45 protein-coding genes are annotated in these 44,365 nt (G+C 65.1%); 25 read left to right on the top strand and 20 right to left on the bottom strand.

Translation table 11 applies throughout. From position 1 onward, the window contains the following. Positions 1–181 precede the first annotated feature (181 nt). The 3 genes from CH275_RS29710 to CH275_RS26720 are packed head-to-tail and all read left to right on the top strand — an operon-like array spanning position 182 to position 1,050. Positions 182–343 carry a hypothetical protein gene (locus CH275_RS29710; RefSeq protein ID WP_179276375.1) on the top strand — a complete coding sequence of 54 codons (162 nt, stop codon included), beginning with the start codon at positions 182–184 and terminating at the stop codon, positions 341–343. Positions 344–389: 46 nt separating this feature from the next. Beyond that, positions 390–743 (top strand): hypothetical protein, encoded by a 354-nt coding sequence (locus CH275_RS26715; RefSeq protein WP_094681183.1) that lies wholly within the window; start codon positions 390–392, stop codon positions 741–743. 46 nt (positions 744–789) lie between these two features. After that, a complete protein-coding gene (locus tag CH275_RS26720) occupies positions 790–1,050 on the top strand; it encodes a hypothetical protein (protein ID WP_094681184.1) in 261 nt (86 codons plus the stop codon). Positions 1,051–1,059: 9 nt separating this feature from the next. Here CH275_RS26720 and CH275_RS30475 read toward each other — a convergent pair whose 3' ends face one another. Then, on the bottom strand, positions 1,060–1,260 hold the full coding sequence (locus CH275_RS30475; RefSeq protein WP_373453749.1) for a plasmid mobilization protein: 201 nt from the start codon (positions 1,258–1,260) through the stop codon (positions 1,060–1,062). A gap of 114 nt (positions 1,261–1,374) precedes the next feature. Between CH275_RS30475 and CH275_RS26730 the strand changes: the two genes are divergently transcribed. The 13 genes from CH275_RS26730 to CH275_RS26785 all read left to right on the top strand — a co-directional run bounded on the left by CH275_RS26730 (position 1,375) and on the right by CH275_RS26785 (position 8,237). After that, a complete protein-coding gene (locus tag CH275_RS26730; RefSeq protein WP_094681186.1) occupies positions 1,375–2,310 on the top strand; it encodes a hypothetical protein in 936 nt (311 codons plus the stop codon). A 136-nt stretch (positions 2,311–2,446) separates the two neighbouring features. Then, a complete protein-coding gene (locus tag CH275_RS26735; RefSeq protein ID WP_094681187.1) occupies positions 2,447–2,764 on the top strand; it encodes a hypothetical protein in 318 nt (105 codons plus the stop codon). Further along, positions 2,761–3,093, top strand: a complete 333-nt coding sequence (locus tag CH275_RS26740; RefSeq protein ID WP_094681188.1) for a hypothetical protein — start codon at positions 2,761–2,763, stop codon at positions 3,091–3,093. Before CH275_RS26735 ends, CH275_RS26740 begins: the two co-directional genes overlap by 4 nt. After that, entirely contained in the window at positions 3,090–3,533 is a 444-nt protein-coding gene (locus tag CH275_RS26745) for a hypothetical protein (RefSeq protein ID WP_094681189.1), read from the top strand. Before CH275_RS26740 ends, CH275_RS26745 begins: the two co-directional genes overlap by 4 nt. Before the next feature lie 99 nt (positions 3,534–3,632). Then, positions 3,633–3,932, top strand: a complete 300-nt coding sequence (locus CH275_RS26750) for a hypothetical protein (RefSeq protein ID WP_094681190.1) — start codon at positions 3,633–3,635, stop codon at positions 3,930–3,932. After that, positions 3,929–4,309, top strand: a complete 381-nt coding sequence (locus CH275_RS26755) for a hypothetical protein (protein ID WP_094681191.1) — start codon at positions 3,929–3,931, stop codon at positions 4,307–4,309. The genes CH275_RS26750 and CH275_RS26755 overlap by 4 nt, the downstream gene beginning before the upstream one ends. Before the next feature lie 85 nt (positions 4,310–4,394). Next, positions 4,395–4,916 carry a hypothetical protein gene (locus tag CH275_RS26760; protein ID WP_143546884.1) on the top strand — a complete coding sequence of 174 codons (522 nt, stop codon included), beginning with the start codon at positions 4,395–4,397 and terminating at the stop codon, positions 4,914–4,916. Positions 4,917–5,432: 516 nt separating this feature from the next. Next, positions 5,433–5,705, top strand: coding sequence for a hypothetical protein (locus CH275_RS26765; protein ID WP_094681193.1), 273 nt, complete (start codon positions 5,433–5,435; stop codon positions 5,703–5,705). A gap of 212 nt (positions 5,706–5,917) precedes the next feature. Continuing rightward, a complete protein-coding gene (locus CH275_RS26770) occupies positions 5,918–6,151 on the top strand; it encodes a glutaredoxin family protein (RefSeq protein WP_094681194.1) in 234 nt (77 codons plus the stop codon). Between the two features lie 51 nt (positions 6,152–6,202). After that, on the top strand, positions 6,203–6,334 hold the full coding sequence (locus CH275_RS30225; protein WP_256991233.1) for a hypothetical protein: 132 nt from the start codon (positions 6,203–6,205) through the stop codon (positions 6,332–6,334). Then, positions 6,331–6,627, top strand: coding sequence for a hypothetical protein (locus tag CH275_RS26775; protein WP_094681195.1), 297 nt, complete (start codon positions 6,331–6,333; stop codon positions 6,625–6,627). Before CH275_RS30225 ends, CH275_RS26775 begins: the two co-directional genes overlap by 4 nt. Positions 6,628–6,660: 33 nt before the next feature. Continuing rightward, positions 6,661–7,257 (top strand): DnaB-like helicase N-terminal domain-containing protein, encoded by a 597-nt coding sequence (locus CH275_RS26780; RefSeq protein ID WP_094681196.1) that lies wholly within the window; start codon positions 6,661–6,663, stop codon positions 7,255–7,257. A 92-nt stretch (positions 7,258–7,349) separates the two neighbouring features. Further along, positions 7,350–8,237 (top strand): DNA adenine methylase, encoded by an 888-nt coding sequence (locus tag CH275_RS26785; RefSeq protein ID WP_256991234.1) that lies wholly within the window; start codon positions 7,350–7,352, stop codon positions 8,235–8,237. A gap of 110 nt (positions 8,238–8,347) precedes the next feature. Here the strand turns inward: CH275_RS26785 and CH275_RS26790 are convergent, their stop codons facing one another. Genes CH275_RS26790 through CH275_RS26800 form a run of 3 tightly spaced genes read right to left on the bottom strand, consistent with a single transcriptional unit; the run spans position 8,348 to position 10,034 of the window. Then, positions 8,348–8,683 carry a hypothetical protein gene (locus CH275_RS26790; protein ID WP_094681197.1) on the bottom strand — a complete coding sequence of 112 codons (336 nt, stop codon included), beginning with the start codon at positions 8,681–8,683 and terminating at the stop codon, positions 8,348–8,350. Next, positions 8,680–9,045, bottom strand: a complete 366-nt coding sequence (locus CH275_RS26795; RefSeq protein WP_094681198.1) for a hypothetical protein — start codon at positions 9,043–9,045, stop codon at positions 8,680–8,682. The genes CH275_RS26790 and CH275_RS26795 overlap by 4 nt, the downstream gene beginning before the upstream one ends. A gap of 50 nt (positions 9,046–9,095) precedes the next feature. Continuing rightward, the gene (locus CH275_RS26800; protein ID WP_143546885.1) at positions 9,096–10,034 is read right to left on the bottom strand and encodes a methyltransferase; all 939 of its coding nucleotides are present in this window, start codon (positions 10,032–10,034) and stop codon (positions 9,096–9,098) included. Positions 10,035–10,221: 187 nt separating this feature from the next. Between CH275_RS26800 and CH275_RS26805 the strand changes: the two genes are divergently transcribed. Beyond that, positions 10,222–10,434 carry a hypothetical protein gene (locus CH275_RS26805; RefSeq protein ID WP_094681200.1) on the top strand — a complete coding sequence of 71 codons (213 nt, stop codon included), beginning with the start codon at positions 10,222–10,224 and terminating at the stop codon, positions 10,432–10,434. A gap of 20 nt (positions 10,435–10,454) precedes the next feature. On the opposite strand, the gene CH275_RS26810 is transcribed toward CH275_RS26805, so the two are convergent. Next, positions 10,455–10,961 (bottom strand): hypothetical protein, encoded by a 507-nt coding sequence (locus CH275_RS26810; RefSeq protein WP_179276376.1) that lies wholly within the window; start codon positions 10,959–10,961, stop codon positions 10,455–10,457. A gap of 127 nt (positions 10,962–11,088) precedes the next feature. Beyond that, positions 11,089–11,628 carry a hypothetical protein gene (locus CH275_RS26815; protein WP_143546886.1) on the bottom strand — a complete coding sequence of 180 codons (540 nt, stop codon included), beginning with the start codon at positions 11,626–11,628 and terminating at the stop codon, positions 11,089–11,091. 272 nt (positions 11,629–11,900) lie between these two features. Here CH275_RS26815 and CH275_RS26820 point away from each other — a divergent pair, with 272 nt between their 5' ends. Then, on the top strand, positions 11,901–13,148 hold the full coding sequence (locus tag CH275_RS26820; RefSeq protein WP_094681203.1) for a putative nuclear RNA export factor SDE5: 1,248 nt from the start codon (positions 11,901–11,903) through the stop codon (positions 13,146–13,148). Positions 13,149–13,176: 28 nt separating this feature from the next. Here CH275_RS26820 and CH275_RS26825 read toward each other — a convergent pair whose 3' ends face one another. Further along, positions 13,177–13,821, bottom strand: a complete 645-nt coding sequence (locus tag CH275_RS26825) for a M48 family metalloprotease (protein WP_143546887.1) — start codon at positions 13,819–13,821, stop codon at positions 13,177–13,179. 5 nt (positions 13,822–13,826) lie between these two features. After that, positions 13,827–14,114: a hypothetical protein gene (locus tag CH275_RS26830; protein ID WP_143546888.1), complete on the bottom strand. Its 288-nt coding sequence runs from the start codon at positions 14,112–14,114 to the stop codon at positions 13,827–13,829. A 163-nt stretch (positions 14,115–14,277) separates the two neighbouring features. Between CH275_RS26830 and mobF the strand changes: the two genes are divergently transcribed. Together mobF and CH275_RS30500 are read left to right on the top strand one after the other, a co-directional pair. After that, positions 14,278–20,076: a MobF family relaxase gene (gene mobF, locus CH275_RS26835; protein ID WP_179276377.1), complete on the top strand. Its 5,799-nt coding sequence runs from the start codon at positions 14,278–14,280 to the stop codon at positions 20,074–20,076. A 650-nt stretch (positions 20,077–20,726) separates the two neighbouring features. Next, positions 20,727–28,112, top strand: coding sequence for a helicase-related protein (locus CH275_RS30500; protein WP_094681207.1), 7,386 nt, complete (start codon positions 20,727–20,729; stop codon positions 28,110–28,112). An 87-nt stretch (positions 28,113–28,199) separates the two neighbouring features. On the opposite strand, the gene CH275_RS26845 is transcribed toward CH275_RS30500, so the two are convergent. Beyond that, positions 28,200–28,400, bottom strand: a complete 201-nt coding sequence (locus tag CH275_RS26845; protein ID WP_094681208.1) for a hypothetical protein — start codon at positions 28,398–28,400, stop codon at positions 28,200–28,202. Between the two features lie 342 nt (positions 28,401–28,742). Here CH275_RS26845 and CH275_RS26850 point away from each other — a divergent pair, with 342 nt between their 5' ends. The 5 genes from CH275_RS26850 to CH275_RS26880 all read left to right on the top strand — a co-directional run bounded on the left by CH275_RS26850 (position 28,743) and on the right by CH275_RS26880 (position 35,547). After that, positions 28,743–29,204 carry a helix-turn-helix domain-containing protein gene (locus CH275_RS26850; RefSeq protein ID WP_094681209.1) on the top strand — a complete coding sequence of 154 codons (462 nt, stop codon included), beginning with the start codon at positions 28,743–28,745 and terminating at the stop codon, positions 29,202–29,204. An 85-nt stretch (positions 29,205–29,289) separates the two neighbouring features. After that, complete coding sequence (locus CH275_RS26855) at positions 29,290–30,114, top strand: zeta toxin family protein (protein WP_179276378.1); 825 nt, start codon at positions 29,290–29,292, stop codon at positions 30,112–30,114. A gap of 1,657 nt (positions 30,115–31,771) precedes the next feature. After that, a complete protein-coding gene (locus tag CH275_RS26870) occupies positions 31,772–32,632 on the top strand; it encodes a hypothetical protein (protein ID WP_094681213.1) in 861 nt (286 codons plus the stop codon). Positions 32,633–32,793: 161 nt separating this feature from the next. Further along, positions 32,794–33,789: a hypothetical protein gene (locus CH275_RS26875; RefSeq protein ID WP_094681214.1), complete on the top strand. Its 996-nt coding sequence runs from the start codon at positions 32,794–32,796 to the stop codon at positions 33,787–33,789. A gap of 315 nt (positions 33,790–34,104) precedes the next feature. Then, the gene (locus CH275_RS26880; RefSeq protein ID WP_094681215.1) at positions 34,105–35,547 is read left to right on the top strand and encodes a hypothetical protein; all 1,443 of its coding nucleotides are present in this window, start codon (positions 34,105–34,107) and stop codon (positions 35,545–35,547) included. A gap of 50 nt (positions 35,548–35,597) precedes the next feature. Here the strand turns inward: CH275_RS26880 and CH275_RS26885 are convergent, their stop codons facing one another. Genes CH275_RS26885 through CH275_RS26935 form a run of 11 tightly spaced genes read right to left on the bottom strand, consistent with a single transcriptional unit; the run spans position 35,598 to position 44,151 of the window. Next, positions 35,598–36,485 carry a hypothetical protein gene (locus CH275_RS26885; RefSeq protein ID WP_143546892.1) on the bottom strand — a complete coding sequence of 296 codons (888 nt, stop codon included), beginning with the start codon at positions 36,483–36,485 and terminating at the stop codon, positions 35,598–35,600. After that, complete coding sequence (locus CH275_RS26890) at positions 36,482–37,060, bottom strand: hypothetical protein (protein ID WP_094681217.1); 579 nt, start codon at positions 37,058–37,060, stop codon at positions 36,482–36,484. Before CH275_RS26890 ends, CH275_RS26885 begins: the two co-directional genes overlap by 4 nt. A 59-nt stretch (positions 37,061–37,119) precedes the next feature. Continuing rightward, a complete protein-coding gene (locus tag CH275_RS26895) occupies positions 37,120–37,704 on the bottom strand; it encodes a thermonuclease family protein (RefSeq protein WP_094681218.1) in 585 nt (194 codons plus the stop codon). Beyond that, positions 37,701–38,396, bottom strand: coding sequence for a hypothetical protein (locus CH275_RS26900; RefSeq protein ID WP_143546893.1), 696 nt, complete (start codon positions 38,394–38,396; stop codon positions 37,701–37,703). The genes CH275_RS26895 and CH275_RS26900 overlap by 4 nt, the downstream gene beginning before the upstream one ends. Positions 38,397–38,442: 46 nt before the next feature. Continuing rightward, positions 38,443–38,841: a hypothetical protein gene (locus tag CH275_RS26905; RefSeq protein ID WP_094681220.1), complete on the bottom strand. Its 399-nt coding sequence runs from the start codon at positions 38,839–38,841 to the stop codon at positions 38,443–38,445. 31 nt (positions 38,842–38,872) lie between these two features. Further along, the gene (locus CH275_RS29715) at positions 38,873–39,712 is read right to left on the bottom strand and encodes a DUF4913 domain-containing protein (protein WP_179276379.1); all 840 of its coding nucleotides are present in this window, start codon (positions 39,710–39,712) and stop codon (positions 38,873–38,875) included. Next, the gene (locus CH275_RS26915) at positions 39,702–41,660 is read right to left on the bottom strand and encodes a type IV secretory system conjugative DNA transfer family protein (RefSeq protein ID WP_094681221.1); all 1,959 of its coding nucleotides are present in this window, start codon (positions 41,658–41,660) and stop codon (positions 39,702–39,704) included. Before CH275_RS26915 ends, CH275_RS29715 begins: the two co-directional genes overlap by 11 nt. Then, positions 41,660–42,058, bottom strand: coding sequence for a hypothetical protein (locus CH275_RS26920; protein WP_143546894.1), 399 nt, complete (start codon positions 42,056–42,058; stop codon positions 41,660–41,662). The genes CH275_RS26915 and CH275_RS26920 overlap by 1 nt, the downstream gene beginning before the upstream one ends. Positions 42,059–42,069: 11 nt before the next feature. Next, the gene (locus CH275_RS26925; RefSeq protein WP_094681223.1) at positions 42,070–42,618 is read right to left on the bottom strand and encodes a hypothetical protein; all 549 of its coding nucleotides are present in this window, start codon (positions 42,616–42,618) and stop codon (positions 42,070–42,072) included. After that, positions 42,615–43,298 carry a hypothetical protein gene (locus tag CH275_RS26930; RefSeq protein WP_094681224.1) on the bottom strand — a complete coding sequence of 228 codons (684 nt, stop codon included), beginning with the start codon at positions 43,296–43,298 and terminating at the stop codon, positions 42,615–42,617. The genes CH275_RS26925 and CH275_RS26930 overlap by 4 nt, the downstream gene beginning before the upstream one ends. 43 nt (positions 43,299–43,341) lie before the next feature. Beyond that, on the bottom strand, positions 43,342–44,151 hold the full coding sequence (locus CH275_RS26935; RefSeq protein WP_256991235.1) for a lytic transglycosylase domain-containing protein: 810 nt from the start codon (positions 44,149–44,151) through the stop codon (positions 43,342–43,344). Positions 44,152–44,365: the final 214 nt, after the last annotated feature.

Here is a 44,365-nt window from a genome sequence, read left to right on the forward strand (position 1 = left end):
GGCCGCGGCACCAACTCGTGTGGAGTGATACAAACACGCCAACCAGGTCTCGGCATGGTGGGCAACAGTACGTGGACATCTGTCCATCCGTGCACAAAACGTCGCGCTCGCGATCGGTCGATCCGGTGGCGGACGCTTTCGCGACACCACGGCTCTCAAAGTGAGAGCCGAGGGCCTCGCCATGGACACCATTGTCGAGGGAACCTTGTTCGCGTGGGCCCGGACGAGTGTGGGTGATTGGCTTGCGAGCGTGTCGTTTTCGATACCCACGGGCAACAAGATGGGGCGGCTCGACCTCGATCGGCAGTGGGTCCCGGCCGACGCGGTCGCACCGATCGCATAGCGGGCACGGTATTGCGGTACTGACCGTGTACCGGCATACTGGGCGCATGACCGCCACACCCGACCTCGACTCCCTCACCGAACAACGACAACGCTCCCGCTTCTTCGTCCAGCACCTCACCTACCTAGCCGACAACTATGTCGACCAGGCCCTGGTCAAAACCGCACTCCTGAGCGGCCTCAGTCAATCCGAGACCGCGAAAGCGCTCGGCATGAGCAAAAAGACCGTCAACACACACGCCCGACGCCCCTGGGTGCCGACCGCAGCCGCAAAAGGAATCGACCTGCCCGACGCCACGCCGTTCTATCGCTACATCTTCGGATCGGACGACTCTGCAGCCGCCGCAATCGCCACTTGCAAACGATACGACCGCGAACGACTACACATCGAAACATACTGAGACGCAGCATCATCCGATCAGTCCACACCCGAACGGAGGATCGACCATGGCATCCGCAGACCGTTTCGCCATCGACTGGCTCGACAAAGCCCGATTCGCCCGCGCCTGCGACAAGCTGGGCGAACCCTGGCCCGCCTGGTCCACCGGTGAAGTCCTCGCCGTCGCCGTCCTCCTCCGCGACACAGCCACGCTCACGCGCCTCGGCTACACCGAAGTCGAAGCACACGACCGACTCCGGTACGACATCGGCAAACCCGACCTCGACACAACGGCGGAGTGGTTCGCCAACATTCGAGCCCGCCTCTAGCCGCGCCTGTTACCCGGCCGTCGAACCGCCCTCACGCCTGAGGGCCCGCTTCGCGGACGCCACACCACGTGCTCGCAGAAACGCACTCAACGTCACGCCTTCCGCCGCCGCAGCAGCCGACACCTCGCCATGCTCGGACTCGGTAAACCGCACCGGCACAACCCGATCCCTCGTCGGCTCCGTCGACTTCGGCCTACCGCGCTGACCCATGCTCACAATATTACCTGACTACGATAAATGGTTGCTCCGCACTATTTAATCGACTACAGTAAAGGGTGGACAGAGTCGGGGATCGACTGCAGTTGGCAATGATTCGGGGAACTCATGCAAAACAATTACGTCGCCACGTCGAGCGAGCAGTTCGTCGTCGTCCTCTCGTACCTGATGTGGGGATGCACCCTGCTCGGTCTCCTCGGCATGGCCTACGGCGCAGCCATGGTATTTCGACCTCAGTATTCAGGTGGTGGCGTCAGCAAGGCCCTACGGATCTGCGGTGGAGGGCTCCTCTTCGCCATCGCCGCCACCGCAGTCCGAGTGATGCTCTTTCCGGTGTCGACCGAGGAGGCGACGGACCTGCCGTCCGCGGACCCGCCCGCGATTCCGGCAGCCCCGGCACCGCCGACGGTCGATGCTGCCCGCGACGTTCCGATGGACTGGACTCCGCTGGTCTGGATCGTCGTGGTTGTGCTCGCTCTCGCATTGGCCGCGTACCTGATCGTTCGGACCCGCAGCCATGTCGTCGACCGCCGCAACGCCAAGAAGGCACTCGAAGCCGACTACGCCGCCGCCCACGCCGTCTACAGCGAGGTCGCGGACGCCTACGCCGCCTACCTGGCCGACCCGTACTCCATCTTCATCAGGCCCCTGCTCGACGACCTCACCGAGCCCCGCACCGCAGCCTTCATCGACGCCTTCGCCGCCATGAACGATGTCCGGCCCGAACAGTGCCCCGACACCGCAAAGCGCGTGCAGGCCTTCGCCGTCGCCGCGCAGAAAGCACGCACCGCCTGGCGCAGCGCCGACGGCTACGCCCGCACCATGGGCCTACGCGTGACCAGCGTCAAGGGCCAACGCACCGTGCGCCGGATCCGCAGCGCACTCGGTATCGCCCTCGACACCTCGGCCACCGGGCAGGAACGCGAGACAGCGCTACGCACCGTCGAGGAACTCGCGGCCGGCATCGTCACCATCCCCGACCGCATCTACGACAACGTCAAGATCGCCATAGAAACCACCACACGCAAACAACTCACCAGCTGACCCCAACCCGGCCCCGGTGGGGCCGACACCCAGCAATGTGTCGGCCCCACCTGGCAACATGACCCACCGACAACACAACGACGGACACAACTGTCGATCACGGCAGAACCCGATTCACGCCAAGGGGGCCAGATCAATGCTCATCACCGCCGGAATAGCGCTGATCTTCGCCGCAGCCGTCGCCAATCTCGCTTTTCGCACCAAGGACAAGACCACCCTGGCGAACTGGGCGTTCCTGCTCATGATCGTCGGCAACATCGTCACCATCGCAGGCCTCTGGACCCAGCTCGACGATCCCCACAACGTCGTGCACTGGATCATGAAAATCGGCGGCACCGCAGCAGTGGCCATCATCGCCGCCGGAGGTGTCCACGCGCTCCGCCGCACCGGCCCTGCCGCCTTGCTCGGCACACGACACGGAACCGCCGAACCCACATCAGGAGAACACGCATGAACCTGGTCAACACCACAGCCTTCATCGTGTTCGTCGTAACCGTCACCGGGTCCTACGCCGTTGGGGCCGTCTACGTACGCAAGCCGTCCCGAGTGTCGTTGCACAGCAACGCACTCGCCCTCATCGGCCTCGCCGTAGTCGCCGCCAGCGTCTTCGCCATCACCTACCCAGACGTCGCCTGGGGATGGAAAGCCGCCCTCATCGCCGTCTCCATCCTGTTCGGCTACCTGACCGCACGGCAGTTCAACAGCACCCGCGCCGAATACGACGCCAACCCGCAACGCAGCTTCACCCAAGCCACCTTCGACGACGACAGGAACCACCGATGACACTGCCCCACACACTCTGGATCGCAACCATCGACACCATCACATCAACTGCCTACGTCGCCATCTGGGCAATCCTGGTCACCACCGTCACCATCAGCAAACTCGTCCACTACTACCGCACCCGACCCACCCACGACACCACCAACCGCCGCCGAGCCATCCTCGGATGCATCGCGGCAGCAGGCGTCGCCGCGTTGTGGATCACCCTCAACCTGCCCGCCAAATTCATCTCAGTATTCGACCCCGACGACAACTACAGCCAAGTCCCCGTCATCGTCCTACTGGGGGCCATCGCCGTCGCAATGGCCGTCCCCGCCCTGCTCGCACGACAGCTCACCGACTCGATCACCGGCCGCTACAACTACGCCACCAGCGCCCAACAGTCGAGCCACACGCAGACCGCAGGCCACGATGACGCCGCAATCAACCGACGACGATAAGTGCGAGTGCGCACACGAATACGCAGGTCACTTCACCATAAAGTCGGACCCACCTCACAGCATCGAACCCACCACAAACCAACGATCGGGGAGAACGCAATGAACACACGCAAGCCATACGCATCCGTCGCACTCAGCGGAGTCATCTGCCTCGGCATCGCCGCCCTGCTGATCTGGTACTTCTACTCAGGCAACGACGACCCCAACAACAGCGCGATCCAACCGCAGATGCCCAGCCTCGGCACCTTTCTGATCAGCGTCGGCGCGGCGATCTCACTCATCCTTGTCGCCGTAGTGATCTGGGTGGAAGTCATCACCCCCTGGCGAGTAGAACGTGAGCACCGCAAGGGCCTCAACGGAAGCCACGAGACCATCGACCCCACGGGCGGCAACCGATGAACCCCTTCACCACCTTCCGTGACCACGCCAAGATCCGCCACGAATTCCTGTTCGACGACAGCGCAGACAACGCCGAACGTTACTTCGAATCCGCGGACGCGATGGGCCGGCTTCGGATCGGGCTCAACAGATTTGCCGCTGTTGTGGTGGGCATCCTCGGGGTGGCCGCAGCCGCGTACAACGTCAAGATGGGCTTCGACGGATCTGGCGTCAGCATCATCGAGCTCTTATTTCCCGCTCTTGCAGTGGCATTGGTGTTCGCTCTTGTCCGTATCGGCAACGAACTGGGCTCGAAAGGTACGAAAGAGGTCGTCGCCACCGCGAACAGGGCCAAGTTCATCGGCGATCAACGCCGAGCGAGCGCGTCCGACCACTGACCGCCCGACTCAACCAGGGGGGAACACACCGCACCCGACCCTACGAACTCGACTACTGGCGACCGACACCCAGCGAGAAGCCGACATGCCTGCAGCAATGCGCTACAACGTCATCAGACGCAAACACGCCATCACACGAAAAGCCCTCCGCTACTACAACATCAAGACCGCCGCAACGCTCGCCGCCGTCCTGACCCTCGGAAGCGGAGTCCTCACACCAGCTGTCGCCCAATGGTGCAAGGAGACCGTCGAACACGCCGACCCCGACAACCCCGCCTCGGCAGTCCTGGCCTTCACCGTCAGTCTCGGATTCGCCATCTTCACCCTCGCCAGCCTCGCAGCGCGACTCGCCACCATCGTCATCATCGTGACCGCTCTCGTAGCTGCAGTCGTCGGATACGCATACAACCGATTCGCCAAGGCAACCAGCCGCTGGCCCTACGACATTCCCCCGCTCGGAGTCGAAACTCTCCGCACCCGACACGGCAACGACATCCCCATCGACTACGACCCCCACACCGGCACCAGCACCGCCTACCACCCCAACGGCCAAATACTGCAACAAATCCAACACGACACCGACAAGAACCACCCACACCCATACTGACGCCCACCGCACACCCACCCAGGCAACACCGAAGAGCTACCGCGACACCCAGCGTCGTCACCCTCCGTCGCTCCCGCACAATCACCTCCCAGCCGTACCCCACTATCGCGCCGCCGTAGAGCACCAGCTCCGGCGGCGTTCTGCGTCCCACCACCAGAGGCCGGCACCGCTCACAGGCAGGCCCTAGCGGGCTACACGCACCCCTACGGGCTGCACCGAACCGAACTCCGCTGCGCTCCGCACTCAAAAGAGCGAAAAGAATCAATTTCTTTGACGTAGGTGGCTTCTCCGAGCATCCATCACCCGTGCCCGCCGCCTCAACCCCTCGCTCCGCTGCGCTACGGCCAAGGCTCCGAACACTTTTCGTCCCGCACTCGCTGCGCTCCCACGAAAACTGTCCGAGACGAGGGGTTGCCCCGTCGTTCCCGTGCGCTGGTTTCTCTCCCCAGCCACCACGGCAATAGAAATTGGCAGGGCAGCAGGTCCGGCCACCAGTCGAGAAGGAAGAGGCCCGTCATGCACAAGGACCACAACGCAGCAAGTGACGACAACACCACCGGGCTCTACGCAGGCACTCTCTGCGACTGCCGCGACTACAACTGCCCCGCAGGTGCCATCCCCGGACTCCCGTGCCTCCACGAAGACACACGCGGCGCTACCGACAACTCACCATGCGAAGACCACGACTGCCCCACCTGCTACGAGCACACCATCGACTGGTTCGACGTAGCCGTCACCGGCCAATCCATCACCGACAGAATCCGCCGCTTCCTACGACGCATTATTTGAATGCCATAGCCGCCAATATTGGCGGAGATACAGAAATTTCAGCAGTATTCGGAATGCGCAATTAGAAAACTGTGGAGCGACGTACAGCGCGGTCCGAATCACGTTACGCAGCAACCTAATAGAGAAAAATTGGGGTTAGAAAAGGATGGCACAGCGGGCCTTATTGAAGTAGAATGGAAGCCAACAGAAACAATTCTCACCAGGAGAAACCTATGTCGATCACCGTCTACACAAAACCGCAATGCGACCCCTGCAGCGCAACCAAAACAATGCTCGACAACAAGAAGGTGAGTTACCGAATCATCGACGTCACCGAAGATCCCGACGCCTACCGATTCATCACCGACGAACTCGGCTACCGACAGACCCCCGTCGTCTACGTCGACGAGAACAACCACTGGAGCGGGTTCCGGATCGACGCGCTGAAGAAGCTCGCCGCAGCCTGAAACGTACAAACCCACAAACCCATACACCCGCCGACACAGGAGAGACCCGCCATGCGACTCGTACCCGCCTACACACCGGACCCCGACTACATCGACCGACAGATCGACGCCGAACTGGCCGCAGAACACGACCGGACGCAGAACCCAATCGAGCAGTCCGACACCGACAAGATCGCATCATGACCACACTGAGCAGCGCGGACACCGACGTCGACGACTACACCCCGAGCCGGCCCACCCTCGCGCTGCGCAGGGCAGTGGAGGCCGTCGAAGAGCTCGACGACAGCCTCGAGGATGCATTGATGGTTCTCGGCCCCACGCAGAAGATCCTCCACGGACTCCGAGGCCGCACCACCGGACTCGTGCTGTCCCACGAGGACGCAGCGGCCACCGCCGAGCGCCTCGACGACGTCCGCACCACGCTCGAAGCGATACGCGCCGATCTCGCCCACACGCTCGACAACCACAACTTCTGACCGCCCAGACCACCGACACGAACGAGGCCCGCAATGACACCGCTACGCGCAGTCCCCACACCCGGCGACGACGCAGGCCAGGCGCACGCGGACCTCGCACCCGTCGAGCACGTCCTGCAGGTCCTCGCGGACGAAGTCGGCTACAACCCCGCCACCGACCCCGAAGCACTGCTGCTGTGCGCGCTGATGTGGAGCAACAACACCGGGGGAGTGTCCACCGAAGACCACCGCGTCGCGACCATCCTGACCGCCGACGACTTCGACAATCCCGCCTACCGGCGCATGTTCACCGTCATCGCCGACCTCATCACCGGAAGCCAGCCGTACGACCCGGCCAGCGTCACCGCCGCCCTCATGCGATCCGGAGCCGACGGAGCCAAAGACTCAGCCCTGCGACGACGCCTCAACGAAGTCATCACCACCGGAGCCGACGGACTGGCCGTCGCCCACTACGCCGGCATCGTCCTGTCCCAGAGCTACCGCCGCAGCATTCACACCGCCGGCCAAGCGATCATGCAGGGCGCCGAAGAACTGCCCGAGGAAGACCTGTTCGAGCAGATGCTCGACTACGGACGCCGCCAGCGAGCAGCGTTCAACCGGCTCAACGCTTTTCGGCAGCCCCGCCCATGACGATCGCCAGCCCGCCGCTACGGCCCCCGATGGTCTACTAAGGCGGCAAGACGCGACTGGCACCGTCCATCGCCGCGGCACTGCCCGAGCACGTGCACTACGTCGAACCGTACGCAGGATCACTGGCCGTCCTGCTCGCCAAGCAACCGAGCCGACTCGAAACGGTCAACGACCTCGACGGCGACATCGTGCACTTCTGGAAGATGCTGCGCGATCGCCCCCACGATCTCGCCCGCGCCTGCGCCCTCACCCCGCACTCACGTACCGAACGATCCGCAGCACTGCACCGACGCGGACCTCTCGACGACATCGAACGAGCACGCCGGATCTGGGTATGTCTGACCGAAGGGCGCACCGGCACCCTGCGCAACACCGGGTGGCGGCACGACACCGCCGACACCCCCACCACCTCGATGCCCCGACGGCTCGACGCCTACGTCGCCCGCATCGAAGCATCCGCGCAACGCCTGCGGCAGGTCTCTCTCGAGCACCGCGCCGCCGTCGACGTCATCGACGCCTACGGCACCGGTCGACGCACGCTCATCTACGCCGATCCGCCCTACGTCGGCGGAATCCGCGCGCGGAACTACCGAACCGAAATGGCGAGTACGGCAAAGCATCACGAACTTGCCGAACACGTGCGCGCCTGCAACGCCACCGTGGTGGTGTCCGGCTACGCGTGCGATCTGTACGACCGCGAGCTCTACCCCGACTGGTACCGCACCGAACTGGCCTCCCACACCAGCCAAGGCGGAACCTGGAAGGCGCGCACCGAAGTGCTGTGGTCCAACCGTCCACTCCGCACCCCGCCCGTTACGTGTAACGAAACGCAGCCCGTCACCGCCGAATGTAACGAAACTCGGTGCGCTGCTCTCGACTGCAGGATGGTGCTCACTCAACCCGTCACCGGACGACGTCGACGGTTCTGTTCGACCTCCTGCAGAGTCCGCTCCCATCGAGCCATCGCCGCGAACGACTGAGCACTTCGCCGGGGACCCTGAGGGCAAACAGAAGCCTTCCGAACGCCGAAGCCCCACACAGTCCAATGTGCGCCTGTGGGGCTTCGGTGCGTGAGGAACGGGCGTGGCAGTCACGCTCGGTGGTAGGTCCGCAAAAGCTGCGCGACAGAGAGTGCGGTGATCGGATGGTCGAGGCGCGACGCGACGGACTCGACGAACTCGAGGTCCGACGAATCCTCGATCGCCTCGAGCAGATTCAGAGACGCGGCATCGGCGAAATTCGGGCCCGACAGTCCGTTGATGATCGAGAGCAAGTCGGCGAACCGCGCCGCATTGGACGGGCGGATGCTGGCATGCATCATCTCGAACGCGGCCACCGCTTCGGGGGAACACAGTTCAGTGAGGACTGCCAGTTCCAGACTGTCGATCTCAGACAGTGCGGCGGTGGAGGATTCGGATGAACTCATGGTGTGGGTCCTTCGGTCGATACGTCACCGGTGGCCGGCGGCGCAGGGTGGACAAGATGCAATGGGGATACCGCGTGTCCGCTGGCCAGATCCAGCTGTATCCGCGCGGCCATGCGGTGTTGGTGTGCGAGGTAGGTCAGCAGCTCGGAGACGAGCAGTGCAGCACCGGCAGGGCCGCCGTACTGCTGAGCCCACTGTTCACCATCACGATCGGGGGAATGCAACAGTCGGTTCGGATCACTGAGAACCTCCTCGAGGATCTCCGCAGTGACACCGCACGCCCGAAACCGCTCGACAATTTCGGGGATCTCCTCGGACGTGCGGTGGCCCAGCAGCCCGACATACCAGCCGACCTCGATCACGTCGCTGCGCTCGGATCATCGATCATGCGCCTCAGCAGGCCCGTCATCGCTCACCGTCCGAGATCGTGTGCAGCGCGCGGTTGAGCGGATTGCACCGGTGAGGCCGCTTCGCGTGGGTGACTCGGCTGGCGATTGAGCACTGCCCGCAACGAGGGAGGAGTCGACGGTGCGGCGGGTTCGCCGGCAACTGGCGCGCGTGACCGACCCAGCGCCGCCGGGTCGTCCATCGGCGCGATGTCCGGACGTGGCTCGAACGACTGCATTCGCTTCTGCAGATCGTCCAGTTCGCCACTGAGCGCGGAGACATGGTCGCGGTCTCGCACCGTGTCCAGGGTTGCGATGTTCGCCCGAAGCGAGGCGATGCGATGACGCCGCTCGACTGCCTCACGCTCGTGCGCTGCGATCGGTGCCGCATGGCTGACGGTCAGTGTTTGGCTCCCGGGATCTGCGGTGACCGAACCGCCGACCCGTTCGGCGATCGCGGTGGCAATGCGCGTTGCGTCCGCTGTCGAGTACACCCCGACCACGGTCCGCGAATCGGGAATCGGCTCCGGACGGGTCGACTGCACTCGGACCTCACTCACGTCCTGGGCGGTAGGAGAAGCGTCGATCCGTGAGGGTGCCGAGTCGGCGAATCGAGCGATCACCTCGGCTACTGCGGCCGGGGCCGGCACCTGCGCCTTGCGCACACCCGCCGCGTACCCGGGTTCGCTGCTGAGCATCACCGCCAATTCGTTGGGTGTCCCGGTGAAGGGGAGCTCGGTGTGTGCACCGTCGCGCGCCCGAACGCTGACCGTGGCGGCGATACGGTCGATTTCCCTGCCGGCGGAGAGCATCGCGGCTTGGCTGACGGCGAAGGACGCAGCCGCTGTCCGCGACTGGAACTCGGCGCGAGCGAACACATGTCCGGGATCGTTGTGCTGATCGAGGGTCGCGACCTCGACCGTGATCAATTCGGAGCGGGTAGGGCGATTTCGTGGAGAAGTCATGAGGAGTGATCCTTTGTCGTCGTGCGCGCGTGTTCTCCCGAAGACGGCACGCGCGGAAGAAGTGCGAAAGTGTGTTGGTTCAGCCGGCGTCGACACGCCGGTTGGAACCGAGCGCGCGGAAACCTGTCGGTGGCGTGGTGTCTACTGGCCGCCACACGGGGCGACCCCCAGAACGAGAAGTGAGGTAATGATCGTGGTGATCGCGATAGTGGTCGGCATCGTCATCGTCGTTGCGGTGTTGCGCGCCGGCGTCACCGACGACGGCGGCTGGCGATTCGCACCGATGCGCGCCACGGGCATGGTGTTCGGAATGGGCTTCCGACTCGTGGCCGTGGTGGTCGGGATCCTGTTCGCCATGGCCGTGGCCGTCGTGGCCAGTGCTTTCAGCAGCCCACTGTGACCTCGCGCCCGGCCCCTGTGTCAGAACAGCGTGGGAGTACCGCTCTCCAATAGAGCTGCCTGTACCGCTGCGTCGTCCCAACCCGTGCGGACCGCGGCACGTAGCCGACGCGATCGAGCCGCACGCGCGGCTCGATCCGGCCCGTACCAAAGCCCGGGTTGGCGACGTCCACCGCCGCGTCCCTTCGCGGCCATGTCTCGCAGATTCTGCGACTGGTTCCCGTCGACGACGTGAAGCGGCTGTTGCTGCGCCTCGTCGAGCGTGACCCGAACGCAGATCGGGTTGTCGCACATGTGCAAGGCGTTCACCGTGTCGTCGATCGACCCACCGAGTTCGATCGCAAGCGCGTAGCGGTGCGGGCGAACCACCCGCTGCCGTCCATCGCGTGCAACCCAGAATCGGCCGTACCCGTCGTCGGCAATGGCTCCGATCCAGATCGCACACGAGGACCGATGCGGCCCGTGCACGATGTAGCTGCGGAACCGAGCTCGTTCGTCGGCGTCGCCCACTGCTAGCGGTCTCGGCACGAACTCCCCACCCACCTAACGCTTCCCGGCCGTTCGGCCTGTCGTGGACACGACGACCGCTGTGCGCCAACGACTTCTCGCCGCGAGCACGGCCCGCTGTCGAGGATCTCATGACCCGTCGCCCGCGCTATCCGGTGTAGGCCAGTGACTGTACGTCGGGAGCGTTGCCGGTGTGCCCGTGTTCGTTCTGCAGCTGGTGTTCCGGGGGAGTCGTACCCGGTTCGGTGGAGCCTTGTTCACCGGCGTTGGTCGACGCGGCGTCTTCGCTGGCGTTCAGGCTGATCCGAGGGCGCTTCGGTGTGGTGCTCGCACTGCGTTTGCGCGACTCCGACGTCTTACCGCCGGCGGCGGCAGCGATGACCGACGTCGGCACGGTGAGCCCGATGTCGCGGAGCTCGGCTGCAGTCCACCCGCCCGTCAGCGCTTCTTTCATGGCGGTGTGGACGGCCTTCTTGCTGGCCTCGACCGATTTCGTTGCTGCGCGTTTGGTGGCTTCGGCGGCTTTGATCGCGGCGTCGGCTTCGGCTCGTTGCTTGGCGGCGTTCTCCTCGGCGGTGCCGACTGCTTGCTGGGCAGTGACGATGGCTTCGGCCAAGGCGACACGTCCGCGAACGGCAGCCTCGGCTGCGGCGTAGATGGCGTCTGTGTTGATGGGGGTGGCACTCATGAGTTGCGGGCCTTTCAAGTCGCCCGAACCGTCGGCAACATCGGCGCGACGAGTTCGGTGGGTACACGAATCGGCGCTTGAAGGATCGACCCGCAACGGCATCCTCAGCGCCGCCGAGTCTACCCGGTCAAGGCCGCACACACACGAGTCGAACGACGGCATTCCTCCACGATCGAGGACAACGGAGCGCCGCACCGATATAGCGAGGTGCGCGACGGCAGGTAGCTACTCTCGCGGGTGCACCGTTGTTCGAGATCGGAAGGCCCCTGTAGATGACGCGCACAGACGAGACGTGGTTCCGCCTCCGAGAGTGGACGCAAGGCCAGACTCCATCGGAACGCCTCGCGGCGCACGTCCTCGACGCGGAGGGGTACGAGAACATCGACCCCTCACACCCGCTCGGCGGCAAGGACGGCGGCAAAGACGCCGTCGCCACCAAGGATGGAAAGAGCTGGATCATGGGTGTGTACTTCCCCAGAGGGCAGCAGACGTTCACCACGATCAAGAAGAAGTTCACCGACGATCTGACTGGTGCAAAGACGCACTCACCGTATGGCTTCGTCTTCGTCACCAACCAGGAGCTGACCTTGGGTGAACGAGCGGACCTGGAAGATCTCGGAGACGGAACCGCGGTTGAGCTCTACCACCTCGAGCGAATGACGGGTGTCATCGATCGGCCCAAGATGGCGCAGATCCGCAAGCAGTACCTCGACATCGAGGCCGGCCCACCGCCCATCGACGTATCACTGTCCATCGACGGCGCTGCCCGCTACTTCTCCAATGGCGACGCTGCGCGAGCGCACTTCACTTCCGCGGTCGGTGACAACGAGAGAAAGCAATTCGCCGAGGCCGACGAGGCTGCGCGAAAGGCATCGCCGTTCGGTGTCTCGCCCCACCTCTCGAGCTTGTTGGGAATCGACAGCGACTCACAGAGAGCAGACCTCAACAACCGTCTAAATCAGTGGTCCGAGGAAGTGCGAGAAGGCTGGGCCGACAGCGAGCAGTACCTGGCCGCAATCACGTGGCCGGGCATGCGACTGCGTCTACGAAACATTGAGAAGGTTTTTCTCAACGACGTTCAGGTCATCATCACGATCAAGGGCACGCAAGGTCTCGACTGGGAGGAGCGCGACGCCTTCGAGTTCAGCGAGTTCATCCCCCCCGTCTCGCCACCCGGAGAGCCATTGTTCGACTCCTTTCTTCGACCCCCGGTGATGGACTACAGCAAAGGCTTGCAACTTGCAGGCGCGCCCCTCGAGTGGGAGAACGTCGACGACGAGACGGTCGTCATCACAATCGATCTGCAACACCTCCGCCCCGACCAGACATGGACCAGCGACGACGAACTGCTGATCCTGCACGCGATCGATCACACCGCGTCCTCTCTGACCGCTGAGTGGACCGTGACCGCGCAAACCTACGGCGAGTCCTACAGCGGAGAGCCCATCGAGATTCCGGTTCAGGCCGAGACCATCGGTGAAAGCTACCGAGCGGCGGTCGCACAGTCCGATCAGACCTGACCGTCCACGTGCTCTCGTGCCGGGCAACCTAACGTCTCTGGGTTTCGCGGCGACGTTGCCTCGCGACCCGCATGCGGTGTGAGGGGTGCGTGTGCGACGGCCAGACGGTCGAACGAGGACCGTTGGCGGCGTACACGGCCAAGCACGCCGCAACACCGTCACTGCCGAACAGACGCGCCGCGACACCGTCCGCGTAGTACTCACGCGGCCAGCTCATCACCATGAGCGAGACCACGATGGCAACACCCATCGACGCAATGAACAAGGGGAACCACACCGAGCCGGCCAACCCGCCGTTGGCATCGCGCGTCGACGATACGAACGCGGCGGCGCAGCCACCGAGCAGGATCACCACCAGAACGACGTACGCCACGTAGTAGAGCCGGCGGGCGCGACGAAGCTTGGTCAAGTCCTCGCGGTGCCCCAGTTCGTGGGCCAGCAATGCCGACGACGGCAACGACCGCGGATCCGGCTCTGCACTGATCCACCCGTCCGTGACACCCAACGTGTCGGTGCCGTGGTGATAGCGAGCACCCATACCCAACGGACCGGGCAGGAACTCCACGGCCGGGGGAGTGGACTGACCGAGTAGCGCCGCAAGCTCACCGACACGAGCCACCCACACCTCGCGTTGCTCGGCAGTCGTCGCCGACTGCGGCACCGGCCGACGCACGGACCTCACCCGCCCCCGCGCTCGGTGCCATCGGCAGCCACACGCGAGACCAAGGCCCGCGCCGACTCGGCATCCAGGCCCACCATCTCCGCCGCCACGTCCAGGCCACCGACATGGGACTGCAACTCGATCAACGCCGCCACCATCGCCCGCTCCGCCGCGACCACTTGAGCGTGCGCTGCCAGAAACGATGCCACCGCCGGACGCGCCGACACGGCCGCATCGGCCACTTTCGCCGCCGCCGCCGCGCGGAGCTGAGTCCGTGTGGAAATCCGATCACCCGACCTACTCACCGCAGTCCCAACTCCAACCCAGACCTCGTCACGGCCTCACAGGCCCCCGCCAGCGCAGCCGTTCTCCTCGCCACACCATTTCACCTCACGAACCCAAGATCAAGCCCTACAGACCTCTTGCATTAAGGATAACGAAACGATAACAGCAGCTATGATCTTTTTCGTGACCGCGACGATGCACAAGCTGACGGCCGGGGACGGGTACATGTACCTGATCCGGCAGGTCGCTGCGCACGACGCCACCGCACGTGGACGCGACACTCTCGCGGACTACTACTCCTCGAAAGGCGAGTCACCCGGCCTCTGGATGGGCTCGGGGCTGCCCACTCTGCGCACCATCGGTGCAGGCGACGAGGTCACCGAAGCGCACATGCTCGCCCTGTTCGGCGAAGGTAAGCACCCCGACGCCACCGCCATCGAGGGCAGGCACGCCACCGCCCTGATCGCCGACGGTGCCAGTAAGAAGGACGCCGCCGCGCTCGCGCTGCGAGAGAGCAAGCTGGGCAACCCCTTTCGGATTCACTCCGGCGTCAACGAGTTCCGCAAGGCGGTCGGTGAAGCGTTCACCGAACACAACGCCGCACTCGGTCTGCCCTCCCATGCGCCGGTGGACGACGATGTCCGCGCGCAGATCCGCACCCGTATCGCCCGCGAGATGTTCGAGACCGAACTCGGCCGCGCACCGCTCGACGATCGCGAACTCAGCGGCTGGGTCGCCAAGAACTCCCGCGCCAAGACCACCGCCGTCGCCGGATACGACGTCACCTTCTCCCCGGTGAAATCGGTCAGTGCCCTGTGGGCGCTGGCCCCGCGAGAGATGTCCGAAGCGATCGAAGCCGCCCACCACGACGCGGTCAAAGACGCGCTCGACTGGTTCGAGAACAACGCCCTGCTGACTCGGCTCGGCACCGACGGTGTGCAGCAGGTCGACACCGAAGGAATGCTCGCCGCCGCCTTCACCCACCGCGACTCCCGCGCCTGCGAGCCCGACCTGCACACCCACGTCGCGATCTCGAACAAGGTGAAAGTCAAAGGGCAGAACAAGTGGCTCGCCATCGACGGCCGGCCACTGCACAAAGCGATGGTCGCGATCTCCGAGACCTACAACACCCGCCTCGAGGGATACCTCCGCGAACGCCTCGGCGTCGACTTCGCCGAACGCGCCGGCACCGACCCCGGCAAACGCCCGATCCGCGAAATCATCGGCGTCGACGCCGATCTGGCCGCCCGCTGGTCCTCCCGCGCCGGGATGATCGACCTGCGCCGCGGAGAGCTCGCGGCCGAGTTCCAACGCGAACTCGGCCGCGAACCCACACCCGCCGAAGCCCGTAAACTCAACCAACGCGCCAACCTCGAAACCCGCGAAGCCAAACACGAACCCCGCTCCCTGGCAGAGCAGCGCACCGCCTGGCGCGCCGAAGCGATCGAAGTACTCGGAAACGAACGCGCCCTCTCGGAGATGATCCGACGCACCATCCACGACCACGGGCCCGTACGCGAACCCGTCACCGTGGACGCACAGTGGATCGCCGAGAGCGCCGACCACGCCCTGTCGGTGGTCGGGCAGAGCCGCGCCCGCTGGCAGGAATGGCATGTGCGCGCCGAAGCGGCCCGCATCGTGCGCGCGTGCTCGGTCCCGAGCGAGCAGATGGAATACGCCATCACCGCCATCACCGATGCTGCGTTGGACCCGCAGCGATCGGTCGCCTTGGGACCGGACGACGACCTCGACGAGCCGGAGGTATTGCGCCGCAGCAACGGGGCGAGCGTGTACACCACCGAAGGCACCCGCCTCTACACCTGCGAGTCCATCCTCGCCGCCGAAGACCGCCTCGTACAGGCCGCGCAACTCGGTGGGGGACGCAGCGTCGACCCGCTCACCGTCGACCTCGCCCTGCTCGAACACGCCGCCAACAAGTTCGACCTCAACGCTTCCCAAGCTCAGATGGTCCGCGAGCTCGCCACCTCCGGGCAACGCCTCCAGCTCGCCCTCGCACCCGCCGGCACCGGCAAGACCACCGCCATGGCCGTCCTGCGCAGCAGCTGGGAAGCAGAAGGGGGCCACGTCCTCGGTCTGGCACCGACCGCCGCCGCAGCCGCCGCCCTCGAACAAGACCTCGACGCGACCACCGACACTCTCGGCAAGCTCGTCCACACCCTGCGCGATCTCGACGACGCCGCACCCGGCGAGGTCGTGACAGTCCCCGACTGGTTCGACAGCATCGACCACCGTTCCCTCGTCGTCATCGACGAAGCCGGCATGGCCTCGACCGCCGACCTCGACCTGGCCGTGCAGTTCGTCCTTGACCGCGGTGGCAGCGTCCGTCTGGTCGGAGACGATCAACAGCTCGCCTCCGTCGCCGCCGGCGGAGTACTGCGCGACATCGCCACCACTACCGGGGCGATCACCCTCACCGACGTCGTCCGCTTCAAGGACAACGCCGAAGGCCTCGCCTCCCTGGACCTGCGCGCCGGAAACGCCGAAGCCATCGGCTTCTACATCGACAATGGCCGAGTCCACGTCGGAGACCTCGTCGCCGCCGAAGACCAGGCCTACTCGGCATGGCAACGCGACATCGACAACGGCCTCGACGCGGTCATGCTCGCCCCGACCCGTGAGACGGTCCGCACCCTCAACGAACGTGCCCGCATCGACCGACTCGCCGCCGCCGGCAAGTCGATCCTCGGCCGCGAAGTCACCTTGGCCGACGGACTGCACGCCTCCGTCGGCGACGTCATCACCACCCGCCGCAACGATCGACGACTCGTCGTCGGTGCCACCGACTTCGTCCGCAACGGCAACCGGTGGACCGTCGAAGACACGCTCCCGGGCGGTGGCCTGAAAGTCCGCCGCATCGGAGACGGCCGTCTGGTTACACTGCCCGCCAACTACGTCAGCGAACAGGTCACCCTCGGATACGCCCGCACCATCCACGGCGCACAGGGCATCACCGCCGACACCTGCCACACCGTCCTGAGCGGACACGAGACCCGCCAACTCGCCTACGTCGCCGCCACCCGTGGCCGCCACGAGAACCACCTGTACTTCGGGTCCGCCCTCGACGGCGACGAACACTCGGTCATCACCCCCGAAGCCGTCACACCCCACACGGCGGTGGACCTGTTCACCCGCATCCTCGGCCGAGACGGCGCGCAGGAATCGGCCACCACCGCCGCGCGCCGACTCGCAGACCCCGCCGAGCGACTCCCGATCGCCGCAGCGGCCTACGACGATGCCGTCGGCACCGCCGCAGAACAGGTACTCGGCGACGACGAGATGGAGCGCATCGACGCCGAAGCGGACAAGGTCGTCGCCGGTGTCACCGACGCCGCAGCATGGCCGGTGCTGCGCAAGCACCTGGCCATCCGCGCCGTCGGGGGAACCGACCCGATCGCCGCCCTCACCCGCGCCGCCGGCTACCGCGAACTCGACACCGCCGTCGATGTCGCCGCCGTGCTGGACTGGAGGCTCGACCCGAGCGGGGAGCACTCCGCCGGCCGTGGGCCACTGCCGTGGCTGCCCGCCATTCCCCCCGCCCTCCGTGCAGACCCGACGTGGAGCAGCTACCTCACCGCCCGCGCCGAAGTGGTCGACTCCCTCTCGGAAGCGGTCGACGAACGCGCCCGCGACTGGACGAGCGAGACCGCGCCCGTCTGGGCCCGACCCTTCCTCGAACACCCGGACCTGCTCGCGGATCTCGCCGTGTGGCGCGCAGCACGCACCGTCGACGACGTCGACCTCCGGCCCACCGGCCCACCGCAGTTCGCCGCCGCCCACAAGCGGCAGCAGAACCGGCTCGACAAGAGGGCAGCAGCGGTCATCGGCTCGCCCGATGCCGCCACCAATGCCTGGAGAGCGCTCGCGCAGAAGATCGAGCCGCGGATCCTCACCGACCCGTTCTGGCCGGTGCTCGCACTCCGTCTGACCACCGCCCGCCGCGCCGGTCTCGACGTCCCTGCTTTGCTGCGCTCGGTCACCGGGGACCGCCCACTTCCCGACGAGATGCCCGCCGCAGCCCTGTGGTGGCGGCTCTCGCGCACCCTGAGCCCGGCAGCTCTGGACTCCACGACACCGTCCAAGCACCTCGCACCGCACTGGACGCCGGCGCTCGACGTCGTGTTCGGTGAAGAGACGGCTCGCACGATCCGCAGCGATCACGCCTGGCCCTCGCTCGTCGCCGCGGTCGACAACGCGCCCATCAGCTGGGAGCCGGAGCAGATCCTGGCCTTCACCGACGAGTTGCTGACCCAAGCCTGCGACGTCGACGACGAACTACGCCCCGACGAGCTCACCCAGGCGTTGGCGTGGCGGATCACCGCCCTGAGTCATCATGAGTTCACCCACCACGACTTCCCAGCGGTCGAACACGCATTGGTCGACCTCGCCGAGGACGAGGCTGCAGCAACGGTCGCCGGAAAGACCGACCCCTACGAGTCGGCCCCCGCCACCGCACAGAGCCACAGCCCCGAGACCACCACCGTTGCCGAGACCGGCCCGGTGCTCGAAGTCGGCTTCGACGACTACTACCCCGACCTGAGCGACGCGGACCTACCTCCCGACCCGGAGACCGACCTGCCCCCACCGGACTTCGAGTACGACACCGGAGCCGACTGGGACATGCTCGCGGAGTCGATGGACTCCCTGCGCATGGTCCGCCCCGAACACGAAGACATCGCACCCGCCGCACGCGTGGCCGCGCTGCACGCCGAGCTCGCCGACGCACGCACCCGCAGCAACGATCTCTGGCGCGCGTACCTCGACGAACGAGGCCCCGCGATGACCGCCGCGATCCCCATGATCATCGAGATCCGCAGCCGCGCCGACGCCCTGCGCCCGCTGTACTTCGCCGCACAGGACGCGCACGCCCGATGGCTCGACACGACCCACGAACTCGAAACCACCGACGCCCGATGCCGAGACCTGGCCCGAGCTGCAGCAGCAGCGACCAAGGACGGACGCGACGACGACGCACTCCACGCCCAAGCCGACCTCGCCCTGCTCGAGATCCTGCGCGAGCACGCTCACGCCACCGAACGCGACGCCCACCAACTCTGGCAGCGGGCCCAGGCCGACCTCGAGACCGCAGCCGGGGGACCCGGCAACATCGTGACCACCGCCGACGCCGACGTCATCCGCGACACAGCCGCCAGCATCGACCAGATGTCCGTCGACGACGCCCGCGCCACCGTCCGCGCACTCGAAGGCGAGATCATGCGCGCGGAAATGCACGAGGCCCACCACGATGCACCCGCCGTCGCCGAACACACCCCCCTGCCGCCGGCACGCTCGCCCGAGCCGGACAGTCCGGGCCAGGTCGCCGTCCTCACCAGGTCCGACGTCGACCGTGCAAGCCCCGCCGCCGCACTGAAAAAGCCTGCGCAGAATCGCAGTACACCGACTCGATCCGACCGCACCACAGCGCGCCTTGCGCTGTCGGATCCAGCGTTCGCGGCGGTCGAGCCCTCCCGAGATCCCCGTGCACTCACCACCGAGTCCGTCGATTCGGAACTCCCGGCATCCGACGCGTCGGCGATGCCCGACTCCGAGCCGGACCTGCACGGGACATCGCTTCCCGACGAGAGCACCCCACCGGTGCCGAGCAGTGTCACCACCGAGGCCACTGCGCCTGCTGCCGAACCGGCAGAGGCCACAGTCGATCCGGACCTGATCGAGGAACGCATCACACGAGGAACCAAGGCCATGAAAACCGCTACACCCGAGCTCAAAGCAAAGATCAAACAGACCACGCTCAGTCAGCGGCTCAACCCCAGCGAGAGCGGGGCCGCGACGCTCGCTCGCTACCGCGCAGAACTCGAACGCCGCGCCGCCCTCACGCAGGACGAACGCGCCGCCGAGGACGCGGTGCGCGAGCGACTACGCAAGCAGCAAGCCAAGGGAGCCAAGGGACCGCACCGAGAACCCGAGAGCGGCCCACGAAAGGACCGTGGCCATGAACTGTGAGCACCGACCGAAGGACGGACCACGATGGACGAGCCCGATCAGCCGAACGGACGCACCCGACCGGTGTGCCGCATGGGTAGATTTTTCGCTTTCACCACACACCGAACGGGGGCGCAGCGACCATGGCGCGTGACGACCAGGACCAGCCGACCCTGTTTTCGATCGGAGAGGGGACCGACGATGTCGGAACCGGAGATGACCGTGGATCTGCGGATCCGCGACGAAGTGCGCAGGATCTGGGGGGAGTGGATCGGACTCGATCCGGACCTGCCCGAGGCGGCACGCGAGGAACAGATCGAACGCGAAGCGGCGCGACTGACCCAACTGGTGGAGGAAACGGTGGGGGACAGCGCTCACGGCTTCCTGATGGACCGGTGGCGGGCCGAGAACCCGGGAGTGACACCGGACTACCCCACGACCGTGGCGTTGATGACCACGGCCTGGCAGTCGGCACGGTCGAAGATCCTCGAGGAACACCTCTACCCGCAGGTGACCGAGGAGATCTACCAACGGGTGATCTCCACGGACGCACTGATCGAGGAGGAGCGCCGAGCGCACCTGCAGACCGCGCAGGACAATCGCGACGAGATGCGTTGGACGACACTGTCGGTGGACATCTCGCCGCTGGCGAGCCGGATCGTGGACCGGGTGTGGATGGACCGGCCGGGCCGATTCCTGCTGCTCGCCCAGGCGCTGATCCAACAACGACTCGACGACAACCAGCCGACGCCGACCACAGCGAACGATCCGATCGCCGCGGAGCTCGAAACACTGATCCTCGACGAGATGGACCGGACACCGGGCACGACTCCCTTCTGACCCTACGGGCGCAGTGGGTCGACGCCCACACGGCCACCGCCGACATCCTGCACCGAGGAGGCCGGCTCAGACAGCACCTCGACAACGCCGAACTGGCGCTCGAACGCGCACGCCAGCAAGGCAACCGCGACGGCATCGAGGCACTGACACAGCGGATCTCGGACCTGTCCTACCGCCGCACCCGACTGCTCGCCGACTACGAGCGCGCCCGCGCGGCCGAGGGGCAGCTCGGCAACGCCCTGCGCGCGGCCGGAATCGACCCCGCCTCGATCAACCACAGCGCCGTCGCCCGCGCCGACGCCGCGCAACGCCGCACCCCACCGACCTGGGCGAACGATCCCGCCACCGGACGCCAACTCGACACCCTGCGCACGCTGCTCGCCCGATCCGGACTGCCCGACGACACCGTCGACGCGCGCCTGACGAAAGCCGAAGCCGACCGTTCCATCAAAGCCATCCTCGCCGGCGAGCTGCCACTGCTGCGCAGCGCCGACGAGGCGACGCAGCCGGCACCCCCGCCGGCGTCGGCACACGAGGCACTCACCGAGCGGATCCGTGCCGCCGTCCTCGCCGACGCAGATCTGACCGTCTCGGCCCAGGCGTCGTCGAACACCTACGCCCAGTTCCAGTCCTGGGCACTGGCCCGGACGAAAACGGTCATGCTCGACGCCGTCGTGGCCATCGACGACACCGACACCGCGCTCACCGCTGCCGCACAATCGCTGCTGGCCGACCCTGCCCGCCTCGACGCACTTCCCCACGAGCTGGTCGACCTGCTCTGGCAGACCCACCACCGGGCACCCGAGGTCGACCCCACAGAGCCAGAGACCACCGACGAAGCAGCACGTCAGCACCGCGCCCAGGACGAGCTCGACAACGCGGCCACTGCTGAGATCGTGGACTTCGACGATCGCGGACGTCGCGCCTACGACCCACGCGCACCCTTCGCCGCGCCCGATCCCTCCGCCGACCCCGTCGTCGGCGCAGCACTCGAATCACTGCCCGCCGACAGCGTCGACGCCACACAGATCCGCGTCGACTTCATCGACGGCTACACCACCGCAGCCAGCGCCGATGCGGCCAGTATCGACGCCGCGGGAACCGAAACATCCGGTCCTGCTGGCGATCTCACCGGCATTGCGACACCCCGGGAGGTACCCGTCGCGCCGGTCGAGGTGCCTCAGTACGAGACCGGAGAACCCCTCACCAGCCCGTTGTGGCGTAGCAACAGCCTCATCGCCGCCCAACGCCCCGACGGCTCCACCGTCTACGTCAGCGCCGACACCGCCCGCCGCTATGTCGGCGTCTCCGATACCGTCACGCCGGAACCCGAACCCCGGACCACGTCCGAACAGGAAGCGACGCCCGAACCCGAGACCGCCCCCGAACTCGGCGGCGTCGACGCAGGCGACCGGGGCCGGGAACCGTTAGGTAGTGGGGTCGAGGCAAGCTCCGATCCAGTCAGAACTGTCGCTCCCGCAGTCGATTTCGTTCTCGGCACGGACGTTCTCGTTCCGTCCGGAGCCAAAGCCCGAGCCCGCGCCAACCTCGACGCCCTCGCCGTCGTCCAGGCGTTGGCCGCCGACTCTCGCCCCGCCACCGCTGCCGAGCAGGACACCCTGGCTCGCTGGTCGGGATGGGGCGGCGTGCCGCAGATATTCGATACCGCCAAGGCCGAATGGGAGCCCGAGCGCGAGGAACTGCGCACCCTGCTCAGCGGGTCGGACTACGCCGCGGCCCGCCTGAGCACCGTCAACGCCCACTACACCGATCCCGCCATCGCCTCCGCCCTCTGGCGCGCCGTCGAACGCGCCGGTCTGCCCGAGGGTGCCCGCGTCCTCGAACCGGGCTGCGGCAGTGGACACTTCGTCGGTCTCGCCCCCGCCGGGACGAAGATGGTCGGCGTCGAGCTCGACCCGATCACCGCAGCGATCGCCCATCACCTCTATCCGAACCAGCACATCCGCAATCACGGATTCGAGGCTGCGTTCGCCGCCGACGGCACCTTCACCGCAACGATCGGCAACGTCCCGTTCGGTGACTATCCGGTCTACGACGACATCCACAACCCCAACAGTCGCTCGATCCACAACCACTTCATCATCAAATCCCTGCACCTGACCGCACCCGGCGGGTACGTCGCGGTCATCACCAGCACGTTCACCTCCGATTCGGTGCGCCCGGCCGCGCGGCGCGAGATCGCAGCCCTGGGCGACCTCGTCGGCGGCGTCCGGCTCCCGTCGGCCGCGCATCGCCGCCAGGCCGCCACCGACGTGCTCACCGACGTTCTGATCTTCCGCCGGCGAGAGCCGGGCCGCGAGGCCACCGAACAGACCACGCTGTGGACCGAGGTCGCCCAAGTCACCCTTCCCACCGGGAACGGAGACAGCACCGCACCGGCCCACCTGAACCGGTACTTCAACCGGCACCGGGACCGCATCCTGGGCACCGTCGAGGTCGGTTCCGGAATGTACGGCGCGACCACGATGAAAGTCGTTGCCCCGCAGTCGCAGTCCGTACCGACGCTGCTGACCCGGGCGCTGGAGACCATCGTCGACGACGCCCTGGATTCAGGCCTGGCCATGACCGCGGCGGCTCCGGACCGAACCCAGCATCACGGGCTCGATACCGCCGGCCTGCACACCGACTCCGGCACTGATACCGGAACCATCCCCGGCACACTGCGATTTGACGCTCACAGCTCCCGCTGGGAGCAGTACCAAGTCGGTGCCGGCTGGGTCCTCACCCCCGCCAAGGGCCGCGAGATCAACGATCAATGGCAACGACTGCTCGCCATGGGCGACACCGTCCTGGACATCGGTGACAGCGCGCGCACCGCGGACTCGACACCCGAACACCGACAGGATCTGCGCGAGAAGCTCGATCGGCAATACACCGACTACACCAGCCGGTACGGCTTCATCAACCGGTTCAAGTGGACCAACCACGCCACCGAGAACAGTCCCGAGAAGACCGCCGAGAACTTCACCGCCCTCGAAGCGCAGTGGCGTATTGACGCAGCCCAACAGGCTGCTCTCGACCGGGGAGTGGACCCCGACGACCTCGCGGATCTCGATCTACCCCCTTACCGGGGTGAGATGCCCGCCGAGGTCACCGAAGCGCTGTTGGAGAAGGCACGTACCCCGGCGCAGGGGCCCCGTAAGAGCCGCCATCACCTGCAAGGGGCCATCAGCTTCGACCCCCGCATGGCGATGGTCCGATCGCTCGAACTCTTCGACGACGAGACCGAGCAGGCCTCCAAGACCTCGATCTTCGATACCGACGTCACCTTCACCACAGAACGCGCCACCAGCGCGGCCGGCATCGACGAAGCGATCGCCATCGCCTTCGACGAACGCGGCAGCGTCGACCTCGAACGGGTGGCCGAGATGCTCGATACCGACGTCGAGGACGTGCTCGACCGAGCGCGAGGCAAGATCTACCCCTCGCTCACCGATCCGAGTACCTACGAGGTTGCCGGCCAATTCCTCGCGGGCGATGTCCGCAGCAAACTCGCGCGCGCCCGCGTCGCCGAAGCGGAGAACCCCGACGTCTACACCGGCGTCGTAGACGCTCTCGAAGCCGTCGTGCCACCCGACGCCGACCCGGCGCGTATCGGGGTGCGCCCCGGCGCGGAATGGGTCGGGGTCGACAACCACAAGCAGTTCCTGGTCCAGGAGTTCGGGATCGACCCCGACGAGCTGACGGTCTCGTACGCCGCGGTCAACGCCACCTGGCAGTTCGAGACCAGCTCGGCCCCGAACTGGGACGACCCGCAAGGCTACGAGGACCCGTGGGGCATCGCCGGCCGCTACTCCGGGCTCGAGCTGTTCACCGCGATCGCCAACAACAAGCCCGTCGAAGTGCTCAAGACCGAGAGCGAGCTCGACCGCGAACCCAAACCGCGATTCCACCCCAAACACACCACCGACCTGCGCAATCGCGCAGTACGGCTGGAAGAGAAGTTCGTGCAGTGGCTCTGGTCCGATCCGGCCCGCTACGAGCACCTCACCGAGGTCTACAACGGGCGGTTCAACCGGTTCGTCAAACCCCAGTTCGCCACCGAGCACAAGCAGTACCCGGGCCTGAACCCCAACTACATTCCGTACTACTACCAGCGGCAAGCCGAGCAGCGTCTGACTCACGGGGAGACGATCCTGCTCGATCACTGCGTCGGATCGGGCAAGACCCTCACCATCACCATCAGCTGCATGGAGATGCGCCGACTCGGACACAAACGCCAGCCGTGGGTGGTCGTGCCGAACCATCTCGTCGACCAGTGGGCCGCGGAAGTTCGCGATGCCTACCCGGCCGCGAAAGTGCTCGTCGGCGGCGACCTGTCCGGGCCCCGCGATCGGCAACGCTTCATCGGTCAAACCGCCGTGACCGACTGGGACATGGTCATCGTCCCCGAATCGGTGATGAAGCTGATCGCCGTCAGCAAAGACACCGAACTCGCCTACATCGAGACCCGCATGATGGAACTACGCGAAGGCCTCGAACGCGCCAAGGAGACCGGCGGCGAGCACACCGTCAAACAGATCGAACGCGTCCTCAAACGCGAACAGGCCAAACAGCAGAAACTGGTGTCCTCCAAGGCATCCGACACCGGCCTGACGTTCGAGCAGTCCGGCTGCGACTTCCTGTGGGTCGACGAGGCGCACTACTACAAGAACCTCGCCCGCACCTCCAACTCCGCCGACCTGTCCCTGCCCGAGGGATCGCAACGCGCCTCCGACCTGGAGATGAAAGCGCGGTGGCTGCGCGACCGCGCGATCCTGCGCAACATCGAATCCGGACAGCCCGACGCGCCCGCGAAAGCGATCGCCTTCGCCACCGGAACACCGGTGAGCAACTCCCTGTCCGAGCTGTGGGTGATGAACCGCTACCTGCGCCCCGATCTGCTCGACGCCGCCGGCATCGGCCACATCGACGCCTGGGCACAGACATTCGCCAAACAACGCACCACCGTCGAAATGAACATCACCGGCACCTCACTGCGTCCGATCTCGCGGATGGCCGAGTACCAGAACCTGCGTCAACTGATCGCCATGGTCGATCAGTTCCGCGACGTGGTCACCGAGGACCAGATCCCCGTCGAGCTGCCGCGAATGCGCACCGGCAAGCCGCTGGTCGTCGAGTTCGACCTCGCACCGCAGGTCCGCGACTTCATGTTCGACCTCGACGAACGCATGGCCGCGACCTCCGGTCGCAGCATGGACGTCGACAACGCGTTGAAGATCTCCAACGACGGGCGCAACGCCTCCCTGCACCCGACGCTGGCGAAACTGCCCGAACCCGAGCCCGAACACGACCGGGTCGCTGTCGCGGCGGATCTGCTCTGGAAGACCCACCTCGAGCACCGCGACCTGTTCACCCCCGCCGACCGGCACGGCCCCGACGCCCGCGGGGTGTTCCAGATGGTCTTCTGTGACCGCGGCACTCCGAAGGCCGGTGGGGCGGGGGAGAAGAGTCTCTACGCGCGACTGCGAGAAGCGTTGGTGGACAGAGGTATGGAGCGATCGGAGGTCGTGTTCATTCACGACTACCCGACACCGAAACAGAAGCAGCAGCTCTTCGCCGACTGCCGCGCCGGAAAGGTTCGCGTGCTGATCGGCTCGACACCCAAGCTCGGCACCGGGGTCAACGCCCAACGCCTACTCAAACAGCTCATCTCCCTCGATCCCGCGTGGACCGCAGCGGACATGCAGCAGCGGTTCGGGCGCATCATCCGGCAGGGCAACGTCCACCGCGAGGTCGACGTGGTCAACATCGTCGCCCGACGCTCCTACGACGCCACCATGTGGCAGATCATCGAACGCAAAGCCCACTCCGTCCAGCAGCTACGCGGCGGCGAGATCCCCGACACGATGGAAGACGTCGGCGGCGACATCGCCCTCTCCGCCGCGCAGACCAAGGCCGCCGCCACCGGCGACCCCGTCTACGTCCGGGCGATCGAGCAGCAGGCGCACGTCGACGCGCTCGAATCCGAACAGACCATGATCGCCAACGCGAATGCCTCCCGCCGCGCGGCCATCGACCGCCTCGACCGCGCCGCCCAGCGCCTCGACGCCGACATGCCGACGATCGAGGCCAATGCCGACCGCGCTGCAGCATGGCTCGACATCGACGACCGCGCCGAGAAGATGATCACCATCGATCACCGGACCGCCGCCGACGACGACACCGAATCGCTCGTCGACGCGCTGCAGAACGTCCTGCAGACCACGTACATCGACATGCGGGCGGTCAAGAGCGGACGACCGAGCGAGTTCGCGGAGATCGCCGGCGTCGCGATCGCAGGCACCTACCGCCCGGTCAACGACCAACTCGAACTGTCCATCGCAGCAGGACCGAAACGGTACGTCGAGCACCGCAAACTCACCGAAGCGATGTCCAGTGCCACCGCCGCTCGGGGGATCCTCCAGCAGATGCGCAACATGATCAAAGAACTGCCCGTGCGAGCGACCGCAGCGCACGCCGACCGCGCGCACATCGCCGGGAGACTGACCGAACTCACCGCGCAGGAGGACCGAATCTTCACGCGCACCGACGAACTCGCCCAGGCACGCTACGCGCTCGCCGAACTCAAAGCGGACGTCAACGCGCGCGAGAACTCACCCGAAGCGCTCACCGAACGTGGCCGCGACCTCGACCGGCGCCGATCGCAAGGGCTGTACCCGAAATGGAGCCTCGACCTCAACCCCACCCCCGCACACGCCGACGCCCAACACAGCAGCCGGGCAGCGCTCGTCGAGTCCGTCCCCGATCGGATGCAGGCATTCGCCGAGAAGTGGGCCGCGGCCCAAGCCGAGCGAGACGCACGCCGAGCCGATGACCCGTGGAAGCCGAAATCGCCTGACGGGTCGCGCTTTCAGCGCGGAGCGGACCGCGACAGTGGTGCACCGGGAGCGGCGATCCAATGGACAGACCGCACTTGGCACTGGACGGCATGGACCGGCCCCGACAACTCGACCTCCGGGTTCGAGGAACGCCGGGACGCCGCCCGCTACGCCGCCGACGATGCGATACGAAAGCTCGACGCGGAGCCGGAATCGAATAGCGAATCCGCGGCCGGACCGGAACGGTCCTCAGAGGTCGGCTCGGCACCGTCGCTGAGATCCATGCTCAACCGGCAGTCGGGCAAGAAGCGCGAGAACTCACGACCCGACCTGCCGGATTCGAACCACTCCCGCGATCAGGGCCTCGAGCGGTGACGGACATCTCCTGGCGGGCCCTACCAGGGAAATTTTGGAGGCCAAACAACGCAGTGCGACACGTCTGACCCCGCTACGGCGGTCGTACTACGTCTTCTTGCGCGATTTGGCAGGACGGTTCGTCAACGCGACGGCTGTTGGCGAGGACGCCAGTTCCACGGAGGTCCATGCTGCCAGGGTGAGCAGATACAGGATGGATGCTGTTGTGGTCTGGCCAGTCAAAGTGAGGGTGAGGAGCAGCGATGAGGCGACTGTTGTAGTCGTTCGGCTGTTGGCGAGTTCGGGCATAGTCGGTCCTGACGTCCATGTGTCCTGAGGTATGGACCCATAACCGTCAGAATCAGCTACAGAGGTTGGGGCGAACCCCATGGCAACTTGTGTCCGACGCTGGCTGATCTGGGAACCGCTTCTGTTGGGCGAACCCATTGCCAGTGCGCCGTTCCCACCTCGACCCTGAGCGTACGCGGCAAGCTACTCGACCGACCAGAGATACCCGCACGCGACAAGACGGTGATCTAGAACATGAGCGGTAGCCAATGTGACACGGGCTCTAAGAGCATTGCCATGCGGAAATAGATTTTGCACCCCTCGAACTGCAGGTATAAGATTACTTATACCGAGGAGGTAGTCATGACAGATCTATTGGAACGCGCACTCGAGGCGACCATGACGACGTCCAAAGCGCGTGGTGCTGTCGATCGCATCGAGCACCTTCGAAGCGTGCGGCAGCTCCATGAGCAGAAGGGGTGGACGCAGACGCGTCTGGCGGAAGCGAACGGGGTCAGTCAGCCCGCCATCTCGCAGTGGTTGAAGATGGCGCGCATCGATGCACCGGATGTGCGTCCAGGTTTGGCTGGCGGTACCCCGTACGAGATCGCGGCACGGTACGCAGCGAAGATGCTCGATCGGGAGACGATGATCGAACAGCTCTCAACATGGATCTACGAGCCGGTCGAGCAGGCTCCGGCAGGCGAGGGCGACGTGCCGCGACTGAACTTGTCGGGCTTCAACCTCCAGGTCGGGCGGGCATTGGACGATCGATTCATCGACGAGGCCGACTACGACCGCATCCTCGAGGCAGTAGCAGACTGACTTGGCCCATGAAGCAGTAGAGGACCGTCGGGCGCGGCTGGAAAGTTTGTCGACGCCCGTCGGCCCGCTAAACATCGATGCTCCATTGGCGACCGTCAAGGACCGACGCCATTTCCGGACAGTAGCTGGCGAACTCGTACCCACGTCGGCTCGCAGAAAGCTGCACGCTGCCCTGCTCGGCAGGTGGCGCGACAGTTCCCAGGATCTACGGAGCGCGCGCCGGGCGACGCTCTTTGCCGGGCCGCCCGCCGCGGGCAAGAGCACTTTGATGGGGGCATCGAACACGCACCTCGCGGACCACCGTCGCATCGATGCCGACGACTTCAAGACACTGCTGCTTCAATCTGCTGTAGAGGACGGCTCGATCGCGTCCCTGATACCACGACCCCTGCGAGACAACTTCGAGGAACAGTTTCACCCGCTCGAACTCTCCGCGCTGGTGCACCGCGAGTCGACCATCCTTCAAGAACGTGCATTGAGCGACGCGATGCGTGCGGGCGAGAACGTAGCCATCGACGGGACGCTGGGGTACATGCCGTGGGCGAAGGATTTGGTTCGGCAGCTGGGGGACTTCGGTTACAAGATCCACGTGATCGACGTCGAGGCTGAGGAGGAGCTATCACTCGCACGCGTTGTCACACGGTGGAGGACGGGCTACGAGAACGCCCTGGCTGATCCGCATGATCCGACGGCGGCGATGGGCGGCCGGTGGTTGCCTGCGTCGGCCGTGACTCGACTCTTCGCGACAGGGCGGACCGTCTCGCACTGCGAAATGAACGCGAGCGAGATCGCCTTCAACTTCTCCGAGGTCGTGAAATACGACCTGTACAGAACAACCGCCCCTATGGAACCGCCGAAGCACGAGCAGTCATGGTCAAGAGACCGCAGCGGGGAGTGGACAAGCCCATAGACCTGACCGCCGACTGCATTTAAGCGTTTGCTATGTCCCGCATTGAGCTCCTCCAACATTTCCCGCTTTGGCGAGCATGACGGTCCACTGTGCCAGGGCGCGCCCTCGGCCAGCTCAACCCCGACGGTCACCCGGTCCAGCGAGCAACGGACCCCGAGCTGTGACACGGAACCCTGGCCGTACTTATCGGCCTCGGCCTGCTCGCCGCCTCCGGGATCGCAACCATCGTCGTACTCATCTTCGGCGGCAGCACCAGCACCCCCGAACAACCCGGCACCGACGCCGGCTACGCCATCGCACCCATCGGAACCGAACCCGCCGATGTCGCCTTAACCGTGATGTCCGGCGTGTTCACCTGGCAACCCGCCGTCCAAGACTCCTCGTGGGACGCACTGCACACAGTTCCGATCAATGGAAAGTCTTGGACTACCGCCTTCGGAACAGCGGTCGTTGAGACCGACATCTCTACAGCGGACAGGACTCTTCGTGGCGGAGTCAAAATTCGAACTTGCCAAAAGGGCTGACGGCTATGCGGCCACACCCCTGTTCACGTCGGGTCGGATCTCCAAGGTTCGTGGGCTTTAGGTAGCTTTCTGGCCACTGTGTCGTGTCGTCATAGAACAAGCCAGAACCCCACGTCACGCCGTCGAGCGACACACGGCTGAAATCGACACCCCTTATATCCGCTCCGTCCAACCTAGCGGTACCGATTGGGGGTGGCCAGAAGGTGACTTGAAGAGGTGGTTGCAAGACGAGTCCACGGAGATCAGCAGCCCGTAGGTCGGTTGGAATCACTCTGTCGCCCTTCAGTGCTCCAATTGACGCAACGCGAGCGCCACCGAGCCGGGCACACTGCATCTGTGCGCCGGCGAAGGTCGACGTGAAACTCAAGTCAGCACCTTCAAGGTTTACGGAATTGAGTTGTGTCCGTGCCCAAGTCGGGGATCCTGAAGGGGTATTGCCCGGTTGATCGCCTGCCGGCATCTCCGACACAGCAGTCAAGTCTGCTGCAGTAATATTTGAGAGATTGGCTTTGTTCAAATTTAGTCCACTAATGTCGATGCCAGACAGATCCATTCCGTGCAAGTCAATACTCGGCATCCCTAAGACGAAGCGCTCTGGGGCCGGTGTTTGTGCCAGCGTTCTGAGGTAACGCAAGTTTTCTAACCGCTCAGACGACTTAGCTCGTTGGTCCTCGATGTCCCGTGCTGTCGCAGCCTGTTCACCTGCAATAGCCCTATCGGCCTCAGTGCGCTGGTTGGTCGTGTAGATCGTGGCCCCGAAAATGGTAAAACCTACGATCATCGGGGTGAGAAGCTTCTCGCCGATCCATCTCACAGTTGCTGGAAAGCGATCAGAACTCGCATCTCGTCGCGCTCGACGAACGTCGGCGGACCGCCCGAGCCGGGTAGGTTTACGTTCTGTCTTTCTCCCTCGAAGCCTAGGGCGATACCACGGCTTGTGAGACGATGGACTAAGTACAGACACCCGGTTAACGAGGCGGCCCGATCGCCGTCCGACTGCATTCATCATCTAGGAATTGTCGCAGCCACAACGGAATCCCGCCGCAGGTCAGATGAGACCTCGGCATACTGTAAGAACAGTTGCTCTCCCTAACAATCGCTTTGCCCGCCCACCTATCTCTATGGTTTCACCTATGGGAGATGAGATACCGAAGCGCCTGACACCGGACAAGCCAACCACCGGGATTCTGTTCTTGAAGTCGGGCAATCGTTGCGCATATCCCGGCTGTGACCAGCCTCTGTTGGGGTCTGACAGCGTCTTGGTCGGGGAAATCGCGCATATCGAGGCGGCGATGCCGGACGGACCACGCTTCAACGACAATATGACGAACGAGCAGCGCCGCCTCGAATCGAATCTGGTTCTGATGTGCGGAACCCACCACTCTGTCATAGACGGCGACCTCGACACGTGGACAGTGCAGGCGCTCCAAAGCCTCAAGGCTAAGCATGAAGCTATATACACAGGCGCGGTCGACCGATTGAGAGCGCAATTGGGTGACGTCACGGAGGGAACCACTTGGACTATGCCGACCACTCTGTCCGCCATCTTCGGCACAGAAGACAGGACAGAAGAGCTACCCTTTGACCTGGCCGTTCTAGAGCGCTTCGCAACTCGTTTGGCGCAGCTGCCCATAGGAGCTCGGTCGCTCTTAGCGATGGTCGTGACCCGCGGCGAGTCACGCCGAGCACTGGGACCGCGAGACGCTGAATTCCGCATACGTTGGTCACTACTTCGCAGCATCGTGAGCAGTAATGAACACTTGGACGACTATCTGGACATTCTTGATCACGCCAAGCTCGCATGGTTCGACGAACCTTTCGACGGCGATCCTTTGTATGTTGAGGCGGGACGATCGACGGAGGAGATTGGTTGGCCGTTATTGCAAGACATCAAGACAGCATCTGGGGGCGATCCATCGTACGTCCGCCAAGTCTTAGTCGACCTAGACTTCGCTGCGCTTGACCAGCCGCCAACGCTGCGGGGCCGAGCCTAGGACTAGACCGAGGGGGCATCTACCCAGGACGCTCGGGGATCGGAACACATCATCTCGGGAACGTGAACTGCCCGGTACATATCAATGGCTACTAGCCTCAAGGTTCCGACTCGGGAACTTGGTCGGTTCCGAATCGGGAACCCGGCGACTATGGTTGCAGAATGGAATCCGCACTCGATGTGACCACGGTACGAATGGCTGGATCTGCCAGAGAGATTTCCGACAGGTACGTGGCCACGTTCGACGAACTCGTGAAAATGCTGGTCCTCAACCCCACCGTCAAGCAACTGCTCGCGGCCGACTACACGCACGCGCAGGTGGCACGAACGATGCACATCAGAAAACAGCAAGTCGGTGAAATCTCCCGCACACCGTTCCATCCGGTACGCCGCGCGAGGACGCTGCACTCGATCGACGTATGGGCACTTGCCCATTCGCTGTGGCAAGAGTCCGAACAACGGTTGAAGCTCGCAATCGACGCCGCGTTCGAGTGGGATGCCACGCGGCTGACTGACGTCGCGCAGCCTGAGCAAAATTTGGAGCAGTACCGGATAGGTTGTGTGGCCGACGAACTCGACACCTACAGCTGCGCATTCGCCCGCTGCGAGGTAGCGCGACCGTATACGCCGCGCCAGGAGGACCTGGACGCGGCACGCGTCGGTGCTCTCCGCGCCACAGCAGCGGGAGCGACGGACGTCGATCTGCGGGCCCGTGAGGACGAAATGCTGGAGTTTCTGCGCACTCCCGTGGTCTCCGAAGTTCCCGACTTCCTCTACCGTCACCCACACAGGCACTCTGCGATGTTCGATCACGGAAAACCCTGGGAGAAGAAGAAGTTCGAGGAGCGAGCCGCGCGCGAACAGGACGAGATGAAGCGCTACGGAACACTGTTGCCGACCTTGCCCGACGATTCGACAGATCCACGTGTGCTCGCGCGTGACCTTCTGTTGTTCAACTTCGGCGATCTACGTGTCCTGGACCACCATTTGGATGCGGATCCGCTCGATGAGCGACGTGCGCGTGTTCTCGAAAGATTCGCTGGTGAGCTGGGTGTTCGTTGGGACCAGTGGCAGACATTCAGCCCTGAATGCCGTCCCGCGGAGGAAGTGGAGTCCGAGATCCGTCAGGCGCTCGACACGTATCTGGACGCGCAGTGAGCGAGTAGATATGCGAAGCGGCTCACCAACCGTCCCGGAAAGGTCCGTGGCCGGTAGAGCGACTTGTGGGTGCACATCGGTCCATTCGTCGGTACCGTGGACGGCTCAGTTTCCTCCAGCGAAAGGAAGTGCCCGAATGCTCGGACTCGGCCCGCTCGGTTTCTGGCTCCGTGATTGGAGCGGCGCGATGGGTAACGTCGCACCCCAAGGCCCCATGGCTTGATTCCCTGTACGCGAAGGGCACGGACAGCTATTGTCCGTGCCCTTTTCCGTCTGAGCGGACTTCGACGGCGGATACTGAAGAGAGTTGCGGCGATGGGCTTTCCACGGATAGCACGACAAGGGAAGGCCGCGGGCGATCCACCTGGACCGTTCGATCAGGGCGGTCGACGGCTGCGCATCGTCGTAGACGTTGCCCCGGATCATCGCCGGCTCGAAGAGTGGAATGGAAACACATACGCCCCGCTCAACATGCCGGACCCGGAGATCTTTCTGTGGTCGCTGACAGAGGGCGAGAGTATCGACCGCTACTGGATCGGCACCGCCGACGACCCGGCCGACGCCGGCCGGGTCGTGATACCGCCGGGACCCCTAGACCCCAGCGCCCACGACTACCTGGGGTTCTCGACTATCGAGGGGCAGGGGCGATGGACCGAACGGGCGATCTGGCCCTACAGCACCTACGAAACGTTCGCGCAGGAGGACGCCGGAGCCCACGCAGGTCTATCCGCTGAGCAGTGGCTGGCGGAGCTTCTCGTTGCCCGGGCCAGCAACGAGATGCGCGCGGACCTGCTGGCCACCATCAATCCGCGCCTCCTGTCGAGCCAGGCAGCGTACGTAACGGAGACGAACCCGCTTTCGGCCGTCCAAGCGGTGGGGGTCGTCGGGTTGTATCTCCGCAGCAAAGGTCAGTACCCCGTAGTCGGTCCGGAGCGTCTGGTGCTCGATGAGCGCTCGATGTTTCTTTTGGCAGTGGAGGAACTCCTTCCGTCGTGGCGGGTGTGGGCTTCCGAGCTCAGTCGACACACGTACGCGACCGACAACGACACGCCTGCGCTGTTGGCTCAGTCGGTCCGCGAGCGAATCATCCGCATGCTGCGGTGCCGTGACCAACTGCTCATCGCGTCGATGGCAAGCCAGACCAACACCACTATGGATCGTCTGGTCGAGTCCCTGGACTACTTTCTGGTCAATCTCGTCGGGGCCTTCGACGCCGCGGCCCGCGCCGCGCACCTCGTCTACGACTTACCGAAAGACAAGACCAGAACTGCGGGTTGGCAAAACGAAAAGTGGTTGAAGAAGCTGCGCAACGCCGATTTGGAGGACCTGTTCGCACCGGACAGCACCGGCTACCGGTTGTTCGAGATCTGCCGATTTCTCCGGAACACCGTTCACGGCGAAGGACTACCGGCCATTGCGTTGAACGAATCCAGGGTTGCGCACACGCAGACTTTCGTGCGGTTGCCTCGGAATGAAGCCGATGTCCTTGTCGACCACTTCGACCAGCTCGGAGGCCAAGACGCCTGGGGATTGCGTCGATTCGGTGACGGGCTCGGGGACTACATCGACGCGGCAACGTTCGTCGAGCGGCTCATTCCATCGGCCATGGGTGTGTTGGACGAAGCCATCAAGAACACACCGACCTCGAGGCTGACCGGTATCGGTCAGTTCACGATCGAGCCTCCTGTTGACCATGCGCGCGATAGTCCAGGGACGCGCGCACGTGTGATGTTCCTGCTCGGTCTCCCGAAGACGTGACGGGTCGACACTTGTCTCATCGATCGGTTCCCGACCGCACCCCAGGCCCGCTACTGCGATGTCACGGGCCAGAATCCGGCCGGCTGCAGAGGGCCCGTCGAGAGTGTGGCGGTGACGTGGTCGATGAGTGCTGCGTGCCGCGGGTCGAGCTGCAGGTAGTACTCCGGATCGTCGGTGGTGGTGTCGAGCTCGGCACTGCCGACGGCGTACGGGTTGAGGACGAGCTCGCCGTCGGCAGTGACTTCGAGGTCGACGGTGAGATGCGCGGCAATACCGGAATCTCCGATAGCGTTGTAGGCCTTGGTGATCCGTGACCATAGGTCACCGTCTGTGTCCAACGACTTGTCGACGACGATCCGCAGGTCGCCGGGGTGGTCGGTGAACATGGTCGGCCAGTCGATCGGCTCCTCGATTCGGGCTACGCGCAGGGAGTCCGAGTAGCTGCGGATCAGTGCGCCGGCGGTGACCTGGCGTAGCCAGTCCGGTACGTCGGCGGCGCGGGTGAAGGTTCCGCGGAATCCGCCGATGACACGCTGCCACTCGATACTTGCTTGCAGCAGTGCATGTTTCCGGTGTGCTCGCGGGCTCCATCCGCCCCAATGGAGGTCGGTCCACCTGCGGGTCTGGGTCCGTAGTTCGTGCAGTGACCGCGCGCACGGGAGGCAGTACCGCTGTTCGGATCCGGTGTGGCGAACGTTGCCGAATCGCCCTGGAAGCTCGAACGGTTCCCGCTCGTTACCCCCGGAGAGACTGCCCGACAACACAGTTCCGTTGTCCGGCGATGCAATCGTCACCTCGAACTCGATGAGCCGGTGTCCGGTTTGAGCGACCCACACAGCGCGGTCGCCAATGTTCCAGTGGTCGCCGCTCTCCCACGCTTCGGTGGTCGAGCGGGCCGAATCCGATGGTCCGGCGGGCATCGAACGTAGCGCTGTCATGCCTCACCATCGAACTCTGATGGGGACATCGAGACTGCGGTCACTCGTATCTGCTGGCCGTCCGCGGTGACGATGGCACGCACCGTGCGGCTGATTTCCTCGAGCGGCGTACGACCGAGTTCTGTCGCTGACTGCTCACACGTGAGATCCACGGCGATGGTTCGCGCGGTTTCGGGAATTGCTGTGATGGCGGTGCAACGAGCCTGCACCGTGAGCCGATCTTCGGCCATTCGGTCCCACAACCGAGTCTGGGCGGGTTTGCCGGCACCGGCCGAGACGATGCGGTCGACCAGAGCGTCGGCGAGGTAGCCGCGTGCGCGGTCGGCGGCCGCCGCCTCGTTGGCGTCACTGCCCGGGAACCAGGACAACAGAACTTCCGCGCCGTTGCGGGCGGTGTCCATGGCACGGCCGGCGTCGACGTCGGAGTCGAGTATCGCGGTGTTGTCACTGCTGGCCGGCGTCGCCGACGGTGGTGTGGAGGCGGGGGAGCTGCATCCCACCGTCAATGCGGCGACCGCCGCGACGGTGCACGCGAGCGGGCGATAGTAGGACTCGTACGAGCGGAGCTGGTTCACGGCAAGACCCTTTCTGGAATCTGACGACGAAAACGGTTGTGCGAGAGGGAAGGAATGGGTCAGCGTCGAGCTGTCTGTCCGTAGCACGGCGAGCCCCAGAGGCCGGCACCGCTGCGCTGCGCTGTCGACTGCGCGGCACCGATGTTCGCTGCTTCCGAGAGCTGCTGATCCTTGTATGTGTAGGCGCGGGCCATGCCGGCTTCGGCTGCGACGGTGCTGTAGTTGCGGCCATCCGAAAGAACGACGTAGCGCAGGGCGCGCCCGTACCGGTCGACGCTCTCCGCCACTGGGTCGGAAATAAGGGTGACGACGGTGTTGTCGAGCTGCTGGTGCGCCCACGCGCTTGCTTCCGGCCCCCAGCACTGCACGTCGGTGTCGGGGTCGACGGTCTCAGGGGTGTCGATACCGAGGATGCGAACCCGTACCGAATCGCTACCCGTGGACAGGTGCACCTCGATGGTGTCGCCGTCGATCACCCGTTCCACCACCCCGCTGGACACAGAGGCAGCCTCAGCGGCGGTCTCGGGGTTCGGGGGAGCGATCAGGGGATTGCATCCCGACAGCAGGGCCACCGCCCCGGACGCTGCCATGCAGGCCGTGAGTACCCGAACGGTCGATCCGTACCGGGCTCGTCGCGTGTTCATGCGCGCCCGAAGACCATGAGCACGCCGATCAGGTACGTTCCGAGCGCGATGATCGCCGGTGCCGCGACCGCCATGATGGAATGTGCGACCAGGACCGAGCAGTGCCGAAGCGGAGTCCGGCTGCGACGATGTGCTCTCGCCGGAATCCAGTAGTCGCTCAGGGACGTCGCGAGCACCAGGACCAGGAGCCAGGCTGCGATCTCCACGATGACGGTGGTGCCCGATGAGAGCGCATCCGTCATCCGCTCGATCGATGTCCCTGCAGGCCAGTCGTAGTACGACAGTTCGGGGGACCAGCCCCACCACGCCAGGATCGCGAACGCGATCGAAGCTGCTGCTGCAGCTACCAGATACGCGGCCGTCACGCCGGGGTGAGTGACGCGGCTTGCTGCGCGGGTGTGGGCGTCCGCGATCGAGGCGAGCTGGCGACCGGTGATGACCGGTTGCCGCCCCCGACCACGGGGCGCGAGCCGGCGTTCGACTTCCAGTATTGCCGCGGAGTGCGCGGCCGCACGCTCGGCCGGCGTCGACGACAGACCGTGCCGCGCACGGAATCGCTTCTGGTCACGGTCTATGTCGCGGATCCACTCGTCACGATCGCTCTCGGGTGTGTAGCGCACCTCGATGCCCCCGACTGCGCTGACGATCGAGCTGAGCATGGAGCTGGGGTGGTGTTGTGTACTCGTCTTCATGGCTGTTGCTCGCTTTCTCAGGCGTGGTCGGTAGTCGAGTTGGTGGTCACAGGGGTTGCACTCCGCCGGCGGCGAGAACGCTCACGGTCCAGATGGCCCACATCACGGCGAGGGTGCTCGCCAGGCGTACCGCGTTTTTCCATGCGGTGAGCGCCCAGCGGCGTCCATTCATGTAGTCGAGGGCCACGGCGACGAGGCTGCCGATCGACAGCGCGAAGACGACGGTGATGATCGCCCACCACCCCTGCGTCACAGCATCGTTGGCAGCCTCACGCCGGACGGGGTCGGCCGAGCCACTCGACGACGAGGACAGCACCCACTCGGCGACGGGTATCGACCAGGCGAGCCACCAGGTGACGGCCGTCAACGCGATCGATGCCAGTAGTCGGGTCCGATCGCTCGGGGCTGTCGACGATTCGAGTGCGGGTGCAGGTGCTGTCTTCATGGGAGAGGCCTTCTCTCGGTGACGATGGTGATCAGGGGGTCAGATATTTCGGGGCCTGCCAGCCCTCGGGTGGGTAGGCGATGAGCAGAGTGCCGTGGCCGGGCCAGCTCCCGTCGACGTCGGCGTTGCTCATCGGTCCGGATTCACCGTCGAGGAGCACCCGCATGTGGGGGTCACAGTGCCGAAGCCACCAACTCGACATCGCCGCCGGATCGTCCGGTGAACTGCGCGCTTCCTCGAACGCCCACCACAGGGCCTTGAGCCGCGACACGACCTCCTGGTGCTGCCACCAGCGCCGATCCCAGGACAGCCCACGACCGGGCTTGTCGTCGATCTGGCGGTTGATGACGTGGCAGAGGTACTTCTCCACGAAGTCCTCGAGCCGCAGAAAAGCCGGGGCCGGCAACTCGTCGGCGTCTTCCCCGATCGGGATCGGATGCTCGTGCGAGAGGTCTGCAAGATCGTCCGCGACCCAGCCCGCGGGAACCGGATCGCAGGTCAGAGGCCCGTATCCGACCCAGGTGCAGGCTTCGTCGACGCCGCTCATCGGCCCGGTGGCACCGTCGAGGAGCATCCGCAGGTGAGGTTCGCAATGCTCGACCCACCATCCCGACATCGCGGCCCGGTCCTCGACCGAACGTCGCGCGGACTCCCATGCCCACCACAGAGCGGTCAGTCGCGCGACCGCTTCACCGTGCCGCCACCACCGCGCATCCCAGGTCAGCCCGTGGCCAGGTCGCTCACTGATGCGACGCTGGATCACCCGCGCGAGGTAATGCTGAACCCAGTCCTCGACCGACTCGTACGCGGGCTCGACCTCCTGTTCCGCGTCGAGATCCAGTTCGTCGTCGAGGTCGAAATCATCGTCCATCGACGCTCACCGCCGATCGATCCCAGTCTTCGAGCTCGTACTCGTCGACGTGCTCGGGTTCGTAGTCGATGTTGAACGGGCCGTCGAGCAGTTCTTTCGCTTGCTCGGCGGATCCGCTGTATCTCATGATCGATTGTTTGATGGTGTCGGCGTCGTCGGTGTCGGTCCACCAGATCTTCTTGATCAGAACAGGCGGATTCTCCGGAAAGACCACGATGGCACGGCTTTTCGGGAGGGCCGCGAGTTCGTTGATCGGAAGAATGGGCCGTTCCTGCCAGCTGTGCGAAGAGCTGCGACTGCCCTGGCCGCTGCTGCGAGTGGTCGATTGCACTTCGTGCGAACCGATTTGCTCGGACAGGTCGCTGAGGTACTGCTTGTCCTTGATGTTGCCGCCGTAGAAGTGCACGGCCCCGGCGATCATCGAGTCGAACTCGTCGCGGCCCCATACTCGCGCACCCTGCTGTGGTGACTGCAGAATCGCGATCGGGATGATTCCGCGGCCACCGAAGTGTGAGTACTGGTCGGGTAGTTGGCGAAGAAGGACGGTGTTGGCGGCCTCGTCGAGAATGGCCAGCAACGGGACGTCGAGCCGCCCGCCCTGAGTGCGGACGGTGGGCTGCCACAGCCTGGTCGGCCACCACCGCGGCATTTTCTTGTCGTAGGAGCGTGCCGGGGTCCGTGAGGCCAACGCAGCGGCTTCGTCGAAGATCTGCCCCACCAATGCGGTGGTCAGTGGTGCCGCCGAATCGGGGCCTTCGAGTGAGAGCGCGTAGAGGGTGTCGGTACTGGCCACGAACGCCCGCGGGTCGAACTCGGGGAGATCGTGCAGCGGCTCCCCGTACCGGGTGGTCACAAGCGGGGCGATGGTTCTGTCCCTCGCGTCGACTTCGATGATTGCCCGCGCCGGCGGTGTGACAGCGCGGGCGTACTCGTCGTCGGAGAGGATGTCGAGGAATCGGCGCGCCATGTCGAACAGACCGTCACGCTGACGCTCGGTCAGGCCCTGCGCTTCAAGGACTCGCGCCGCGGCGCGCTTCTTGTCGAAGGCATCGAGAATCTGCGCGGGAGTCTTGTTCTGGTCGCTGCCGAGCCAACTGACCGCGTGCAGGAGATCTCCGCCTGCCAATGCCGCCGCCAGGCAGTAGAGGGCGAGCAGTTCTTGAGCGCCGCCGTCGAAGTAGCCGTCGGTTTTGGCGTCCTTCTTCGTCGACGCGGAGACGAAGAACGAGGCGAGCTTGCGAGCTTGCGCGAGGGTTCTGACGTGCTTGAGGGCGTTCCACCAGAACGTGAGCTGCACAGATCCGCTGACACCCTGCAGGTCGGACACCCACGCGTGTCCGACCTGTTCGCGGCCGAGGCGAGTCGCGGCATGCAGGTCGGGCTTGTTGCTCGTCACGATGGCGGGGCCGGGGGCAGCCAGTGTCGCGCGCACCGCGAGGGCGACGGTCTTCCCCATCCGGGTGCCGGCCAGGGCAACCATGACCATTTCCCACGACAGGTACACCGGCTTGTCACCCAAGACGGTCACACCGAGGAGAAATCCCCAGGACCGCGGATCCGACTTGTCGAATTGAGGCATCAGGCGATGCGACTCTTTCGGGGAGACTCCGCGAAGCTTGTTCGGTGCCACCATCGTGCGCGCTGCCCGGTCGACTTCGGTACGTCCCTTGGCTCGTCGAATTGCGATCGGCAGTGCGACCGCGGCGACCGACACCACCAGTGCCACGGCGATGACCGTCGACTGCCACGGCCAGGGGCGTTGGCCGGTGAAGGACTCGAACACACCCTGAATGGGGTTTCCGCTGGGATCGCCGCCGGCGAGGAACGTTCCTGCCCACCAGGACAACACGAGGGTGATCACGACGGCCAGGACGATGCAGAGCAGCACCGCCTGCAGAAGGTTCTCCTGCGATCGTGCACCGGTTCCGGATCTGCGTGTCTGGGCCATCAGAGCGCCCTCCCCTCGAGCGCGTCCTGCGCGGTGGCAGCGGTCATCGGATCGTCTTTCTGATCGTTCGATGCGCGTGGGGGGCGATGGTGCACGAACACGTGCAGCAGGCCGGCCAAGCCCAGGGCGAATACGGGCAGGACAAATGCGATCGCCGCCAGACCGGTATGGGGTGTGACGATCGAGCGCCCGGCGACCGCCGCACCGCCGAGAACGGCAATGGTGAGGGCCACCGTTGCCGGTCTGGCCCAGGGGCGGCGAACCGACCAGAGCAGCACAATGACGGAAACGAGCAGAGCTGCAACGGTATTGACCACCGCAAGCTCTGCGAGGTCGAACCCCGATGGTCCCGGCAAGAAGGCACCGATCGGGTCCGGATGGATGATCTGTTTTCTCATGATCGACGTCCTCACTTCGGTGCCAAGTTGTATTCGGTCAGTTGCCATGTGTCGGAGTTCTTTTCGACGACGGCCCTCACGCGGTAGTCGCTGTAGGGGGTGGTGCTTCCGTCTCGGTGTAGGACGGTCTGGGTGAGGGCAACCTCGAGTACCTGCCGAGTGTCGGATGCGGTGATCGCCTCGCCCGATTGTGCTGTGGCAGTGACGATGTCCCCGGACTCGCGCCATCCCGCCCACTGCGGCAGCGGCCGGATCCCGGTCGCGGTCGGTTGTGTGGCATCGGCGGCGAGCTGACCGCCGAGCCAGCGCTGAGCCCGTCCGACGGCGGCAGCGGGGGAGGGGTCGACTGCCGGTTGCCAGGAGAACATCGCCGCCAATGCCGCTTCGGCGACACCGCCGGGATCGGAGCCGCGGTCGTCGTCGAGGTGCACATGTGCGTCCGTGGCCGGGCCATGGCTGTCGTCGGTGCCACTGAATCTGACGAGAGCTACCACAGCGGCGGCGACCGTGACGACGAAGACCAACACCGCACAGACCGCGATGAGCTGGCCGCGTTTCATCCTGCGATCCGTTCATCGTCGACGACGAGGGTGGTCAAATTCGTCTCTCGCCAGGACTTGTAGCCGTTCTCACGGCACCATTCCGCCGCAGGGTTGTCCCGGTCGATTTCGATGCTCACGTGTACTCGGCCGCGCAGAGCCGTTCGCTCCAGAGCCGGGTCCTCGGCCGCGACTTCGTGGTTGAGCACGTGCAGGATCAGCCGGACCGCCTCGACGTCGAGTTCCTCGCGGGCCTGACCGGCGACGAACACCGCGAGCTGCGCCACCGAACGATCGGCCGAGACCTGATCACCGTTGCGGTAGAGCTTGTCGTCGGGGTGAAAGGTGGCGTAAGTGACGACGGCTCCTTCGGGTCCGCAGATCGCGAACGAGGACACTTCGTCGTCGGCCGCTGTCCACATCTCCAGTACCGGCCCGTCGGCTGCCGCTGCGGCGATCTGCTCTCGGCGCTGGGTGTAGGCCTGCTCGCGCAGCGCGTCGTAGTCGATGCCCAGCTGCTTGGACAGTTCGGTCTTGAACTTCGGGAACAGACCCGGGACGGCGAGGTCGTGCTCTTTCGCCCATGCGTAGAGCTCGCCGTGGGTCTCGAGCGCGCGCAGGTCGTCGAGGTGTTCCTTGACTGTCTTCTTCGCGGTCTCCCATTCGGCGACCGAGTTGTGGGTGCTGCGTCGTTTGGCCATATCGAGTATCTCCTTGGTTGTCGTGTCGGTCGGTCTCGTGCGCTCAGGCGATCGAGGCGAATTCGGTGGCGTACTGCTGGATCAGGTCGGCGTAGGGGCGGGTCTGATTGACGTAGTCCGGTGAGCCGGTGGGGAATCCGCCGGAGGACTGCACTGCGCCGAAGCCCGCGTTGTAGGCGGCGAGATACAGCTCGAGGGGGCCGTTGGGGGCCGAGATGGACCCGTTGGCGATCCCGGCGTCGACCTGCCCGGCGATCTCGCACATGTAGCGGCCTTGGGCCATCACTGCGTCTCCGATGTCGTAGGGGGAGACCGAGCCGTTGCCGTCGTCGTCGCGCCCGTATCCGGGCCAGGTGCCGGGCATGAACTGCGCGGGTCCTTCGGCTCCGTCCGGACTGACCGCATTGCGGTTGAAGCCCGATTCCTGCTTGAGCTGTCCGGCGATCACCGGCGGCCGGATCTGCGGGCAGGTGTTGCCGGCCTGGATCACCCACGGCTCGAACTCGGGAGGTACTTTCCCGGGTGCGAGATCGGTCTCGCCGCCGCTCGCAGCCGGGTTGACCCCGCAGGGGGTCGGGACGGCTCCTGGGCTGCCTGCTGCGCCCGGTGCAGGGCCGTAGGTGGTCATTGCGTCGGGCATGCCGCCGCCGACGGTGGTGACGTGGACGTGGTCGAAGTGATTCTGTGTGGGGGAGCCGCGGTCTTCCATCTGGTTCGAGGAGCCCTCGGCCGGGATGTAGGTCTGCCGCCAGATGATGTACTCGATGTGCAGCTCGGTCTTGTTGGCCATCAGGTACTCGACGACCCGATCGCCGAGCTCTTTTCCGGCGCCGGTGTCGTAGTCCGGGATCATGATGTCCGCGGCGCGGCCACTGGGGTGATCGTCGTAGGCGTCGTACGGCCGCCACCCGCCGATCGTCTTGATCTCCGGGAACTTCTGCGCAACCGCGCGGGCCAGACGAACGGTGTCGACCTGCCAGTGCTCTTCGGAGCCGACCGATGGTGGTAGCGGTGGGAGGTCGCCGCCGGGGGCCGGTGCTGCGGGGGCGACCTCCCACCGCTACCAC

This window comes from Rhodococcus sp. 06-235-1A (assembly GCF_002258785.1).
Lineage (GTDB): Bacteria > Actinomycetota > Actinomycetes > Mycobacteriales > Mycobacteriaceae > Rhodococcoides.

Excerpts from the sequence above, each read along its gene's own strand:
- CH275_RS29710 (WP_179276375.1), top strand. The coding sequence starts at position 182 with ATGGACACCATTGTCGAGGGAACCTTGTTCGCGTGGGCCCGGACGAGT.
- CH275_RS26715 (WP_094681183.1), top strand. The coding sequence starts at position 390 with ATGACCGCCACACCCGACCTCGACTCCCTCACCGAACAACGACAACGC.
- CH275_RS26720 (WP_094681184.1), top strand. The coding sequence starts at position 790 with ATGGCATCCGCAGACCGTTTCGCCATCGACTGGCTCGACAAAGCCCGA.
- CH275_RS30475 (WP_373453749.1), bottom strand. The coding sequence starts at position 1,260 with ATGGGTCAGCGCGGTAGGCCGAAGTCGACGGAGCCGACGAGGGATCGG.
- CH275_RS26730 (WP_094681186.1), top strand. The coding sequence starts at position 1,375 with ATGCAAAACAATTACGTCGCCACGTCGAGCGAGCAGTTCGTCGTCGTC.
- CH275_RS26735 (WP_094681187.1), top strand. The coding sequence starts at position 2,447 with ATGCTCATCACCGCCGGAATAGCGCTGATCTTCGCCGCAGCCGTCGCC.
- CH275_RS26740 (WP_094681188.1), top strand. The coding sequence starts at position 2,761 with ATGAACCTGGTCAACACCACAGCCTTCATCGTGTTCGTCGTAACCGTC.
- CH275_RS26745 (WP_094681189.1), top strand. The coding sequence starts at position 3,090 with ATGACACTGCCCCACACACTCTGGATCGCAACCATCGACACCATCACA.
- CH275_RS26750 (WP_094681190.1), top strand. The coding sequence starts at position 3,633 with ATGAACACACGCAAGCCATACGCATCCGTCGCACTCAGCGGAGTCATC.
- CH275_RS26755 (WP_094681191.1), top strand. The coding sequence starts at position 3,929 with ATGAACCCCTTCACCACCTTCCGTGACCACGCCAAGATCCGCCACGAA.
- CH275_RS26760 (WP_143546884.1), top strand. The coding sequence starts at position 4,395 with ATGCCTGCAGCAATGCGCTACAACGTCATCAGACGCAAACACGCCATC.
- CH275_RS26765 (WP_094681193.1), top strand. The coding sequence starts at position 5,433 with ATGCACAAGGACCACAACGCAGCAAGTGACGACAACACCACCGGGCTC.
- CH275_RS26770 (WP_094681194.1), top strand. The coding sequence starts at position 5,918 with ATGTCGATCACCGTCTACACAAAACCGCAATGCGACCCCTGCAGCGCA.
- CH275_RS30225 (WP_256991233.1), top strand. The coding sequence starts at position 6,203 with ATGCGACTCGTACCCGCCTACACACCGGACCCCGACTACATCGACCGA.
- CH275_RS26775 (WP_094681195.1), top strand. The coding sequence starts at position 6,331 with ATGACCACACTGAGCAGCGCGGACACCGACGTCGACGACTACACCCCG.
- CH275_RS26780 (WP_094681196.1), top strand. The coding sequence starts at position 6,661 with ATGACACCGCTACGCGCAGTCCCCACACCCGGCGACGACGCAGGCCAG.
- CH275_RS26790 (WP_094681197.1), bottom strand. The coding sequence starts at position 8,683 with ATGAGTTCATCCGAATCCTCCACCGCCGCACTGTCTGAGATCGACAGT.
- CH275_RS26800 (WP_143546885.1), bottom strand. The coding sequence starts at position 10,034 with ATGACTTCTCCACGAAATCGCCCTACCCGCTCCGAATTGATCACGGTC.
- CH275_RS26805 (WP_094681200.1), top strand. The coding sequence starts at position 10,222 with ATGATCGTGGTGATCGCGATAGTGGTCGGCATCGTCATCGTCGTTGCG.
- CH275_RS26815 (WP_143546886.1), bottom strand. The coding sequence starts at position 11,628 with ATGAGTGCCACCCCCATCAACACAGACGCCATCTACGCCGCAGCCGAG.
- CH275_RS26820 (WP_094681203.1), top strand. The coding sequence starts at position 11,901 with ATGACGCGCACAGACGAGACGTGGTTCCGCCTCCGAGAGTGGACGCAA.
- CH275_RS26845 (WP_094681208.1), bottom strand. The coding sequence starts at position 28,400 with ATGCCCGAACTCGCCAACAGCCGAACGACTACAACAGTCGCCTCATCG.
- CH275_RS26850 (WP_094681209.1), top strand. The coding sequence starts at position 28,743 with ATGACAGATCTATTGGAACGCGCACTCGAGGCGACCATGACGACGTCC.
- CH275_RS26870 (WP_094681213.1), top strand. The coding sequence starts at position 31,772 with ATGGGAGATGAGATACCGAAGCGCCTGACACCGGACAAGCCAACCACC.
- CH275_RS26875 (WP_094681214.1), top strand. The coding sequence starts at position 32,794 with ATGGAATCCGCACTCGATGTGACCACGGTACGAATGGCTGGATCTGCC.
- CH275_RS26880 (WP_094681215.1), top strand. The coding sequence starts at position 34,105 with ATGGGCTTTCCACGGATAGCACGACAAGGGAAGGCCGCGGGCGATCCA.
- CH275_RS26885 (WP_143546892.1), bottom strand. The coding sequence starts at position 36,485 with ATGACAGCGCTACGTTCGATGCCCGCCGGACCATCGGATTCGGCCCGC.
- CH275_RS26895 (WP_094681218.1), bottom strand. The coding sequence starts at position 37,704 with ATGAACACGCGACGAGCCCGGTACGGATCGACCGTTCGGGTACTCACG.
- CH275_RS26900 (WP_143546893.1), bottom strand. The coding sequence starts at position 38,396 with ATGAAGACGAGTACACAACACCACCCCAGCTCCATGCTCAGCTCGATC.
- CH275_RS26905 (WP_094681220.1), bottom strand. The coding sequence starts at position 38,841 with ATGAAGACAGCACCTGCACCCGCACTCGAATCGTCGACAGCCCCGAGC.
- CH275_RS29715 (WP_179276379.1), bottom strand. The coding sequence starts at position 39,712 with ATGGACGATGATTTCGACCTCGACGACGAACTGGATCTCGACGCGGAA.
- CH275_RS26915 (WP_094681221.1), bottom strand. The coding sequence starts at position 41,660 with ATGGCCCAGACACGCAGATCCGGAACCGGTGCACGATCGCAGGAGAAC.
- CH275_RS26920 (WP_143546894.1), bottom strand. The coding sequence starts at position 42,058 with ATGAGAAAACAGATCATCCATCCGGACCCGATCGGTGCCTTCTTGCCG.
- CH275_RS26925 (WP_094681223.1), bottom strand. The coding sequence starts at position 42,618 with ATGAAACGCGGCCAGCTCATCGCGGTCTGTGCGGTGTTGGTCTTCGTC.
- CH275_RS26930 (WP_094681224.1), bottom strand. The coding sequence starts at position 43,298 with ATGGCCAAACGACGCAGCACCCACAACTCGGTCGCCGAATGGGAGACC.
- CH275_RS26935 (WP_256991235.1), bottom strand. The coding sequence starts at position 44,151 with ATGATCCCGGACTACGACACCGGCGCCGGAAAAGAGCTCGGCGATCGG.